The sequence below is a fragment of the Comamonas sp. FG99 genome (assembly GCF_057808605.1).
In genome coordinates this window covers 169,165-224,059 of record NZ_JBMDII010000002.1, presented here as the reverse complement: position 1 = coordinate 224,059, position 54,895 = coordinate 169,165, and the positions used below count along the sequence as shown (strand labels likewise).

Annotated in this window: 55 protein-coding genes, 1 tRNA gene and 1 other RNA gene (2 of these 57 running past the window's edge); 33 read left to right on the top strand and 24 right to left on the bottom strand. The window is 67.4% G+C overall.

Annotated elements, in window-relative coordinates; all coding sequences use genetic code 11:
• From ACODRX_RS02500 to ACODRX_RS02470, 7 genes are all read left to right on the top strand, one after another.
• Window positions 1–202 carry the end of a ferritin-like domain-containing protein gene (locus ACODRX_RS02500; protein ID WP_488869508.1) on the top strand. The gene continues 653 nt to the left of window position 1, outside the view, so the window shows 202 of its 855 coding nt (coding positions 654–855); its start codon lies beyond the left edge, outside the window; the stop codon is at window positions 200–202.
• Between the two features lie 98 nt (window positions 203–300).
• On the top strand, window positions 301–729 hold the full coding sequence (locus tag ACODRX_RS02495; protein ID WP_488869454.1) for a PaaI family thioesterase: 429 nt from the start codon (window positions 301–303) through the stop codon (window positions 727–729).
• A 25-nt stretch (window positions 730–754) separates the two neighbouring features.
• Entirely contained in the window at window positions 755–1,264 is a 510-nt protein-coding gene (locus ACODRX_RS02490) for a GNAT family N-acetyltransferase (protein WP_488869453.1), read from the top strand.
• Complete coding sequence (locus tag ACODRX_RS02485; protein ID WP_488869452.1) at window positions 1,252–2,685, top strand: MFS transporter; 1,434 nt, start codon at window positions 1,252–1,254, stop codon at window positions 2,683–2,685. The genes ACODRX_RS02490 and ACODRX_RS02485 overlap by 13 nt, the downstream gene beginning before the upstream one ends.
• A gap of 127 nt (window positions 2,686–2,812) precedes the next feature.
• Window positions 2,813–4,102 carry an efflux RND transporter periplasmic adaptor subunit gene (locus ACODRX_RS02480; protein WP_488869451.1) on the top strand — a complete coding sequence of 430 codons (1,290 nt, stop codon included), beginning with the start codon at window positions 2,813–2,815 and terminating at the stop codon, window positions 4,100–4,102.
• A 10-nt stretch (window positions 4,103–4,112) separates the two neighbouring features.
• On the top strand, window positions 4,113–7,277 hold the full coding sequence (locus ACODRX_RS02475; protein ID WP_488869450.1) for an efflux RND transporter permease subunit: 3,165 nt from the start codon (window positions 4,113–4,115) through the stop codon (window positions 7,275–7,277).
• Window positions 7,277–8,773 carry an efflux transporter outer membrane subunit gene (locus tag ACODRX_RS02470; protein ID WP_488869507.1) on the top strand — a complete coding sequence of 499 codons (1,497 nt, stop codon included), beginning with the start codon at window positions 7,277–7,279 and terminating at the stop codon, window positions 8,771–8,773. The genes ACODRX_RS02475 and ACODRX_RS02470 overlap by 1 nt, the downstream gene beginning before the upstream one ends.
• Window positions 8,774–8,779: 6 nt before the next feature.
• On the opposite strand, the gene ACODRX_RS02465 is transcribed toward ACODRX_RS02470, so the two are convergent.
• Together ACODRX_RS02465 and ACODRX_RS02460 are read right to left on the bottom strand one after the other, a co-directional pair.
• A complete protein-coding gene (locus ACODRX_RS02465; protein ID WP_488869449.1) occupies window positions 8,780–9,289 on the bottom strand; it encodes a PIN domain-containing protein in 510 nt (169 codons plus the stop codon).
• On the bottom strand, window positions 9,286–9,651 hold the full coding sequence (locus ACODRX_RS02460) for a hypothetical protein (protein ID WP_488869448.1): 366 nt from the start codon (window positions 9,649–9,651) through the stop codon (window positions 9,286–9,288). The genes ACODRX_RS02465 and ACODRX_RS02460 overlap by 4 nt, the downstream gene beginning before the upstream one ends.
• A gap of 170 nt (window positions 9,652–9,821) precedes the next feature.
• On the opposite strand from ACODRX_RS02460, the gene ACODRX_RS02455 reads away from it, so the two are divergent.
• The 5 genes from ACODRX_RS02455 to ACODRX_RS02435 all read left to right on the top strand — a co-directional run bounded on the left by ACODRX_RS02455 (window position 9,822) and on the right by ACODRX_RS02435 (window position 13,531).
• On the top strand, window positions 9,822–10,526 hold the full coding sequence (locus ACODRX_RS02455) for a YebC/PmpR family DNA-binding transcriptional regulator (protein ID WP_488869447.1): 705 nt from the start codon (window positions 9,822–9,824) through the stop codon (window positions 10,524–10,526).
• Window positions 10,527–10,598: 72 nt separating this feature from the next.
• Entirely contained in the window at window positions 10,599–11,735 is a 1,137-nt protein-coding gene (locus tag ACODRX_RS02450) for an NAD(P)/FAD-dependent oxidoreductase (protein ID WP_488869446.1), read from the top strand.
• 70 nt (window positions 11,736–11,805) lie between these two features.
• A complete protein-coding gene (locus ACODRX_RS02445) occupies window positions 11,806–12,198 on the top strand; it encodes a COG4315 family predicted lipoprotein (RefSeq protein ID WP_488869445.1) in 393 nt (130 codons plus the stop codon).
• A gap of 9 nt (window positions 12,199–12,207) precedes the next feature.
• Complete coding sequence (locus tag ACODRX_RS02440) at window positions 12,208–12,735, top strand: RNA polymerase sigma factor (protein WP_488869444.1); 528 nt, start codon at window positions 12,208–12,210, stop codon at window positions 12,733–12,735.
• A 13-nt stretch (window positions 12,736–12,748) separates the two neighbouring features.
• Window positions 12,749–13,531 (top strand): anti-sigma factor family protein, encoded by a 783-nt coding sequence (locus tag ACODRX_RS02435; RefSeq protein ID WP_488869443.1) that lies wholly within the window; start codon window positions 12,749–12,751, stop codon window positions 13,529–13,531.
• 60 nt (window positions 13,532–13,591) lie between these two features.
• On the opposite strand, the gene fdxA is transcribed toward ACODRX_RS02435, so the two are convergent.
• The 12 genes from fdxA to trxA form a co-directional block, all read right to left on the bottom strand.
• On the bottom strand, window positions 13,592–13,921 hold the full coding sequence (fdxA, locus tag ACODRX_RS02430; protein WP_488869442.1) for a ferredoxin FdxA: 330 nt from the start codon (window positions 13,919–13,921) through the stop codon (window positions 13,592–13,594).
• A gap of 103 nt (window positions 13,922–14,024) precedes the next feature.
• Window positions 14,025–15,389 (bottom strand): sulfate adenylyltransferase subunit 1, encoded by a 1,365-nt coding sequence (locus ACODRX_RS02425; protein ID WP_488869441.1) that lies wholly within the window; start codon window positions 15,387–15,389, stop codon window positions 14,025–14,027.
• Window positions 15,389–16,321, bottom strand: a complete 933-nt coding sequence (gene cysD, locus ACODRX_RS02420) for a sulfate adenylyltransferase subunit CysD (RefSeq protein ID WP_488869440.1) — start codon at window positions 16,319–16,321, stop codon at window positions 15,389–15,391. The genes ACODRX_RS02425 and cysD overlap by 1 nt, the downstream gene beginning before the upstream one ends.
• A 65-nt stretch (window positions 16,322–16,386) precedes the next feature.
• On the bottom strand, window positions 16,387–17,010 hold the full coding sequence (locus ACODRX_RS02415; RefSeq protein ID WP_488869439.1) for a phosphoadenosine phosphosulfate reductase domain-containing protein: 624 nt from the start codon (window positions 17,008–17,010) through the stop codon (window positions 16,387–16,389).
• Complete coding sequence (locus ACODRX_RS02410) at window positions 17,007–17,432, bottom strand: DUF934 domain-containing protein (protein WP_488869438.1); 426 nt, start codon at window positions 17,430–17,432, stop codon at window positions 17,007–17,009. Before ACODRX_RS02410 ends, ACODRX_RS02415 begins: the two co-directional genes overlap by 4 nt.
• A 26-nt stretch (window positions 17,433–17,458) precedes the next feature.
• A complete protein-coding gene (locus ACODRX_RS02405; protein ID WP_488869437.1) occupies window positions 17,459–19,249 on the bottom strand; it encodes a nitrite/sulfite reductase in 1,791 nt (596 codons plus the stop codon).
• A gap of 168 nt (window positions 19,250–19,417) precedes the next feature.
• The gene (gene mnmC, locus ACODRX_RS02400) at window positions 19,418–21,319 is read right to left on the bottom strand and encodes a bifunctional tRNA (5-methylaminomethyl-2-thiouridine)(34)-methyltransferase MnmC2/FAD-dependent 5-carboxymethylaminomethyl-2-thiouridine(34) oxidoreductase MnmC1 (RefSeq protein ID WP_488869436.1); all 1,902 of its coding nucleotides are present in this window, start codon (window positions 21,317–21,319) and stop codon (window positions 19,418–19,420) included.
• Window positions 21,312–22,682, bottom strand: coding sequence for an MATE family efflux transporter (locus ACODRX_RS02395; protein WP_488869435.1), 1,371 nt, complete (start codon window positions 22,680–22,682; stop codon window positions 21,312–21,314). Before ACODRX_RS02395 ends, mnmC begins: the two co-directional genes overlap by 8 nt.
• On the bottom strand, window positions 22,683–24,392 hold the full coding sequence (locus tag ACODRX_RS02390) for a hypothetical protein (RefSeq protein ID WP_488869434.1): 1,710 nt from the start codon (window positions 24,390–24,392) through the stop codon (window positions 22,683–22,685).
• Between the two features lie 135 nt (window positions 24,393–24,527).
• Window positions 24,528–24,773 (bottom strand): type B 50S ribosomal protein L31, encoded by a 246-nt coding sequence (locus tag ACODRX_RS02385; RefSeq protein ID WP_488869433.1) that lies wholly within the window; start codon window positions 24,771–24,773, stop codon window positions 24,528–24,530.
• 139 nt (window positions 24,774–24,912) lie between these two features.
• Entirely contained in the window at window positions 24,913–26,178 is a 1,266-nt protein-coding gene (rho, locus tag ACODRX_RS02380) for a transcription termination factor Rho (RefSeq protein ID WP_488869432.1), read from the bottom strand.
• A gap of 246 nt (window positions 26,179–26,424) precedes the next feature.
• Window positions 26,425–26,757, bottom strand: a complete 333-nt coding sequence (gene trxA / locus ACODRX_RS02375) for a thioredoxin TrxA (RefSeq protein ID WP_488869431.1) — start codon at window positions 26,755–26,757, stop codon at window positions 26,425–26,427.
• Window positions 26,758–26,920: 163 nt separating this feature from the next.
• Between trxA and ACODRX_RS02370 the strand changes: the two genes are divergently transcribed.
• A complete protein-coding gene (locus ACODRX_RS02370) occupies window positions 26,921–28,192 on the top strand; it encodes a TIGR03862 family flavoprotein (RefSeq protein WP_488869430.1) in 1,272 nt (423 codons plus the stop codon).
• Window positions 28,193–28,204: 12 nt separating this feature from the next.
• Here ACODRX_RS02370 and ACODRX_RS02365 read toward each other — a convergent pair whose 3' ends face one another.
• The gene (locus tag ACODRX_RS02365; protein ID WP_488869429.1) at window positions 28,205–28,651 is read right to left on the bottom strand and encodes a hypothetical protein; all 447 of its coding nucleotides are present in this window, start codon (window positions 28,649–28,651) and stop codon (window positions 28,205–28,207) included.
• Between the two features lie 90 nt (window positions 28,652–28,741).
• On the opposite strand from ACODRX_RS02365, the gene ACODRX_RS02360 reads away from it, so the two are divergent.
• Entirely contained in the window at window positions 28,742–29,416 is a 675-nt protein-coding gene (locus ACODRX_RS02360) for a TetR/AcrR family transcriptional regulator (protein ID WP_488869428.1), read from the top strand.
• Between the two features lie 300 nt (window positions 29,417–29,716).
• The gene (locus tag ACODRX_RS02355) at window positions 29,717–30,439 is read left to right on the top strand and encodes a hypothetical protein (protein WP_488869427.1); all 723 of its coding nucleotides are present in this window, start codon (window positions 29,717–29,719) and stop codon (window positions 30,437–30,439) included.
• Window positions 30,440–30,750: 311 nt separating this feature from the next.
• Here ACODRX_RS02355 and ffs read toward each other — a convergent pair.
• An RNA gene (ffs, locus tag ACODRX_RS02350) (signal recognition particle sRNA small type) lies at window positions 30,751–30,847 on the bottom strand.
• Between the two features lie 88 nt (window positions 30,848–30,935).
• Between ffs and dnaX the strand changes: the two genes are divergently transcribed.
• The 3 genes from dnaX to recR are packed head-to-tail and all read left to right on the top strand — an operon-like array spanning window position 30,936 to window position 34,079.
• Window positions 30,936–33,086, top strand: coding sequence for a DNA polymerase III subunit gamma/tau (gene dnaX / locus ACODRX_RS02345; RefSeq protein ID WP_488869426.1), 2,151 nt, complete (start codon window positions 30,936–30,938; stop codon window positions 33,084–33,086).
• A 40-nt stretch (window positions 33,087–33,126) separates the two neighbouring features.
• The gene (locus tag ACODRX_RS02340) at window positions 33,127–33,459 is read left to right on the top strand and encodes a YbaB/EbfC family nucleoid-associated protein (protein ID WP_488869425.1); all 333 of its coding nucleotides are present in this window, start codon (window positions 33,127–33,129) and stop codon (window positions 33,457–33,459) included.
• A gap of 29 nt (window positions 33,460–33,488) precedes the next feature.
• Entirely contained in the window at window positions 33,489–34,079 is a 591-nt protein-coding gene (gene recR, locus ACODRX_RS02335; RefSeq protein WP_488869424.1) for a recombination mediator RecR, read from the top strand.
• Window positions 34,080–34,155: 76 nt separating this feature from the next.
• Here the strand turns inward: recR and ACODRX_RS02330 are convergent, their stop codons facing one another.
• On the bottom strand, window positions 34,156–35,808 hold the full coding sequence (locus tag ACODRX_RS02330) for a transglycosylase SLT domain-containing protein (protein WP_488869423.1): 1,653 nt from the start codon (window positions 35,806–35,808) through the stop codon (window positions 34,156–34,158).
• Window positions 35,808–36,581, bottom strand: a complete 774-nt coding sequence (gene gloB, locus ACODRX_RS02325; RefSeq protein ID WP_488869422.1) for a hydroxyacylglutathione hydrolase — start codon at window positions 36,579–36,581, stop codon at window positions 35,808–35,810. Before gloB ends, ACODRX_RS02330 begins: the two co-directional genes overlap by 1 nt.
• On the opposite strand from gloB, the gene ACODRX_RS02320 reads away from it, so the two are divergent.
• Window positions 36,580–37,431: a class I SAM-dependent methyltransferase gene (locus tag ACODRX_RS02320; RefSeq protein ID WP_488869421.1), complete on the top strand. Its 852-nt coding sequence runs from the start codon at window positions 36,580–36,582 to the stop codon at window positions 37,429–37,431. The genes gloB and ACODRX_RS02320 overlap by 2 nt on opposite strands.
• 55 nt (window positions 37,432–37,486) lie before the next feature.
• Window positions 37,487–37,939, top strand: coding sequence for a ribonuclease HI (gene rnhA, locus ACODRX_RS02315; protein ID WP_488869420.1), 453 nt, complete (start codon window positions 37,487–37,489; stop codon window positions 37,937–37,939).
• A 91-nt stretch (window positions 37,940–38,030) separates the two neighbouring features.
• Here the strand turns inward: rnhA and ACODRX_RS02310 are convergent, their stop codons facing one another.
• Together ACODRX_RS02310 and ACODRX_RS02305 are read right to left on the bottom strand one after the other, a co-directional pair.
• Complete coding sequence (locus ACODRX_RS02310) at window positions 38,031–38,747, bottom strand: Crp/Fnr family transcriptional regulator (RefSeq protein WP_488869419.1); 717 nt, start codon at window positions 38,745–38,747, stop codon at window positions 38,031–38,033.
• A gap of 370 nt (window positions 38,748–39,117) precedes the next feature.
• Window positions 39,118–39,762, bottom strand: coding sequence for an FMN-dependent NADH-azoreductase (locus tag ACODRX_RS02305; protein WP_488869418.1), 645 nt, complete (start codon window positions 39,760–39,762; stop codon window positions 39,118–39,120).
• 149 nt (window positions 39,763–39,911) lie between these two features.
• On the opposite strand from ACODRX_RS02305, the gene ACODRX_RS02300 reads away from it, so the two are divergent.
• The 10 genes from ACODRX_RS02300 (at window position 39,912) to ACODRX_RS02255 (ending at window position 49,276) form a co-directional block, all read left to right on the top strand.
• Window positions 39,912–40,835, top strand: a complete 924-nt coding sequence (locus tag ACODRX_RS02300) for a LysR substrate-binding domain-containing protein (RefSeq protein ID WP_488869417.1) — start codon at window positions 39,912–39,914, stop codon at window positions 40,833–40,835.
• Window positions 40,828–41,466 carry a trimeric intracellular cation channel family protein gene (locus ACODRX_RS02295; RefSeq protein ID WP_488869416.1) on the top strand — a complete coding sequence of 213 codons (639 nt, stop codon included), beginning with the start codon at window positions 40,828–40,830 and terminating at the stop codon, window positions 41,464–41,466. The genes ACODRX_RS02300 and ACODRX_RS02295 overlap by 8 nt, the downstream gene beginning before the upstream one ends.
• A 114-nt stretch (window positions 41,467–41,580) precedes the next feature.
• Window positions 41,581–42,576, top strand: coding sequence for a DUF2157 domain-containing protein (locus ACODRX_RS02290; protein ID WP_488869415.1), 996 nt, complete (start codon window positions 41,581–41,583; stop codon window positions 42,574–42,576).
• A complete protein-coding gene (locus ACODRX_RS02285) occupies window positions 42,573–44,339 on the top strand; it encodes a GDYXXLXY domain-containing protein (protein ID WP_488869414.1) in 1,767 nt (588 codons plus the stop codon). Before ACODRX_RS02290 ends, ACODRX_RS02285 begins: the two co-directional genes overlap by 4 nt.
• 109 nt (window positions 44,340–44,448) lie before the next feature.
• Window positions 44,449–45,453 (top strand): sulfate ABC transporter substrate-binding protein, encoded by a 1,005-nt coding sequence (locus tag ACODRX_RS02280; protein ID WP_488869413.1) that lies wholly within the window; start codon window positions 44,449–44,451, stop codon window positions 45,451–45,453.
• Window positions 45,454–45,570: 117 nt separating this feature from the next.
• The gene (cysT, locus tag ACODRX_RS02275; RefSeq protein ID WP_488869412.1) at window positions 45,571–46,446 is read left to right on the top strand and encodes a sulfate ABC transporter permease subunit CysT; all 876 of its coding nucleotides are present in this window, start codon (window positions 45,571–45,573) and stop codon (window positions 46,444–46,446) included.
• 2 nt (window positions 46,447–46,448) lie between these two features.
• Window positions 46,449–47,339 carry a sulfate ABC transporter permease subunit CysW gene (gene cysW, locus ACODRX_RS02270; RefSeq protein ID WP_488869411.1) on the top strand — a complete coding sequence of 297 codons (891 nt, stop codon included), beginning with the start codon at window positions 46,449–46,451 and terminating at the stop codon, window positions 47,337–47,339.
• 124 nt (window positions 47,340–47,463) lie between these two features.
• The gene (locus ACODRX_RS02265) at window positions 47,464–48,588 is read left to right on the top strand and encodes a sulfate/molybdate ABC transporter ATP-binding protein (protein ID WP_488869410.1); all 1,125 of its coding nucleotides are present in this window, start codon (window positions 47,464–47,466) and stop codon (window positions 48,586–48,588) included.
• Window positions 48,589–48,642: 54 nt separating this feature from the next.
• Entirely contained in the window at window positions 48,643–49,143 is a 501-nt protein-coding gene (locus ACODRX_RS02260; protein ID WP_488869409.1) for a disulfide bond formation protein B, read from the top strand.
• 56 nt (window positions 49,144–49,199) lie between these two features.
• Window positions 49,200–49,276 (top strand) — tRNA-Pro (locus tag ACODRX_RS02255).
• A gap of 71 nt (window positions 49,277–49,347) precedes the next feature.
• Here ACODRX_RS02255 and ACODRX_RS02250 read toward each other — a convergent pair.
• Window positions 49,348–49,602 carry a site-specific integrase gene (locus ACODRX_RS02250; protein ID WP_488869408.1) on the bottom strand — a complete coding sequence of 85 codons (255 nt, stop codon included), beginning with the start codon at window positions 49,600–49,602 and terminating at the stop codon, window positions 49,348–49,350.
• A 207-nt stretch (window positions 49,603–49,809) separates the two neighbouring features.
• On the opposite strand from ACODRX_RS02250, the gene ACODRX_RS02245 reads away from it, so the two are divergent.
• A complete protein-coding gene (locus tag ACODRX_RS02245; RefSeq protein ID WP_488869506.1) occupies window positions 49,810–50,967 on the top strand; it encodes an FAD-dependent oxidoreductase in 1,158 nt (385 codons plus the stop codon).
• Window positions 50,968–51,035: 68 nt separating this feature from the next.
• On the opposite strand, the gene ACODRX_RS02240 is transcribed toward ACODRX_RS02245, so the two are convergent.
• Window positions 51,036–51,938, bottom strand: a complete 903-nt coding sequence (locus ACODRX_RS02240; RefSeq protein WP_488869407.1) for a LysR family transcriptional regulator — start codon at window positions 51,936–51,938, stop codon at window positions 51,036–51,038.
• On the opposite strand from ACODRX_RS02240, the gene ACODRX_RS02235 reads away from it, so the two are divergent.
• Window positions 51,928–52,830 (top strand): NAD(P)H-dependent oxidoreductase, encoded by a 903-nt coding sequence (locus ACODRX_RS02235; protein ID WP_488869406.1) that lies wholly within the window; start codon window positions 51,928–51,930, stop codon window positions 52,828–52,830. The genes ACODRX_RS02240 and ACODRX_RS02235 overlap by 11 nt on opposite strands.
• Before the next feature lie 47 nt (window positions 52,831–52,877).
• On the opposite strand, the gene ACODRX_RS02230 is transcribed toward ACODRX_RS02235, so the two are convergent.
• Complete coding sequence (locus ACODRX_RS02230; RefSeq protein ID WP_488869405.1) at window positions 52,878–53,243, bottom strand: hypothetical protein; 366 nt, start codon at window positions 53,241–53,243, stop codon at window positions 52,878–52,880.
• A gap of 53 nt (window positions 53,244–53,296) precedes the next feature.
• Entirely contained in the window at window positions 53,297–54,088 is a 792-nt protein-coding gene (locus ACODRX_RS02225; protein WP_488869404.1) for an AraC family transcriptional regulator, read from the bottom strand.
• A 176-nt stretch (window positions 54,089–54,264) separates the two neighbouring features.
• Between ACODRX_RS02225 and ACODRX_RS02220 the strand changes: the two genes are divergently transcribed.
• On the top strand, window positions 54,265–54,895 hold the 5' portion of the coding sequence (locus ACODRX_RS02220) for a porin (RefSeq protein ID WP_488869403.1). Its footprint extends 380 nt past the window's final position; only the first 631 of its 1,011 coding nucleotides appear in the window; its start codon is at window positions 54,265–54,267; its stop codon lies beyond the right edge, outside the window.

The following is a 54,895-nucleotide window of genomic DNA, read 5'->3' as shown; positions in this document are numbered from 1 at the left end:
GGCGCACCGGGGCAGCCTGTTCGCGCAGGGCCCGGGCAGTTTTGCCGCGGTGGCCGAGCGGGTGTACCGGCTGGTCAGCACCCGGCTGCCGGCCGACCAGTCGATCCGCATGCTGCTCAAGCCGCTGGAGCTGCCGCCGCGCATGGAGCGCATGGTGCAGCTGCCGCTGGCGCGGCTCGCCTGCCGGGTGATGGCGCCATAAACCACGGGCTCCGCTGGGCCGGGAGCGGGCGAGACAGCGGGCCAAGCGCATTCCCTTTATGCTCGGCGGTCTGGTTTTGGCTCCTGGAAAGATTGTCTGTGCTGCCTTTAGAAGTAGAGATTCCCTTTGTCTCGCACCTGGGATTCAGCTTGCACCGCTGGGAAAACGGCGAAGCCGAAATGCATTACAGCGCCCGTCCCGAGCACCTCAATTCGTTCGATGTCACCCATGGCGGCGCCTCGATGACGCTGCTGGACGTGACCATGGCGCATGCGGCGCGCAGCGCGATTGCCGGCAGCGGCGCGGTCACCATCGAGATGAAGACCAGCTTCATGGCCGCCGCCAAGGGGCCGCTGGTGGCCAAGGGCCGCCTGCTGCACCGCACCAAGAGCATGGCCTTCACCGAAGGCCATCTTTTTGACGGCGACGGCAAGCTGTGCTGCCATGCCACCGCCACCTTCAAGTACGTGATGCCGGACACCGTGCGGGCACTGCAGGCGGCCAAGCGTGCCTTGCCCACCGACTGACGAACGACTCCCAGCTTCCCCTCCCATGTGCCGCCCCTGCGATGCTCCCGACCGGTTGAACTGGTCGTTCCACCACTTCGATGCGCTCAGCCTGCACGACCTGTACGATGCGCTGGCCTTGCGCTGCCAGGCCTTCATCGTCGAGCAGGTGGCCTTCCAGGACCCCGACGGTCATGACCAGGCCGCATGGCACCTGCTGGGCCGCGACGCGGCCGGCCGGCTGCAGGCCTATTGCCGGGTGCTGCCGCCGGGCCTGCACTGCGACGAGCCGTCGATCGGCCGGGTGGTGGTGGCGCGCACCGCGCGCGGCACCGGCGCCGGCTGGGAGCTGATGCGCCATGGCATCGCCGGGCTGCAGCGCCTGTGGCCCGGCGCGGCGATACGCATAGGCGCGCAGGCGCACCTGCGCGCCTTCTACGAGGGCTGCGGCTTCGCGGTGGTGTCCGAGCCTTATCTGGAGGACGGCATACCGCACCTGAAGATGCTGCGTGGCGGGCAAGCTGGCAGCGTGGAGGGCGCGGCATGCGGGCGGTGATGGCGGCGGCCGAGGCCCCGGCGCAGGGCGGCCTGCCCCAGGACGGGCTGCCCCAGCCCGCGCGCATGTACGCGATGCTGGTGATCGTGCTCGGGCTGATGGTCGCGGTGCTCGACGGCAGCATCGTCAACCTGGCCTTGCCCAGCATCGCCAAGGAGCTGCAGGTGCAGCCCTCCGAATCGATCTGGGTGGTCAATGCCTACCAGCTCGGCACGCTGGGCCTGCTGCTGCCGCTGGCGGCGCTGGGCGAGCGCATAGGCTACCGGCGCGTCTACCTGCTGGGGCTGGTGTGCTTTACGCTGGCATCGGCGCTGGCCATGGCCGCGCAGTCGCTGTGGCTGCTGGTGGCGGCGCGCGGGCTGCAGGGCATGGGCGCCGCCGGGGTGATGGCGGTGAATGCGGCACTGGTGCGCCTGATCTATCCCCGCGCCCAGCTGGGCCGGGGCATGGCGCTCAATTCGATGGTGGTGGCGGTGTCGTCGGTGGCCGGGCCGGGCGTGGCGGCGCTGATCCTGTCGGTGGCCAGCTGGCAGTGGCTGTTCGTGATCAACCTGCCGCTGGGCGCGCTGACCGTGTGGCTCGGGCGCAAGGCGCTGCCGGCCAACCCGCTTCAGGCGCGCGGCGGCGAGCAGGAGCGGATCCATCCGCTCGACCTGTGCCTGAATTTCGCGATGTTCGCGCTGGTGCTGCTGGGCACCGAGCGCCTGGGCGTGCAGGGCGGGGCGAGCCGCGCCGACGGCTGGGCCATGCTGGCGGCGGGCCTGGCCGTGGGGCTGTGGTATGTGCTGCGCCAGCGCCGGCTGGCCGTGCCGCTGCTGCCGCTGGATTTGCTGCGCATTCCCATCTTCGCGCTGTCCATGGGGGCTTCGATCTGCGCTTTCTCGGCGCAGATGGTGTCGTTCGTGGCGCTGCCCTTCATTCTGCTCGACGCGCTGGGCCGCAGCCACCTCGAGGCGGGCTTGCTGATGACGCTGTGGTCGGTGGCGATCGTGCTGATCGCGCCGCTGGCGGGGCGGCTGGTGGGGCGCTTCCAGGGCGGGCTGCTCGGCGGCATAGGCATGGCCATGCTGGCCTGCGGGCTGGCGGCGCTGGCACTGCTGCCGGCCCAGCCCAGCGATGCCGACATAGGCTGGCGCATGCTGCTGGCGGGGCTGGGCTTTGGCCTGTTCCAGACGCCGAACAACCATACCATCGTCACCTCGGCGCCGCTGGCGCGTTCGGGCGCCGCCAGCGGCATGCTGGGCACCGCGCGCCTGACTGGGCAGTCGCTGGGCGCGGTGCTGGTGGCCATCATCTTCTCGCTCTGGCCCTTGCAGCAGGGCAGCGGCGCGCATATAGCGATGGCGGTGGCCGCGGTCTTTGCGCTGGCATCCGGCGTGTTCAGCGTGCTGCGCGTGCGGCACCCGGTGCGCCCGGCCTGATTGTGAACAGCAGCCAACCGGGGCGCCCGTCAGGGAACTTTTACCTCGGATCGCGTCAGATTTTAAAGTTTTCCCGGCAGAATAGCCCCTTTGCCTGCAACCTGAAACCTCCTGGATCCTTGCCACGATGGATGTCTTTGCCACCACCCGCGCCACCTTGTCTTCGGCCGCCAGCCCCATACCCGGGGTGAAGCCGGCAACCACCGCAAGGCGGCGGGCCTGGCAGTCGAGGGCGGCGGCAGGAGCAATAGTGGCAGCGGCGCTGATCTTGCCCGGCTGCGGCGACAAGCAGGCGGCCAAGCCGCAGGCCGCCGCCAAGGCGGTGGAGGTGGGCGTGGTGACGATGCAGCCCACGCGCCAGGCGCTGAACTCGGTGCTGCCGGGCCGCACCGCCGCGTTCCTGAGCGCGGAGATCCGCCCCCAGGCCAATGGCATCGTGCAGCAGCGCTTGTTCAACGAGGGTGCGCAGGTCAAGGCAGGCCAGGCCCTGTACCAGCTGGACCCCCGGCCGGCGCAGGCGGCGCTGAACAGCGCGCAGGCGGCATTGAACCGCGCCAAGACCGTGGCCCAGGCCGCGCGCAGCACGGCGGCGCGCAATGCCGAGCTGCTGAAGATCGACGCGGTCAGCCGCCAGGTGCATGACGACAGCCAGGCGGTCGCGGCCCAGGCCGCGGCCGATGTGCAGGTGGCCGAGGCCGCGCTGCAAAACGCCCGCATCAACCTCGACTACACGCGCATCGCCGCGCCGATCGCCGGGCGGGTGAGCCTGTCCGCAGTGACGCCGGGCGCGCTGGTGACGGCCAACCAGGCCACGCCGCTGACCACCGTGGTGCAGCTCGATCCGATGTATGTGGACTTCACCCAGTCAAGCACCGAGGTGCTGCAGCTGCAGCGCGACCTGCAGGACGGGCGCTTCCAGAAGGTGGACGGCAACCAGATCCCGGTGCGCATCCGGCTGGATGACGGCACCGAGTACCCGCATGCCGGCAGGCTGCAGTTCTCGGGCGTGATCGTCAATGCCACCACCGGCACCGTCACCCTGCGCGCCAAGGTGCCCAACCCCGACGGCGTGCTGATGCCCAATATGTACGTGCAGGCGCTGCTGCCCACGGCGGTGGCTCCCGACGCACTGCTGCTGCCGCAGCAGTCGGTGGTCCGCGACCTGACCGGCCGCCCCAGTGTGCTGGTGGTCGATGCCAACGACGTGGTGCAAAAGCGCCCGGTGGAGCTGGACCGCGCGGTGGGCAGCCAGTGGCTGGTGGACAGCGGGCTCAAAGAGGGCGAGCGCGTGGTGGCCGAGGGCTTCCAGCGCGTCAAGGAAGGCGACAAGGTACAGCCCCACCCGGTGGACCTGCAGGCCAAGGCCGACAAGCCGCGCACCCCCGGCAAGCCGCCCGCGGCGACTGCCGCCGAGTAACGGGGGCGGCATGGCACAGTTTTTCATTCAGCGCCCGATCTTCGCGTGGGTGATCGCGATCGTCATCATGCTGGGCGGCGCCCTGTCGATCTTCAAGCTGCCGCTGGAGCAGTACCCCGATATCGCGCCGCCGCGGGTGACGATCGGCTCGCAGTACACCGGCGCCTCGGCCGAGACGGTGGAGAACTCGGTCACGCAGATCATCGAGCAGCAGATCAAGGGCATCGACAACATGCTCTACATGAGCTCGACCAGCAATGCCTCGGGCCAATCGCGCATCACGCTCACCTTCGCGCCGGGCACCAGCGTCGACGTGGCCCAGGTGCAGGTGCAAAACAAGATCCAGGGCGCGCTCAACCGCCTGCCCGACGCAGTCAAGAGCCGGGGCGTGTTCATCAACAAGGGCGGCCAGGACTTCCTGGTCACCTACAGCTTCTATTCCAAGGACCCCTCCATCACCGAGGTGGACATCGGCGACTACATCAACAGCAACCTGGTCGACGTGATCGGCCGCATCGAGGGCGTGGGCGACATCAACGTGTTCGGCACCTTCTATGCGATGCGCATCTGGATGGACCCGGCCAAGATGGAGAAATACGGGCTGATGCCGTCGGACATCGCGAACGCGCTGAACGCGCAGAACGCCCAGGTCTCGGCCGGGCAGCTCGGGGCGCTGCCGGCGGTCAAGGGCCAGCAGCTCAACGCCACGATCACCGCCCGCACCAAGCTCAAGACGGTGCCCGAGTTCGAGGACATCGTGCTCAAGGCGGCGCAGGACGGCTCGGTGGTCACCATCAAGGATGTGGCCCGGGTGGAGCTGGGCGCCGAGAACCAGTCGATCCAGGCCAAGCTCAACGGCATGCGCGGCGCCGGCATGGGCATCATCTTGGCCGACGGCGCGAACGCGATGGCGGTGTCCGACGCGGTGGCCGCCAAGCTGGCCGAGATGAAGCCGTTCTTTCCCAACGGCATCGAATACTTCGTCAGCTCGGATTCCACGCCCTTCGTGCGCGCCTCGATCCACGAGGTGGCCACCGCGCTGGGCGAGGCCATGCTGCTGGTGGTGGTGGTGATGTTCGTCTTCCTGCAGAACCTGCGCGCCACGCTGATTCCGGCCATCGCGGTGCCGGTGGTGCTGCTGGGCACCTTCGGCGTGCTGTCGGCGGCCGGCTACTCGATCAATACGCTGACCATGTTCGCCATGGTGCTGGCCATCGGCCTGCTGGTGGACGACGCCATCGTGGTGGTGGAGAACGTCGAGCGGGTGATGCATGAAAGCGGCAAGTCGGCCAAGGAGGCCACCAAGGAGTCGATGCGCGAGATCACGCCGGCGCTGGTGGGCATCGGCGTGACCCTGTCCGCGGTGTTCGTGCCGATGGCCTTCTTTGGCGGCTCCACCGGCGTGATCTACCGCCAGTTCTCCATCACCATCGTCGCGGCGATGGCGCTGTCGGTGTTCGTGGCGCTCACGCTCACGCCCGCGCTGTGCGCCACCATCCTCAAGGCGCCCAAGGAAGACGCCCACCACGAACGCGCCATTCGCCCGGGGCTGCCGGGTCTGAGCGACCGATTCTTCCGCTGGTTCAACCGCAGTTTCGACGCCACCGCCGCGCGCTACCAGGGCACGGTGGCCTACAGCCTGCGCCGCGCCAAGCGCATGATGCTGATCTTCCTGGCGGTGCTCGCCGGCATCTGGATCGTGATGCACCGCCTGCCGACCTCCTTCCTGCCCGACGAGGACCAGGGCTTTCTCTACGTGAACGTGAACCTGCCCGCCGGCGCCGCCGACGTGCGCCTGCAGGACGTGCTTGACGAAGTGCGCGAATACCTGCTGGCGCAGCCCGACGTGATCAGCTTCAACCAGGTCTCGGGCCTCAACGGCGACCAAAGCTCGGCGCGCGGCTTTATCCGCCTCAAGCCCTGGAGCGAGCGGCCGCTGGCCGCGCAGTCGGCCGCGTCCATCGCGTTCAAGGCCAACAAGGAGCTGGCGCGCATCCGCGACGCGCGCGTCATCATCATCATGCCGCCGGCGGTGCGCGGCCTAGGTTCGAGCTCGGGCTTCAACTTCATGATCAAGGACATGACCGGCCTGGGCCACTCGGCCCTGCTGGCCGCGACCAACCGGGTGCTGGATGCCATGCGCGCCAATCCCCAGCTCACCGCGGTGCGCACCACCAACCTCGACGATGCCGCCGAGATGCACCTCGACGTGGACGACCGCAAGGCGGCGGCGCTCGGCCTGTCGTATGCCGACATCAACAGCGTGCTCTCCAGTGCCATGGGCGGTACCTATGTGAACGACTTCCTCAACAGCGGCCGCGTCAAGCGCGTCTACATCCAGGGCGACGCGCCCCACCGCATGCTGCCGCAGGACATCGCCAAATGGACGGTGCGCAACAACAAGGGCGAGATGGTGCCCTTCGGCGCCTTCGCGACCAGCCACTGGGCCTATGGCTCGCCGCAGCTGCTGCGCTACAACAGCAATCCCGCCTACGAAATCGAAGGCCGCGCCGCGCCCGGCGTCAGCTCGGGCACGGCCATGCAGATCGTCGAGGGCATCCTCAGCGAGCTGCCGCCCGGCATCGGCTACGAATGGACCGGCGCCTCGCTGCAGGAGCGCCAGTCCGGCGCCCAGGCGCCGCTGCTGTACGCCATCTCGATCCTGTTCGTCTTCCTGTGCCTGGCCGCGCTGTACGAGAGCTGGACCGTGCCGCTGTCGGTCATGCTGGCCGTGCCGCTGGGCGTGATCGGCGCGCTGCTGGCTACCTACACCCGCGGCCTGACCAACGACGTGTACTTCCAGGTCGGCCTGCTGACCACCGTCGGCCTGGCGGCCAAGAACGCCATCCTGATCGTGGAATTCGCGGTGCAGCTGCAAGAGCGCGGCCAGAGCCTGTTCGACGCCACCGTCGCGGCCGTGCGCCTGCGCCTGCGGCCCATCCTGATGACCTCGCTGGCCTTCGGCTTCGGCGTGATTCCACTGGCCATCGGCACCGGTGCCGGCGCGGCCGGGCGCAACGCCATCGGCACCGCGGTGCTGGGCGGCATGGCGGCCTCCACCGTGCTCGGCATCTTCCTGGTGCCGGTGTTCTTCCTGCTGGTGCGCAGCTGGTTCCGTTCGCGCAGCCGCCACGAGGATGGCGCCGCCGCGCTGCCCGCGGGGGAGGGCGCATGATGAAGATCCAAACCGCATGCGCCGCCCTGCTGGCCGTCGGGCTGCTGGCTGGCTGCAACTTCGCGCCGCGCTACCAAAGGCCCGAGGCGCCGACTCCCGCCGCGCTCACCGATCCGGCCGATGCGCAGCCTGGCGCTGTGGCCGTCCAGGACTGGCAGCCGCTGCCCTGGCGGCAATGGGTACAGAGCGAACCGCTGCGCCAGCTGGTCGCGCTGGCGCTGCAGGGCAACCGCGACCTGCGCGTGGCCGTCGCCAACATCGAGCGCGCGCGGGCGCAGTACGGCGTGCAGCGGGCCGACCTGCTGCCCACGCTGGCGGCCAGCGCGCAGGCCAACCGCAGCCGCACCGCCGACGACCTGACCACCGCCGGGCGCGCCAACACCACCAGCCAGTACAGCGTGCAGCTGGGCCTGGCCAGCTACGAGCTCGACCTGTGGGGCCGGGTGCGCAACCTCAGCGAAGCCGCCTTGCAGCAATACCTGCAGACCGAGGAAAGCCGCCGCGTGGTGCAGCTCGGCCTGGTCACCGACGTGGCCAATGCCTGGCTGGCGCTGGCCGCCGACCAGCAGCGCCTGCAGCTGGCCCGCGACACCCTGGCCGCGCGCGAGCACAGCTACCAGCTGGCTGAACGCATGCATGCGCTGGGCGCCGCCAACGGCCTGGTGCTGGCGCAGAACCAGACCACGCTGGAGACCGCGCGCGGCGACGTCGCCAACTATGAAACCCAGGTGGCGCGCGACCGCAACGCGCTGCAGCTGCTGCTGGGCGCGCCGGTGCCGGGGCAATACCTGCCGGCCGCACCCCAGCCGGCCTTCTCGGTGCAGGCGCTGCAAGGCGGCGCGGTGCCCGGCATGCAGCCCGCGGCCGCGCTCACCGGCGCAACCGCGCTCACGCCCGTGCCCGGTGGCCTGCCATCCAGCGTGCTGCTGCAGCGGCCCGATGTGGCGGCGGCCGAGCGCGGCCTGCAGGCCAGCTATGCCAACATCGGCGCCGCGCGGGCCGCGTTCTTCCCCACCATCAGCCTCACCGCCAACCTGGGCACGGCCAGCAACCAGCTCGATGGCCTGTTCGGCAGCGGCAACGGCACCTGGAGCTTCCTGCCGCAGCTGCGCCTGCCGATCTTCGATGCGGGCCGCAACCAGGCCAGCCTGGGCGTGGCCCAGGCCAGCCGCGACGCGGCGCTGGCCCAGTACGAAAAAGCCGTCCAGACCGCCTTCCGCGAGGTCAGCGACGCACTGGCCGACCGCGCCACGCTGCAGCGCCGGCTACAGGCCCAGGCCGGCCAGGTCGAAGCCGCGGGCAAGGTGCTGGCGCTGTCGCAGGCACGCTACCGGGCCGGTGCGGATGACTTCCTCGCGGTGCTCGACGCCCAGCGCAGCCTGTACAGCGCGCAGCAGACGCAGATCACGCTGCTGCAGACGGAGCAGGTCAACCGCATCGCGCTGTACAAGGCGCTGGGTGGCGGCTGGGGCGCGGAAGGAATGCAAAAAGAATAGCCGCTGTCATTCGCCCGTAGCGGCCAACACGGCGTCGATGACCGGCTGGCCGAGGTAGTAGCCTGATTGCGCCAACCGCTCCAGCAAGGGGCGGGCTGCTGCGATCAGCCCCTCGGCCCGGGCCAGCCCGATCACGGCCGCCGTGCCGATCAACGGGATGCCATGGGCCTTGGCTTCCATCCGCCCGGCGCGGTCATCCATCACCAGCAGCACCGAGTCTCCCGCGTCGCGCCAGACGCAAGCAGTGTGGATGGCGCTGGCCTCGCCGGGATCGATGCCGGGGTTCAGCGGCTTCCAATGGCCTTGCGGCTGCTCCACCACTTCGATCCAGCCCTCTTGCAGGGTACGCGCCAGCAGGTCAGTGTCGGGAAAGGCGGCGGTAGTGGGCAGGATCTCGTCGCGCACGGTGGTTGTGATGCATACATGGCCGAACAACCCAGGCAGCAGGCCCAGCGCATCGATGCGCGCCAGCGCGATCAGCGGCCCGGCATCGGCGATGACGACGCGGCGGCTCACTCCCTGCGCCCGCTTGCCAGCCAGTCGCGCCCGCGATGCATGTCGGCGCGGGCTTCATCGGCGTTGGCCTGGCTTTCGCCCGTGAGCGCCAATCCCTGGCTGGCCAGCAGCGTCAGCATTTCCGCCAGCGGCTTGCCCGCCACCCGCGCGGCGAAGCCCGCCGACACCGCACCGCCGCGGAACAGGGCCAGCGCCAGCGCTACCCGCACCGCGGGCAGGTCGGGAACGCCCAATCGCTCCAGATCGATCAGCAATGCCTGTGGATGATCTCGGTTCATCACCACTACCATGTCGTCTGCCCGCGCGGCAGCCAGTGCCGTGCTGGGGTTGGTCTTGAGTTGGCGGATGTTGACGGCTCGCATGTTGTTCTCCCTCAAGGAAGTACAAGGTGTAGGAACATTGACAGTCTAGCGTGTTTCCGAACTCGTGTTCGGTGTGTGGGGTGCCACAGCCCGCCGCGCCATAATGCATGCCTGCGGCGGGCCGTTGTGGCCGCGCCGCGCCAACTGATCTCAGAAAGCGGAAATCCACCATGGGTGCGCAATGGAAAGCAAAGGGCAAGGCGCAGGTCGCCGATGCCAAGGGCAAGCTGTTCGGCAAGCTGGTCAAGGAAATCATCGTGGCCGCGCGCGGCGGCCCCGACCCGGCCGGCAACTCGCGCCTGCGCCTGGCGGTGGAGCAGGCGCGCAAGGCCTCGATGCCCAAGGACACGCTGGAGCGCGCCATCAAGAAAGGCGCGGGCCTGACCGGCGAGCCCGTCAACTACGACGTGGCGATCTACGAAGGCTATGCACCCCACCGCGTGCCGGTGATGGTGGAATGCCTGACCGACAACCTGAACCGCACCGCGCCCGAGATGCGGGTGCTGTTCCGCAAGGGCCAGATGAGCGCGGTGGCCTGGGACTTCGACCATGTCGGCATGATCGAGGGCGAAGCCGCCAGCGCCGATGCCGACATGGAGCTGGCCGCGATCGAAGCCGGCGCGCAAGACTTCGAGCCCGGCGACGAAGACGGCGTGACCCTGTTCATCACCGACCCGGCCGACCTGGACATGGTCGGCAAGGCGCTGCCGGCGCAGGGCGTCACGGTGCTGTCCGCCAAGCTCGGCTACAAGGCCAAGAACCCGGTCAGCGCCGCCAGCCTGGGTGCCGAGGCCCTGGAGGAAGTGCAGAACTTCCTGGCCGCGATCGATGCCAACGACGATGTGCAGCATGTGTATGTGGGGCTGGTGGACTGACATCCGGCGCCTCGGCAAGGCCGCGATCACGCAACGGTTTTGGGGCGATGGCGGCTGCACTACCATCGGGCCATGACCTCCAGCACAGACAAGCCCGCAAGCCCTAATTCCGACACCGGCACCGACATCGACACCGGTATTGACGCCCTGGTCATCGGCGCCGGGCCGGTGGGGCTGTTTCAGGTGTTCCAGCTCGGTCTGCAGGGCCTGCGGGCGCATCTGGTGGACGCCTTGCCGGTGCTGGGCGGGCAGTGCGCCGAGCTGTATCCGCACAAGCCCATCTACGACATTCCCGGCATACCGGTCTGCACCGGGCAGGAGTTGGTGCAGCGCCTGCAGACGCAGATCGCGCCATTCGCGCCGCTGTTCCATGGCGGCATGCAGGTGGCCGAGCTCGCGGCCGAGGCGCACGGCCGCTGGCGCGTGCAGCTGCGCCCGGTACAAGGCGATGGGGCTGGAGTGGAGCTGGTGGTGCGCGCCGTCTTCATCACCGCCGGCGTGGGCGCCTTCGTGCCCAAGCTGTTGCGCGCGGATGGGCTGGAGCGCCTGCAGGGCAGCCAGGTGCACTACCACCCGGCGCTGCGCGATGGCTGGCTGCAGGAGCTGCTGGAGCAGGGCCTGCGGCACATCGCCATCCACGGCGGCGACGAGCCCGCGGTGCAGGCGGCGGTGGCCGCGGCGCGGCATCCGCTGCTGGCCGGCTGCCGCATTGCGCTGCTGTACCGGCGCGACCAGTTCAATGCGCCCGAACCGCTGCTGGCCGAGCTGGCGGCGCTGCGCGAACAGGGCCGGGTGCAAGTGGTGGTGGGCATGCCCCAGGGCGTGGAAACCGATGGGCGCATGCAGGCGATCCGCTACCTGGACCCGGAGGGCGAGGTCCGCAGCCTGCCGGCCGAGCAGCTGTGGGTGTACCTGGGCCTGTCGCCCAAGCTTGGCCCGCTGGCCGACTGGGGGCTGCAGCTGGACCGAAAGCAGCTGCTCGTGGCCACCGATACCTTCCAGACCAGCGCCGCGGGCATCTACGCGGCGGGCGACATCACCAGCTACCCGGGCAAGCGCCGCCTCATACTTACCGGCTTCTACGAGGCCACGATGGCGGCCATGGCGGCGGTGGAATACCTCAGCGGCGCGCCGCTGCTGCTGGAATACACCACCACCAGCAAGCGGCTGCAGCAGCGGCTGGGCGTGCTGGCCCCTGAAGCGAAATAAATACCAGCCGCGATGGAATAAACCGCCGCGCCGGGCTGTTTACCGCAGGTCAACCCCAAGGAGAACTTCCATGACCCGCCTCGCTTGCTTTTCTCTCGTCGGCTCGGTGCTGCTGGCCGCCTGCACCATGGCGCCGCAAACCCAGGTGGCGCCGGCTCCGGCCAGCGCCCTGAACGGCGTGCTGGTCGGCCCCGGCCAGATGACGCTCTATGTCTTCGACAAGGATGCCGCAGGCTCGGGCAAGAGCATGTGCAACGGCGGCTGCGCCGCCAACTGGCCGCCGCTGATGGCATCGGCCGGTGCGGCCGCCAGCGGCGACTGGAGCGTGGTGACCCGGGACGACGGCGCCAAGCAGTGGGCCTACCAGGGCCGCCCGCTGTACTACTGGGCCAAGGATGCCAAGCCCGGCGACAAGACGGGCGACGGCTTGCTCAACAATGCCTGGCACGCGGCCAAGCCCTGACCGCTGCGCGTGGACATCGACGCCGCCATCGCGCATATCCCGCGCCTGCGCCGCTATGCGCGGGCGCTGGTGGGCGATGCCGCCCGCGCGGACGACCTGGTACAGGACACGCTGGAGCGGGCCTGCGCAAAATGGGCGCTGTGGCGGCCGCCCGCCGCCGCGCCGCCAGAGCAGGTCCAGGCGGCGCTGCGCAGCTGGCTGCTCACGCTGATGCACAACCTGTTTGCCAACCAGTGGCAGCTGGCCGCGCGCCAGCGCACGGCCCATTGGGACGAAGCGCCGGAGCCGGGGCACGACCCTAGCGCGCAGCTCGGGCTGCGCCTCGATCTGGAGCGTGCGCTTGCGCTGCTGGCGCCGCAGGCGCGCGAGGTGCTGCTGCTGGTGGCGATGGAGCAGTGCAGCTATGCCGAGACGGCGCAGATGCTCGGCATTCCGGTGGGCACGGTGATGTCGCGCCTGGCGCGGGCACGCGAGCAGCTGCGCCGCCTGATGGAGGGCGAGGCGCCTTCCCGGGTGCTGCTCAAGGCTGTCAAATGAAGGGATGCGAACCATGTCCATGAAGCGCCCGGACGAAACCATGCTCCATGCCTGGGTGGATGGCGAGCTTGCGCCCGAGAGCGCCGCCGCGGTGGCGCAGTGGCTGGCGCAGCATCCTGGCGAGGCGGCCCGCATGGCCGCCATCCAGGCGCAGCGCGCCAGCCTGCAGGCCCTGCATGCGCAGGTGTTGGGCGAGCCGGTGCCGCCGCGGCTGCACCGCGCACTGCGCCGCCAGCCGCTGCAATGGCGCTGGCCGCATGCGCTGGCGGCCGGGGTGATGCTCTGCCTGGGGCTGGGCCTGGGCTATGGCTTGGCTACCAATAGGCCAGGGGCGCCGGCAGGCGCCGTGGCGCAGCTGCCGGCCTTTGTGCGCGAGGCGGCCGCGGCCCATGCGGTCTATGTGCCCGAGCAGCGCCATCCGGTGGAGGTGGCGGCGCAGCAGCAGGGGCACCTGGTGCAATGGCTGTCCAAGCGGTTGGGGGTGCAGCTCAAGGTACCGGTGCTCGATGCCCAGGGCTTTCACCTGGTGGGCGGCCGCCTGCTGCCAGGCGAGGCCGGGCAGTCGCGCGCGCAGTTCATGTACGAGGATGCGGCCGGCGAGCGGGTGACGCTGTATGTCTCGGTGCTGGCGCAGGCCGGGCAGGCCGAGGCGCCGGTGGCCTTTCAGTGGGCCAGCGATGGCGCTACCCAGGGCTTTTACTGGATCGAGGGGCGCCAGGGCTATGCGCTCAGCGCGGCGCTGCCGCGCGAGCGGCTGCATGTATTGGCCGAGGTTGTTTATCAGCAACTGGATTGAGGGCGGCCCAGCAAAAAGGCCAGTGCATGCACTGGCCTTTTTCCGTGGCGGGGCAGAGTGTCAGCGGATCAGGTCATTGATCTTGCCGGGCACGCCGTTGAGCTCGTCGGCGCCATCCATCGCTGCCTTGCGCTTGGTGATGCTCTTCCAGCCATCGGCAAAGGCCAGCTCGGCATTGATCTTGATGAAGGCCACCTGGTCAGCCGGCGTGTCTTCTTCGGCAAAGATGGCATTGGCCGGGCACTCGGGAATGCAGACCGCGCAGTCGATGCACTCGTCGGGATCGATGACCAGCATGTTCGGGCCTTCGCGGAAGCAGTCCACGGGGCAAACGTCCACGCAATCGGTGTATTTGCACTTGATGCAGTTTTCGGTGACGACGTGAGTCATGAATTCTTCTTTGCCATTAGAGGTCGGGGGGACAACCGGCAATTCTAAGGTTTTTACAAAAGCATAGCAGGCGGGCCGGCCTTAACAGCGGGCCCGCCAGGCCTTACTCCACCAGCACCGCGCCCGCGGTCGTGCGGTTGGCGGTGTCCACCAGGATCATCGCGCCAAGCTGGCGCGCCTGCTGGAACGGCGCTGCGGGAATAGCCTCCTGCAGCACCAGCTCCACGCGGCCGATGGCGTTGGGCTCGAGCTGCTCGGCGGCTTCGCGCTCCAAGGTCTGGATGGCCAGGCGGTGCAGCACGCGGCGCACCTTGGCCTTGACCCAGCGGTGGCCGTGCAGTGCCCAGTACACGCGGCCGGGCACCAGCGGCTCGTCGTCCATCCAGGCCACGGTGGCGGTGATCTCGCGGCTGGCGTTCCAGGCGGGCTGGACGGCGGGCGTGTCGAAATCGTCGTCGGCGCTGGCCTGCGCCGTGGGGGCGGCGATGATCCAGTCGCCGCGCGAGACGTCGACCTCGCGGTCCAGCGTGATGCCGGCCGACAGGTTGGCAGCCACATTACCCGGCACGCGCGCATGGTTGATGACCTGGGCGATCACCGCCTGCTGGCCGCTGGGCAGGATCTGCACCGCATCGCCCACGCGGGCGCCGCCGGCGGCCACGCGGCCCCAGAACACGCGGCGGCCCTGGCTGGTGTCGGCCGACGCTGAGAACTTCTCGACCCACTGCACCGGAAAGGCCAGTGGCAGGCCGGTGTCGGCCGGGGTGTTGGGCAGCTTCTCCAGCAGCTCCAGCAGGCTGGGGCCGGTGTAGCCGGCCCAGCCGCTGTGCTGGCTGACCACGTTCCAGCCCTTGAGCGCGGAGACGGGGATGGTCGCCTGCACCGTGATGCCCGCGGCCTGCGCGAATGCGGCCAGCGCATTGCGGATGTGGGCGAAGGCGAGGGCAGGGTCTTGCACCGCGTCGAGCTTGTTCACCGCGAACACCAGCGAGTGCACGCGCAGCAGGTGCACCAGCAGGCTGTGGCGGCGGGTCTGGGCCAGCAGTTCGAGTTGCGGGTTCTTCCAGTCGAGCTTGGTGGCATCGACCAGCACCACGGCGGCGTCGGCTTGCGAGGCGGCGGTGACCATGTTGCGGGTGTACTGCTCGTGGCCGGGCGCATCGCCGATGATGAACTTGCGCGCCTCGCTCGCGAAGTAGCGGTAGGCCACGTCGATGGTGATGCCTTGCTCGCGCTCGGCGCTGAGGCCGTCGGTCAGCAGCGCCAGGTCGGTCTCGCCCGATTTGGTGACGCCGGCGAGATGGTCCTGCAGCACCGCCTTGCTGTCGACCAGCAGGCGGCCGATCAGCGTGCTCTTGCCGTCGTCCACCGAGCCGCAGGTGATGAAGCGCAGCGCGGCATCGTGGTCGGAATGGGGCTTGGCGCCTGCCTGCTGTACGTCAGCGGCTGCGAAATGGGTGGTGGTCATCAGAAATATCCGTCCTTCTTGCGCTTTTCCATCGAGGCGTCGCTGGTCTTGTCGTCCATGCGGGTGGCGCCGCGCTCGCTCACTTCGGCGGCCAGGGTTTCGAGCACGATGTCGGCGGCCGTGGCGGCATCGCTTTCCACCGGGCAGGTGCAGGTGATGTCGCCCACGGTGCGAAAGCGCACGTCGCGCACCTCGATCTGCTCGCCGTCCCGCGGCGGCGTGAGTTCGGTGACCGGCACCAGCAGGCCGCGGCGCTCGACCACGTTGCGCTTGTGGGTGTAGTACAGCGCGGGCAGCTCGATCTGCTCGCGGTCGATGTACTGCCACACGTCCAGCTCGGTCCAGTTGCTGATCGGGAACACGCGGAAGTGCTCGCCGGGCGCGATGCGGGTGTTGAACAGCGTCCACAGCTCGGGGCGCTGGGCCTTGGGCTGCCATTGGCCGAAGCTGTCGCGGTGCGAGAAGATGCGCTCCTTGGCGCGGGCCTTTTCCTCGTCGCGGCGGGCGCCGCCGATCAGCGCGTCGAAGCGCAATTCCTCGATCGCCTCCAGCAGCGTGACCGACTGGTGCGCATTGCGCGATTCGCCCGGGTGCGACAGGCGCACCGTGCCGCGCGCCATGCTGTCTTCCACGCTGCGCACGATGAGCTCGGCGCCCAGCTGCTGGGCGCGGAAGTCGCGGAAATCGGTGACCTCGGGGAAGTTGTGGCCGGTGTCGATCATCAACAGCGGAAAGGGCAGGCGGCCGGCGCCGAATGCCTTCTCGGCGCACTTGAGCATGACCAGCGAGTCCTTGCCGCCGGAAAACAGCAGCGCCGGGCGCTCGAAGGCGGCCGCCACCTCGCGCAGGATGAAGATGGTTTCTTCTTCGAGCGCGTCCAGATGCTGGTTGCTGAGCTGGCTCAGTACGGAAGTGTCAACACGGGCGTTCATTTGGGATTTTCCAATCAAATCGGGCTCTGTGGCTTGTATATCAAGCGCTGGTAGCTATTGTTTTTTTAGTGGGCCAGGTGCAGTCCGCATTCGCGTTGCTCTTCGCCCTTGGTCGGGTCGACATAGTCGAAGTTGTTGGGCAGGCCGTGCTTTTCACAGTATTCGTACAAGTCCTTGGACGACCAGTGCAGCAGCGGCGCCACCTTGATGAGCCCGTCGGGGTTGATGCTCACCGGCTCCATCTGGGCGCGCACCGCGCTGTCGGTGGCGCGCAGCGCGGTGAACCAGACCTGCGGCGCGGTCTCGCGCAGTGCGCGGGCAAAGGGTTCGAGCTTCACTTCCTCGGTGAAGGCCGCATGGAGCGGGTCGTCCAGCGCGGGCGTGGGGCCTTCGACGGCTTCGCGGTGCGCACGGGTGCGCAGCGGCAGGTAGGTGCGCAGCTTGAGCTTGAGCTGGCGGGTCACCGCGTCGGCGAATTGGTAGGTGGCCTCGGTGTTGTAGCCGTTGTCCATCCAGATCACCGGCACATCGGGCTGCACGCGCGTGACCAGGTGCAGGATCACCGACTCGAACGGGCGGAAGTTGGTGGTGACGATGGCGCGCTTGCCCAGTCCCAGGGCCCATTTCACCAGGGCGGGCGCATCCCGGCCCAGCTCGGCGTTGATGCGGGCAAGGTCCAGGCTGCTCATGCGGCCTCCCTTGCGGTATCGCGGGCAGCATCACGGGCGAAGTGCGGGCGTGGCTGCAGCGCATCGCCCTGGTAGAAGCCGTGGTAGCGGGCGAATTGGCGCTCGGCCGCATCGGCGCTCACGCCTTCGGCGAGCACCGCGCTGGTGAAGCCGCTGCGGGCCATCTGCACCAGCTGGTCGATCAGCACGTCGCCGGTGGCGCGGATGTCGCCGGCGAACTTGTAGCGGCGGCGCAGCAGCACGGCCTGGCTGAAGGCACGGCCATCGGTGAACTTGGGAAAGCTGAGCTCGATGCGCTCCACGCCCTGCAGCGCACCGCTGGCGGCGAGTTCGGCGAGTTCGGCGAGTTCGGCGTCGTTGGCGATCTGCAGCGTCTTGGTTTGATCGTCAACGGGCGTGGCGTTGGCAGCAATGATTTTCATGGCGTCTGTGTCGTGGAAGGCTGCGTTCATTCGGCGATGGCGGCTTCGGCCTGCTTGGGGTGGCGGGCGGCGTTGGCGGCGGCCTTGAACGGGTCGTGGCCGATGCGGCGCAGCGCGTCGATGAAGAACTCGCCGGGCTTGCGCAGCTCGCGGTAGGTGCTCAGCACCGCCTCGATCACATCGGGCACTTCGGCGGCCGAGAACGAGGGGCCGACCACCTTGCCGGCGATCGCCGGGCCCGAGAGGCTGGAGCCATCGGCGCCGCCCAGCGTGATCTGGTACCACTCCTTACCGTCCTTGTCGACGCCCAGGATGCCGATATGGCCGCTGTGATGGTGGCCGCAGCTGTTGATGCAGCCGCTCATGTGCAGGTCGATGGGGCCGAGGTCGAGCACTTCGTCCAGGTCCTGGTAGCGCTCGGTAAGCGCGGCCGCAATCGGCAGCGAGCGGGCGTTGGCCAGCGCGCAGAAGTCGCCGCCGGGGCAGGCGATCATGTCGGTCAGCAAGCCGATATTGGGCTGGGCCAGGCCCAGCTTGCGGGCGGCATCGTACAGCGCGGGCAGGTCGGAGGCGAACACCCAGGGCAGCATCAGGTTCTGGTCGTGGGTCAGGCGCGCCTCGCCGGCCGAGAACTGCTCGGCCAGCTGGGCCAGCGCATCGATGGTGTCGGCATCGGCGTCACCGGGCGCGAAGCCCACGCGCTTGAACGACAGCGTAACCGCGCGCATGCCCGTCAGGCGGTGGCCGCGCACGTTCTGCTTGAGCCAGCGCTGGTAGAGCTGGCCATCCGTGTTGACGCTGGACGGCAGGTTGGCGGCTTTCAGCTCGGGCACCACGAAGTTGGCGGTTACGCGGTCCAGCTCGGCCTGGGTGATGGTGTGGGGGGCGCCGTCTTGCTCCACGATGGCCTGGTACTCGGCTTCCACCGCATCGATGAACTTCTGGCCTTCGGACTTGACGAGGATCTTGATGCGGGCCTTCCACTTGTTGTCGCGGCGGCCATAGCCGTTGTAGACGCGCACCACCGCCTCGATGTAGTTGAGCAGCTGGTCCCAGGGCAGGAACTCGCGCACCACCGCGCCGACGATGGGCGTGCGGCCCATGCCGCCGCCGACCTTGACGGTGAAGCCGATGTCGCCGGCCGCGTTCTTCTGCGCCTGCACGCCGATGTCGTACCAGCCGGTGGCGGCGCGGTCTTCCGCCGAGCCGTTGAAGGCGATCTTGAACTTGCGCGGCAGGAAGGCGAACTCGGGGTGCAGCGTGCTCCACTGGCGCAGGATCTCGGCGAAGGGGCGGGTGTCGACGATGCCGTCCTCGGCGATGCCTTCGTAGGCTTCGCTGGTGATGTTGCGGATGGTGTTGCCGCTGGTCTGGATACCGTGCATGTGCACGCTGGCCAGCAGGTCCATCACGTCGGCGGCCTTGGTGATCGGAATCCAGTTGAACTGCACGTTGGTGCGGGTGGTGAAGTGGCCGTAGCCGTATTTGAGCGGCGCGGCGGCCAGCGTCAGGCCGGGCTGGGCGGCCTGCAGCTCGTCCTGCGTGGCCTGGGCATGGGCCAGCAGCTCGGGTTCGGGCTTGTCGTAGTCGCGGGCAATGCGCGCCAGCATGCGCAGCTGCGTGCTGCTGATCTCGCCATAGGGTACCGCGATGCGGGCCATGGGGGCGTAGCGCTGGATGTACCAGCCGTTTTGCAGGCGCAGCGGCAGCAGTTGTTCGTCGCTCAGCTCGCCGCGCTGCCAGCGCTCGAGCTGGTCGCGGAATTGCTGGGCGCGGAGTTTGACGAATTCGCGGTCGAAGTCGGTGTATTGGTACATCGCAGGTCGGAGTTCTCGGTGGATGCGACGTACTGTAGAGAAGCTTTATATAAACTCAAACGAATTTTTTCGCTTGCATATATGCAATTTGGTTATTTGAAAATCGCATATGCATGGACGCCATTCGCATGAGGGCTGGCATGCGTGCCGATCCGTGCGGATCGGGCGCTAGGCGTGGGCCGGTAAAAAGCGATCGCTGGACATGGCCAGCGCCAGGTCATTCGGCAGCGGCAGCGGTTCGCCGTGCAGGCGTGCAGCCAGCAGCTCGGCGCACAGCAGCGCCCAGGTAAGGCCGCGCGAGCCCAGCGCGGTGTTGACCCAGAAGTGGGGCCCGGCGGCCGGCACCGGACCGACCACCGGGCGCCGGTCGTTCGAGGCGCAGCGCAGCTGTGCCCAGATGGAGGCTTGTGCCAGCTCGGCCCTGTGGTGCTGCGAGGCCGTGGGCAGCAGGGTCTGCAGCTTGTGCCAGTTCTCGGCGCGGGCGGCCTGCATATCGGCCTCGGAAGGCGGCAGTACATCACAGCCGCGCTCGAAGGTCGATCCCATGATCCAGGCCTGTGTGCCGTCGTTACGGGCAAAGCGCGGTATCCAACTGCCGTGGCCGTTCACCGCAAAGGAGGCTTCGCCCGCGGCGGTATCGACGCCCGCCGGCACATCTCCCGTGAGAACCTGGCCGCGCACCGGGCGCAGGCCAAGGTATTGCGGCAGCCAGGAGCGCGAATGCGGGCCGGCGCACACCACGACCAGGTCGGCATGCGCCAGCTGCCGGCCATCGGCCGAGGCAAGCGTCCATACCTGCCGCCCTGGCAGGTATTCGATGGCCGCAACCTTGCTGTCGCCCTGGAAGCGGATGTGTTCGTGGGCCAGCAGCGCCTGCACCAGCCGGGCCGGGCGCAGCCAGCCGCCTTGCGGATGCCACAGTGCAGGATCGTCGGCCGGCAGCCCGGCCTGCGCCAGCAGCGCGGCATCGGCCTGGCGGCTCCAGTCGCGCAGCGCTGCATGCTCCTGCCAGGCCTGCGGCAGCGCATGCGCGTTCTTGTCCAGCCGCCGCTCCAGCACGCCGCTCGCCTGCCAGTCGCCGCCGGGCTGCAGCAGCTGCTGCGCCCAATACAAGGTGCAGCGCAGGCCGCTGCGGGTGAGGCGCGAGAGCAGGCTGTCGTCGCGGCTGGTGTGCGGCGCGAAAATCCCGGCCGGCAGGCCCGATGCGCCCTGGGCGGGGCTGGCGGCGGCGTCCAGCACCGTCACCTGCCAGCCGCGCAGCGCCAGCTGCCGCGCCGTGGCCGCGCCGGCCAGGCCGGCGCCGACGATGGCGCAGCGCCGCCCGGCGGGAGCGGGCGGGGTGTTCAGCTTCCACAGCGGCTTGCGGCGCGGCTGCCAGGCTGGCGCGAACACTGCGTGCAGGTTGTGGCGCTTGGGCGGAATGCCCGCTACCTTGCTGACGGCAAAGCCGCATTGCTCCAGGCTCCGGCGCACATCGCCGGCCGCGCTCCAGGTCGCAAGCCGGGCGCCCGGGCGGCAGCAGCGCGCCACCGCCTTCAGGGTGTGCAGGCTCCACAGCTCGGGGTTGCTGGCGGGGCTGAAGCCGTCGAGATAGACCGCATCCGCCGCCAGCTCCTGCTGGCGCAGGCTGCGCTGTGCGTCGCCCACCAGCAGCGTCAGCAGCACGCGGCCGCCGTCAAAGCGCAGCCGGTGCACGCCGGGCAGCAGGCCCCAGCATTGCTCGGCCAGCAGCTCGCCCAGCGGCTGCAGATGCGGGTACTGCGCGCTGTGGCGGCGCAGGTCGGCCGCGCCCACGGGCCAGGCCTCGGTGGAGACGAAGTGCAGCAGCGCGGGCCGCTGCCCGTCCTGCCGCCAGGCATGCCAGGTGACGAGAAAGTTCAGGCCAAAGCCGAAGCCGGTTTCGAGCACGCTCCACTGCGGCTGGCCGGCCCAGGCCGCGGGCAGGCCGCAGCCGCCCAGGAAGACCTGTTCCGCCTGCGCCAGGCTATGCCCGGCCTCGCTGTGGTAGCGGTCGCCAAAGCGCGGGCTGTAGGGCGTGCCGTCGGGCAGCCATTCGATGGTCTCAGCCATGGGCGGGCTCCGGCGCTGGCAAGGGCCGGGCGCGGGCGGTGACATGGCGCAGCATGCCGGCGAAGGCCAGCGCGGCGCAGACCAGCGCCACGGCGGCGCCGGCCCAGAATGCGGCCGGCGAGCCGTGCAGCGGATTGGGATGGCTGCCGTAGGCGGCAACAAAGCCGCCCAGCAGCCCCAGGCCCCACAGCAGCACGCAGTACACCGCCAGCGGCGCGAGCGTGATGCGGTAGCAGCGCAGCACGAAGATACACACGGTCTGCACCCCATCGGCCAGGTGGTATAACGCCACCCAGGCCAGCAGGCCGGTGGCCAGCGCGACCACGGCGGGGGTTTCGGAATAGATGCCGGCCACCCAGGGGCGGGCCGCGAACAGCAGGCCCGCCAGCGCCAGCGCCATCGAGGCGGCGGCGCGCACGCCGCTCCAGGCGGTGGCGCGGGCCCGCGCCTCGTTGCCGGCGCCGCGCCAGTAGCTCACGCGCGCGCTCGCCGCGATGCCCAGCGACAGCGGCACCATGTAGAGCAGGGCCGCCACATTGGCCGCGATCTGGTGCGCGCCCGAGGCCGAGGTGCCGATGCGCGCGATGAACAGCGCCATCAGCGTGAACGAGGTCACCTCGACCAGCACCGACAGCGCCGTGGGCACGCCCAGGCGCAGGAATTCGCGCAGCGTGGGCCAGTGCGGCGCCTCGGGCCGGCGCCAGAGCATTAGCGGCGCATACAGCGGCTGCGTACGCAACAGCCAGGCGCCCACGGTGAACAGGAAAGCGGTGACCGCGAGCGTGGCCCAGGCGCAGCCAGCTACGCCCAGCGCCGGCAGGCCCAGACCGCCAAAGGTGAACCAGATGGACAGCGGCAGCTTGACCAGCAGCGAGCACAGCTGCAGCCAGGTGACCAGCTGGGGCCGGCCCAGCGCCTGGTTGAGCGTGCTGAATACCCGGAACAGCAGCGCCGCCGGCAGGCTGAAGCCGACGATGGCCAGGTACTCGGCCACCAGCGGGCGCAGTGCCGCCGGGATCTCGGTGCGCCGCAGTATGGGATCGGGCCAGAACAGCACCGCCATGCCGAGCACCGTGGCCGCCAGGCACAGGTACAGCGCCTGGCGCAGCGATGGGCCCAGATCGGCCAGCTGGCGCGCGCCGTGCATCTCGGACCAGACCGGCAGCAGCGCCTGCAGCAGCCCCATCAGCGAGACATAGACGCTGACATAGATGGCCGAGCCCACCGACAGCGCCGCCAGCGCCAGCTCCGAATGGCGGCCGGCGACGATGGTGTCGACCACGCCGAAACCCATCACCGCAATCTGGCCGACGAATACCGTGCCCGCATGCCGGGCCATGGTGGAGAGATCGCTGTCCGCCATCTAGGGATGCTGGCGCCGGTACAGCACGATGGCCGCGTCGCGGTCGGTGGGACGGCGCACCGCGGTGACTTCGCGCCAGCGCTCGTCGTCGGGGCGCAGGAAGGCGTGGCCGTCCACCGAGATGGCCAGCCAGCGGCATTCGGCCGCGCCCGGGTCTTCTGCACGCACCAGCTGCCAGGGCTGCTCGCCGCGGTGGGTCTGCATGGCGACGAGCTGGGCGCGGCTCAGGTCTTGGAACGCGATGCAGGGGCTGGCTGGGCCGATGACCTTTTCCATCGCGGCCATCTGCGCGGTGTAGCTGCGCGCATAGTCCAGCATGGGCAGCCACAGGGTCATCATCAGGATCCAGCTCAGCACGGTGCCGCCGGCGGGCAGCACCAGGCTGCGCCAGATCTCCGGGCGGTTGCGCTTGGCGCGCCAGTACACCAGCAGGCACCAGGCCACGCTGGCGGCCAGCGCAAAGATCAGCGGCAGCATGGAGAACTCGGCGGCAAAGCCCGGCGCCAGCCGTGCCACGTTGGCGGCGGGCTTGGGCGGCACGCCGGTCTGCACCGAGATCCAGATCACCCAGATGGTGAGCGCCGCGACGCTGAAGAACAGCAGCGTGAACCAGTCGATCAGCGCCGCCATCGCACGGCGGAAGGTCGGCAATGCAAAGGCGGCGAGCGCGGCGAAGGCCGGCAGGCCGAGCAGCAGCGCGCGGTCGGCCGGCACGGTGACGATGGTGTTGACGGTGGCCAGCAGGCCCAGCCAGATCGGCAGCCACAGGTGGCGGTGCAAAAAGCGTCGGTTGGCGATCTGGCGGCGCCAGATCCACAGCGACCACAGCGCCAGCGGCCAGGCTGGCCAGGCGAACCAGACCAGCAGCTCGATGAAGTCGTGTGGCTTGCGGAACTCGGATACCGGCAGCAGCCGCCATTCCCACTGCTGCAGATAGGCCGCCAAAGCGCAGGCGGCAATCGCCAGCACTGCAAAGGCGATGGCCGCGATGCGGGTGCCTTGGCGCCGCTGCTCGTCCACCGGCGCCAAGGCCAGCAGCGCCCCGGCTCCCAGGCCGTACAGCAGCGCGAACGTGGGCGCGCCGCTGAGCGCCAGCATGAACAGGCCCAGGGCCGCCACCGCCAGCGCGCCGCCCATGCGCCGTGGAATCGCCGCCGCCGCGAAGAAGATGAAGGCCACCGCGGCCAGCTGCACCACGTAGCTGCTGCTTTCGTGCGATGGCTGGGCCAGGCCCAGGCAGGCGATCAGGGCCAGCAGGCCGCCATCGGCCATGGCGCGGGCATAGTCCACCTCCGAGGCCTCGCCGCCGAAGGCAAAGGCCACCGGGCCCGCGCCGGGGCTGCGTGCCAGGTAGTAGACCGCGTACCAGGTCGCCATCAACGCCAGCCATAGCAGCGTGGCGAAGGGCAGGCGGCTGGCCAGCTCCGGCCCGGCGAAGCCGCCGAAGGCCTGGATGGACCAGGCGCTCAGCCAATAGGGCAGCAGGCCCTCGGTGTCGGGCGACATGCCGAACAGCATCGGCGTGAGCCACGAGGTCTCGCCGTGCTTGAGCGCAAGCGCGTAGCCGTAGGTGGTGATGTCCAGGCTCTTCCACGGCGCGCGCCCCACGAAACCGGGCACGACGTAGGCGAAGCACAGCAGCAGCAGCAGCAGCCGTGGCAGCGGCCGCACGGCGCTTTGCGGGACGATGGCGGGAGTGGGGTAGTTCACGCGGCTCAGGCGCTCAGGCAAATGAAATCGGGTTGCCGCAAGAAAAAAGGCAGCACGCTATGAACGAACTGCCTTTTCGAAGCTTGCAGCCTGCGGCACACCTGCTGGCAGGCATGCCCCAGGGCTTGCATCTCTTTACTTCTTGCCGAAGCGGTTGCGAAAGCGCTCCACGCGACCGCCCATGTTGTCCACGGACTTTTGCGTGCCGGTGTAGAAGGGGTGCGATTCGGACGAGGTGTCCAGCTTGAACAGCGGGTATTCCTTGCCTTCGAAGGTTTCGTTTTCCTTGGTGTTCACGCACGAACGGGTCACGAACTTGAAACCGTTGGACAGGTCCACGAAGAGAACTTCGCGGTAGTTGGGGTGGATGCCTTCTTTCATGATCTTCCTTGTCAAGTGCGGTAGCCGTGCAGAACCCGGCGCAACCTTTGCGCCGCATGAAAGTTCCGCATACTTGCCGCAGAAAAAGCCCTCTATTATTGCATATTCGGCCCGGGTGCCCAAGCCTTGGCGCGGCAGCTCAGCCGCCGCGGCGCATCATGTCGAAGAATTCGCTGTTGTTCTTGGTGGCCTTCATGCTCTTGATGACCATTTCCATGGACTCGATCTCGTCCATGTTGTACATGAACTGGCGCAGGATGCGGGTCTTTTGCAGGATCTCGGGCGACAGCAGCAGCTCTTCGCGGCGCGTGCCGCTCTTGTTGAGCTCGATCGCCGGGAACACCCGCTTTTCATAGAGGCGGCGGTTCAGGTGCAGTTCGCTGTTGCCGGTGCCCTTGAACTCTTCGAAGATCACCTCGTCCATGCGGCTGCCGGTGTCGACCAGCGCGGTGGCGATGATGGTCAGCGAGCCGCCTTCCTCGACCTTGCGCGCCGCGCCGAAGAAGCGCTTGGGGCGCTGCAGCGCGTTGGAGTCGACGCCGCCCGACAGCACCTTGCCCGACGACGGCACGACGTTGTTGTAGGCGCGGGCCAGGCGGGTGATGGAGTCCAGCAGGATGACCACGTCCTTGCCCAGCTCGACCAGGCGCTTGGCGCGCTCGATCACCATCTCGGCCACGTGCACATGGCGCGCGGCGGGTTCGTCGAAGGTCGAGGCGATGATCTCGCCCTTGACCGAGCGCTGCATCTCGGTCACTTCCTCGGGGCGCTCGTCCACCAGCAGCACCATCATGTGCACGTCGGGGTGGTTGGCGGTGATGGCGTGGGCGATGCTCTGCATCATCATGGTCTTGCCGCTCTTGGGCGGTGCGACGATCAGCGCGCGCTGGCCGCGGCCGATGGGGGCGATGATGTCGATGATGCGGCTGGTGATGTTCTCTTCACCCTTGAAGTTCTCGCGCTCCAGGCGCATCTGCTCCTTGGGGAACAGCGGCGTCAGGTTCTCGAACATCATCTTGTGCTTGTTCTGCTCGGGCGGCAGGCCATTGACCTTGTCGAGCTTGGTCAGCGCGAAATAGCGCTCGCCGTCCTTGGGCGTGCGCACCTCGCCTTCGATCATGTCGCCGGTGTGCAGGTTGAAGCGGCGCACCTGGCTGGGCGAGATGTAGATGTCGTCGGTGCTGGCGGTGAAGCTGGTGTCCAGGCTGCGCAGAAAGCCGAAGCCGTCGGGCAGGATTTCCAGCACGCCGTCGGCAAACACCTGCTCTCCGGCCTTGGCGCGCTTCTTGATGATGGCAAACATCAATTCCTGTTTGCGCATGCGGCCGACGTTGTCGATCTCAAGCTCTTCGGCTTGCTTGAGGACTTCAGACACGTGCAGTGCCTTGAGTTCGTTTAAGTGCATCAATAGACTCCTGCCAGGAGTGACGACAGAAATAGGAAGGATTGGAGATGGGTGGGCAACTGGTTGCGAGAATCGCAAGGCCCTGGCGATCAGCGCTGATCTTGGGATAGGCAGATCAAGGATCTAGCCGCGTATTATAAATGCGAAATCGATGCGCGTAGCAATGTTATTGAGGCGAATTTTGCCCGCGCAGAAGAAAAAAATGAAGCCGCCCCAAAGCGGGCGGCTCTTGGCGCGTGGCAGCTGTCAGGCGAGTTGCTCGTCCAGGAAGGCGGTCAGCTGCGACTTGTTGAGCGCGCCGACCTTGGTGGCGGCCAGTTGGCCGTTCTTGAACAGCATCAGCGTGGGAATGCCGCGGATGCCGAACTTCGCCGAGATCGCGCGGTTCTCATCGACGTTGACCTTGGCGATCTTCAGGCGGCCCTGGTAGGTGGAGGCGGCTTCTTCCAGCACGGGGGCGATCATCTTGCAAGGGCCGCACCACTCGGCCCAGAAATCCACGAGCACGTTGGAGTTGGGTTGCAGCACATCGGCTTCGAAAGTCGCTTCGCTGGTGTGCTTGATCAGAGAGTCCGTCATGGAAGATTCCTTTTCTCAAATGGCAATGGCTAGCATTTGCGGCCATTGTGACAGAAACCAAGGCTCCGCTCTTCGAACATTGCTATGGCTGCGATAGCTTTGCGCTGCCCGAAAGCGCGGACAATATCGCCCCCGTGACACCATCAGCACTATCGGTTCGACCATGCACACAGCTTTTGCCCCCTTGCCGCCGCAGGCGCCATGCCGCATCGCCATCGTGGGCGCCGGGCCCGCAGGCCTGATGGCGGCCGACGAGTTGGCGCGGCGCGGCCTGGCCTGCGATGTCTTCGACGCCATGCCGTCCGCGGGCCGGAAATTCCTGCTCGCGGGCATAGGCGGCCTGAACCTGACGCATTCGGAAGACATGGCGGCATTCGTGCAGCGTTTCGGCGAGCGCGCCCAGCCCGTGGCCGGCTGGCTCAAGGATTTCGGCCCGCAGCAGCTGCGCGACTGGTGCGCCGGGCTGGGGATCGAAACCTTTGTCGGCACCTCGGGCCGGGTTTTCCCGAGGGAAATGAAGGCGGCGCCCTTGCTGCGCGCCTGGCTGTCGCGGCTGCGTGGCGCCGGCGTGCGGCTGCACATGCGCCACCGCTGGACGGGCTGGGACGGGCAGGGCGCGCTGCAGTTCGACACGCCCGAGGGCCCGCTGCGCCTGCAGCCCCAAGCCACGCTGCTGGCGCTGGGGGGCGCGAGCTGGCCCAAGCTCGGCTCGGACGGCCGCTGGGCGCCCTGGCTGGAGCAGCGCGGCCTGGCCGTGGCTGCGCTTGCGCCGGCCAATTGCGGTTTCGATGTGGGCTGGTCGCCGTACTTTGCCGACAAGTTTGCCGGCCAGCCGCTCAAGTCGGTGGCGATTGCCTTCGTGGATGCGCGCGGCCGGGCATGGCAGCGCAAGGGCGAATTCGTCGCCACCGCCACTGGCGTGGAGGGCAGCCTGATCTATGCGCTGTCGGCCGCGCTGCGCGACACGATCACGGCGCAGGGGCGGGCCCAGTTTTTCCTCGATCTGCTGCCCGGCTTGCCGGCCGAGCGCGTGGCCGCCGAGGTGGCGCACCCGCGCGGCTCGCGCAGCCTCAGCAGCCATCTCAAGAGCCGGCTGAAGCTCGATGGCGTCAAGGCCGCGCTGCTGTTCGAGGTGCTGGGCAAGGACGGCATGCAGGACGCGGCGCTGCTCGCGCGCGCCATCAAGGCCCTGCCGCTCGCGGCGCTGGCGCCGCGCCCGGTGCAAGAAGCCATCAGCACCGCCGGCGGCGTGGCATTCGAGGCGCTGGACGCCGGGCTCATGAGCCGCGCGGTACCGGGGCTGTTTTGCGCCGGCGAAATGCTGGATTGGGAGGCGCCCACCGGCGGCTACCTGCTCACGGCGAGCATGGCCAGCGGGGTGCGCGCGGCGCGGGGGGTGGCGAACTGGCTGGAGCAGGAAAAGCATGCCAGCTAGTGTGGTGATGATTCAGTGCGTAGTCACCTTGACCAGCGCAGTGACCGGCTTGCCGTCTAGCAGCACGGGCTTGTGCTGATCGTCGGCCAGCAGCACGCCGATGACATGCTCGCCGGTAGGCGAGGCGCAGGCGCCAAAGTTGGCTTTGATCAAGGGGCCGCCGAAGTCGCTGTTCATGCTGTTGTAGGGCTTGCCCGGCAAGTTGCAGGCATCGCCTTGCGGGTCGATCTTCAGGTGCACATGCCCGCATCGAGGATTGGCCCCGCACTGGCCCGCCGGCATCAACTTGAAATTGCTTTGCACCACCACGCCAATGGCGCGCGTGGCGTCATCGCCAAGCGGTATGCGGCCGCCTTCGGGAGGCCATGCGATTCGCAGCGAGGGCGGGTCTTGGGCAAGGGCCGAAGCACAGGCCAATGAGGCCAGCACGATGGCGACAGACGAAATGACTTGGTGCATGGGCTACTCCTGAGTTGGATGGAGGGAACTTAATGTAATCAGTGAATACATTAAGGCTTGCACTGTAGCATGAAATAATCGCCGATTACATTGCGGCCCACTGCTTTCACCATGACTGGCAACCATCGCTCCGACGCGCCTGTGCGCACTGCATACCACCATGGCAATCTGCGCGAGGCATTGATCGCGGCGGCTGTGCAGATCATTGCAGAGCAAGGTGTGGAGAAGTTGAGCGTGCGCGAAGCGGCGAAGCGTGCGGGTGTGTCGCCGGGCGCTCCTTTCAGGCATTTTTCTTCCCGCACCGCCTTGCTGACGGCGGTGGCCGAGCAAGCCACCCAATGGCTGCACGCCAAGGTGGCTGAAGCATTGGCGCGGTCTGCCGATCGCCCGGCCTTGGTGCGGATGGCGGCCATCGGGCATGCCTACCTGGAATGGGCGGCAGCGCATCCGACCCACTTCAAGGTGATCAGTGACCGGTCGCTGATCGACTACGGCAGCTCAGCCAGCCTGCAGCAGGCCAACCAGTCCATCCGCGATGAGATGCAGGCCCTGCTGTCCGAGGCCTTGGGGGGCGATGCCGGCGATGGGAGGGCGGCGCATGCGCAGATTGCCGCCAGGGCGCTGGTGTATGGCCTGGCCCGCATGGTGGTGGACGGCCACTTCCCCGAGTGGAGCGCGCACGAACAAGCTGCGGCCAATGTGACGGGCGATACCTTGGATTTCTTCATTGCCCTGCTGGGCAATGCGCGTGATGAGGCAGAGTAGTTGCCGGTGGGAGGGGCATCATTTTTCCCCCAGTGGGTGCTAGCCCGCCACAGGGAAACACCCCTCAGAAAAACCAAGGTGCCCGGAAGGTGGCGCGGAGGAAACTTCGATCCCGCTTTTCATCGAGTCACCTGTCAGATTTCTATTTCTAGCCGAGAACATTTCACCGCCACCCCCAGATCGGGAAATACCCGGGTGAATCGGGGCTCCATGCGGGCTGCAACGATTTGTTAACATTGTCGCAAAGAAAGGCAATTTAGCATCACGCCATGCAACCGCAGTAATGGAGGTGACAGGGTGTTGAAGTTCCGTTTATCAAAATGCGTTATTTTGGCAGGCCTCTCGCTGCCCATGGCGCAGGTGGCTTTTGCCGCCAGCCAGTGCCTCGCATCTCCGGGTACTTACGGGGCGGTCACTGTGTCCGGCTGTGACAATGATCCAGGCAATGGCATTACCAACCCGATGAGTTCGGTGCTTCCTCCCGGCTTCTACCCGGATGGCTTTGACGGTGTTGGCCTTGGAGACATGCCCGACATCTCGATGACTTCCTGCACCTACACCTTCAACCATCCGGTTCTTGCGAGTTCAATCACGGTGGACTTGACTTCGATGGAGCCAGCGTGGGGCTATCCTGTTCGTGATGCCTTCTCGGTGGCGTTAGACGGCAACGCATATGCATTCACAAATGCCGATATCGTGCAAACGCCGCTGCTGCCGACGAGTACTGCATTTGGTCCAGGCCAGCTGGATCAGCAAGGCGGTGCGATCATCTCCGCGCCGGACCTTAGCAGCTCTGGCAAAGTGAAAGTATCGGCAAGCCAGTGGATCAGCTCGCTGAAGCTGACCATGCAGGGAAGCGGAGTCGCCAGGGTTTGCCTTGATGACGCAGCCCCGCCATCGTCACCGTCTGCCGTGGCTGCACCGGTGCCGGTGGGGCTGGGGGCTGCTGGTGCTGCCTCTGCGGGCATTCTGGGCTTCGCGGCCTTTCTGACACGCCGGCGCAAGGGTGCCAAGCAGTCTTGATGCGCGGGGCCTTGGCCGGTGCCCGGGGCGGGCTAAGGCCCATTGGCTGGGAGCTCTACTGTCCTCCTGGGGTGGTGCTACTGCCCCACGGCGGGCCACGTCAGGCGCACCATGGGCTTCCTCTGGCGGCAAAAAGCCGCCTGCACCTCTCGCACCACCAAGGACCAGATTCACCCGTGCCTTGCCGTTATGGGTGGGCTGTAGCGGAGGCGCTTCCTTGGTGGAAGTGACACCGCTCAGTGATACAGAGGGGGCGCGTAAGTCCTTGCTAGGACTTAAGTTCTTGATCTGGAAGAACTATTGGGAATGAGGGTGACGAGCCTTACCCTCGGCACTGGATTCACAGTTAGGGCTGCTTGGTTCCCCACCTGACCCGGTTGGCCGCTTCACCATGCGAGGAGGCCCGTCGGGTTGGGATTCTACCCAAAGAAACATGACCGCCCGGCCAGCATCACCTTAATTTCTATATTGCGGCAAGGCCGTAGAATGCCCGGCTATGTCTTATCTCGTACTCGCGCGCAAGTACCGGCCCCGCAATTTTTCCGAAATGGTGGGGCAGGAGCATGTGGTGCAGGCGCTCACCAATGCGCTGACCCAGCAGCGCCTGCACCATGCCTACCTGTTCACCGGCACGCGCGGTGTGGGCAAGACCACGGTATCGCGCATCCTGGCGAAGTCGCTCAATTGCACCGGGCCGCACGGGCAGGGCTCGATCACCGCCAGCCCCTGCGGCGTGTGCGCCGCCTGCACCGAAATCGACAGTGGCCGCTTTCCCGACTACACCGAGCTGGATGCCGCCTCGAACCGCGGCGTGGACGAGGTGCAGGGCCTGCTGGAGCAGGCGGTGTACAAGCCGGTGCAGGGGCGCTTCAAGGTCTTCATGATCGACGAAGTGCACATGCTGACCAATACCGCCTTCAACGCCATGCTCAAGACGCTGGAGGAGCCGCCCGAGTACCTGAAGTTCGTGCTGGCCACGACCGATCCGCAGAAGGTGCCGGTGACGGTGCTGTCGCGCTGCCTGCAGTTCAACCTGCGCCCGATGGCGCCCGAGACGGTGCTGCAGCATCTGGCGGCGGTGCTGGACAAGGAGTCGATTGCCGCCGAGCCGCAGGCACTGCGCCTGCTGGCCCGCGCCGCGCGCGGCTCGATGCGCGATGCGCTGTCGCTCACCGACCAGGCGATCGCCTTTGGCGCCGGCCAGCTGCAGGAGGCCGGTGTGCGCCAGATGCTGGGCAGCGTGGACAGCAGCTATGTCTACCGCATGATCGAGGCGCTGGCGCAGGGCAACGGCGCCGCGCTGGTGGAGATTGTCGACACGCTGCGGCTGCAGGGGCTGTCGGCCGCAGCTACGCTGGAGGACATGGCCACCAGCCTGCAGCGCATGGCGGTGCTGCAGGCCGTGTCCGAGCGCGCGCGTGCGGCGGTGGATTCCAGCGACCCCGACGAGGCCGAGCTGCTGCGCCTGTCGCAGGCGCTGGCGCCGGACGAGACGCAGCTGCTCTACAGCATCTGCCTGCATGGGCGCGGCGAGCTGGGGCTGGCGCCCGACGAGTACGCCGCGCTGACCATGACGCTGCTGCGCCTGCTGGCCTTCAAGCCCGCGGACGCACTGGCTGAAAAAAAAACGCCGCCTGATGGCCTAGCCGCGCGTGCAGCGCCCGCTGGCGCCAGTCTGGAGGTGCAGCAAAAAGCGCCTGTAGCCCAGGAGCCAGCTGCATCGGCAGCTTCGGTTGCTGTAGCAAAACCGCCCGAACAGCCCCCCGTGCAGTCGCCGGCTGCCGAGGCCTCGGCGCCACCGGCCACTGCCCCCGTGGCGGAGGCCGCGGCGCCGCTGAAGCTGCCGGTGCGCACGCCCGAGGATCTGATTCCGCAGCGCGCTGCGGCTGCGCTCCCGGCCGTGCCGGCTGCAAGTGCTGCTCCTGCGCCGCAAGTGCCGCAAGTGGTCGAGGAGAGCACGTACCAGGCGCCAGATGAGGCGGATGATGAGGCAGACGAGGGCGGGGACGAGAACGGCCCCGATGCCGCGCCGCCCGACGATGCCTATTGGGAAGGCGCCTACGCAGACGAGGCTTCGGCCCAGGATGCATCGATGCCGCCGCAGGATGACTTTGCCGATGCCGCGTTGCTGGCGCTGCCGGTGCAGGAGCCGGAGATCTCGCCCTACGACCGGCCCGCCAATAGTGCGGGGGAAGGTGCGGGGGAAGGTGTGGGTCAAGCCGCTGGCGGCGCCATGGTGCGCGTGCCGGCCGAGTTCACACCCTCGCCCGAAGGAGACTTCTGGTACGCGACGGTGCAAAAGCTGGTGCAGGAAGAGGCCATCACCGCGGTCACCCGCCAGTTGGCGCTGCGTGCGCAGCTCATGGCGCGCGAGGGCGATTGCTGGCGCCTGCAGGTCGATCTCGAATCGCTGGCCCAGCCGGCCACGGTGGAGCGCCTGCGCACCGCGCTGGTGGCGGCCGGCCTGGCTGGCCGCATCGAGGTGAGCCGCGGGCCGGTTGACGACTGCCCCGCGCGGCGCAACGCCCATGCCGCCCAGATGCGCCAGCGTGCGGCCGAGGCGCTGGTGCAAAGCGACCCCTATGTTCGGTCGCTGGTCGAACAATTTGGGGCGAAAATAGTGCCCGGTAGCATCCAGCCCATGTGATGCAGCTATAGATTTTTATCCATCTTTCAAGGATCTCTCCATGTTCAACAAAGGACAACTCGCCGGTTTGATGAAGCAGGCCCAGGCCATGCAGGACAACCTCAAGAAAGCGCAGGACGAGCTGGGCAACATCGAGGTCGAAGGCGAATCCGGTGCGGGCCTGGTCAAGGTGACCATGACCTGCAAGCACGATGTCAAGCGCGTCACCATCGACCCCAGCCTGCTGGCCGAGGACAAGGACATGCTTGAAGACCTGGTAGCCGCGGCCTTCAATGCCGCGGTGCGCAAGGCCGAGGAGACCTCGCAGGAGAAGATGGGCAAGATCACCGCCGGCATGCCAGGCCTGCCCGGCGGCATGAAGTTCCCGTTCTGAGGGCTGCCAGCCACGGGTTTGCGGGCGCCATGTCTGACAGCAATGCCATGGATGCGCTGGTGCAGGCGCTGCGGCGCCTGCCGGGGGTGGGCGTAAAGTCCGCCTCGCGCATGGCTTTCCATCTGCTGCAAAGCGACCGCGAAGGCGCCGAGCTGCTTTCGCGGGCGCTGCACGAGGCCGCGGCGCGCGTGCGCCACTGCGAGCGCTGCCATACCTTTACCGAACATCCGGTCTGCGACACCTGCCTTGATGCCGGCCGCGATGCCGCGCGCCTGTGCGTGGTGGAGACGCCGGCCGACCAGGCGGCGCTGGAGCGCACCGGCGCCTACAAGGGCCTGTACTACGTGCTGATGGGGCGGCTGTCGCCGCTTGACGGCGTGGGGCCGCGCGACATCGGTGTCGAGCAATTGCTCGCGCGCGCCAGCGACGGCGTGGTGCGCGAGGTGATCCTGGCCACGAATTTCACCGCCGAGGGCGAGGCTACCGCCCACGTCATCGGCGAGGCGCTGACGCGCCGCGGGCTGCAGGTCACGCGCCTGGCGCGTGGCGTGCCCATCGGCAGCGAGCTCGAATATGTCGATCTGGGTACTATCGCGCATGCGCTTGCCGATCGGCGCTGAGCGCGCCGTTTCCGTTATCGTCCACCGGCGCGGCCACCGCGTGCGCGTGGCCGCCCGATAGCCGCGACAAGGCAGCTCAGCGCTTCGCGGTTTTCTGCGCGGGCCGGGATTTGGCCGCGGCGGTCTTGCTGGCTGCCGCGGGCTTGGGGCTGGCCTTGGCCGTGGCCTTTGCCTTGGCGTTGCCGCGGGCCGGAGCCTTGGCGCTGGCGCGCGGCGCAGCATGCTGCTTGCCTTTGGCCGTGCGGCGCGCGGTGCTCGCACGCTGCGCCGGCTCGGGGGCATCTTCCTGGGCGACGAGCCGGGGCGCGGGGGCGCCGAGCTTGACCGGCACGTACAGCACCACCTGGTGGCCGGGCCTGAAGCTGGCCTTGGTGCCCACATCGTTCCAGTCGGCCACCTGGGCCGCGCTCATGCGGTAGCGGTGCGCGATCTTGGCGACCGTGTCGTGCTTGCGCGCGCGCACCGTGATGCGGCGGTTCACGATTTCGGGCGTCAGCGCAATGCGGGCATTGTCTGCCACATGGCTGGAGACGTCCTGCTGCGTCGCGGCCGAGCGTGGCACCATCAGCGCCGAGCCGGCCTTGATGGCCATCCGTGGGGGAATGTTGTTGACGCTGCGCAGGTCGTTCTCGGTCATGCCGATCATGCCGGCGGCGGCGGCCACCGTCATGGTGCTGGGCGCGGTCCAGACCGTCCAGCTGGCGTACTGGCCTTTTTCATGCGCCTGCAGGTTGCGCTTGAAGACGTTGGCGTTGTCCCAGGGCAGCAGCACCTGGGGCGTGCCCGAGGCCAGGATCACCGGCTTGTTGAACGAGGGGTTGAGCGACTTGAGCTCGTCCAGGCTGATGCCGGCCAGCTGGGCGACCAGGGCCACATCGATGTCGCGGTCGATGGGCACCGCCTGGAAGTAGGGGTGGTTCTCGATGGTCGGCAGCTCGGCCTGGAAGCGCTCGGGGTGGGCGATGATGTTCTTGACCGCCTGCAGCTTGGGCACGTAGTTGCGGGTCTCGTCGGGCATCTGCAGCTCGGGGTAGGTCAGCCCGAGGCCGGCGCGGCGGTTCTTCTCCAGCGCCCGGCCCACGCTGCCTTCGCCCCAGTTGTAGGCGGCCAGCGCGAGCTGCCAGTCGCCGAACAGGTTGTAGAGCTTTTGCAGGTAGTCGAGCGCGGCGCGGGTCGAGGCGAGCACGTCGCGGCGGTCGTCGCGAAACATGTTCTGCTTCAGGTCGAAATAGGTGCCGGTGGCCGGCATGAACTGCCACATGCCCGCGGCCTTGGCGCTGGAGACCGCCTGCGGGTTGTAGGCGCTCTCGATGAAGGGCAGCAGCGCCAGCTCGGTGGGCATGTTGCGCCGCTCCAGTTCCTCGACGATGTGGAACATGTATTTGCGCGAGCGCTCGGTCATGCGCAGGATGTAGTCCGGCCGGCTGCTGTACCACTGCTCCTGGCTGGAGACCAGGCTGGAGTCCAGGTCGGGTATCGCGAAGCCGCGGCGGATGCGGTCCCAGATGTCTTCGGGCACGGCCAGGTTGGCGACGCCGGGCTGCTGGATGCGGGTGGGGTCGATCGGGCGCAGCGGGCCCACCGGGTAGCTGGGCGTATGGCCGGAGGCGGTGGTGCTGTCGGACGATGCGGCGGCGCTCTTGTCGGCCTGGTCGCCGGTGGTGGCGCAGCCGGTCAGCAGCAAGAGGGCGGAGAGGGCCGACAGGCCCCAGTGGTGCATGAATTTCATCAGAACTCGTTTTTCCAGCGGCGCAGCGCGGCCAGCACGGACACGGGGTCCTCGGCCTGGGTCTGCGGGTCGTAGTGGCTGGCGGCCTGTGCCACGGCGGGCACGGCACAGCGCAGGAAGGGGTTGATCGCGTGCTCCTGCGCGATGGAGGACGGCAGCGTGGGCTGGCCCTGCTCGCGCAGTTGCCGGCAATGCGCGGCATAGTCGGCGATGTCGCGGTTGCCAGGCTCCACCGCCCGGGCGAATGCCAGGTTGGAGAGCGTGTACTCATGGGCTGCGCACACCCGGGTGGCCGCAGGCAGCGCCGCCAGCGCGGCGAGCGAGGCGTGCATCTGCGCCGGCGTGCCTTCGAACAGCCGGCCGCAGCCGGCGGAGAACAAGGTGTCGCCGCAAAACAGCAGGGGCTGGCCCTCAACGTCGGGGCAGAAGTAGGCGATATGGCCCGCCGTGTGGCCGGGCACGTCCATGACCCGCCAGCCCAGCCCCAGCGCCTGCACCACCTCGCCGCCTTGCAGCGGCTGGTAGGGCCCGGGGATGGCCTCGCGGGCCGGGCCCCAGACCGGCGCGCCGGTGGCCGCATGCAGCCGGGCCACGCCGCCGACATGATCGCCATGGTGGTGGGTTACTACAATGCGGCTCAGGGTCAACCCTTGCGCAGCCAGAGCGTCCAGCACCGGCTGCGCATCGCCCGGGTCGACCACCAATGCCTGTCTGCCGTCGTGCAGCAGCCAGATGTAGTTGTCGGAAAACGCAGGCAGGGGTAGCAGTTTCATGAGCGAGCAAATTATAGGCATTGACCATTGGTGGAATCAGCCCCTGGGCCGCTACCTGCTGGCCTGGGAGCAGACCTGCTACGACGATGCGGTGGCCGATGTCTTCGGTTTCCACAGCCTGCAGCTGGGCTGTTTCCCTCTGCAGGGCCTGCGCTGCAACCGTATGCCGCAGCGCTGGCTGGCGCTGCACAAGCAGGAGCAGGGCCTGCTGGAGCAGCTTCGCGATGACGTCAGCTTGCAAACTTTTGCAAAGGGTTTACCGATGGCCGAGGGCCTGCACGAGACCCATCCGCTGCCGCTGCAGGCGGCGCTGCTGTGCTGCCCCCAGGCGCTGCCCTTCGCCGAGAACAGCCTCGACCTGGTGCTGCTGCCGCACAGCCTGGAGTGGAGCGACGACCCCCATGCGGTGCTGCGCGAGGTGGCGCGCGTGCTGGTGCCGCAGGGCCGGGTGCTGATCAGCGGCATCAATCCCGCGAGCCTGTGGGGGCTGCGCAGCTGGGCCGGCGGGCGGCGCTGGGCGCGGCCGGTGGCGGGGCTGCCGCCGGATGGGCAGCTGATTGGCTACGGCCGGCTGCGCGACTGGCTCAAGCTGCTGGATCTGGAGCTGGAGGCGGCCAGCTTCGGCTGCTACCGCCCCGCGCTGCAGTCGCAGCCCTGGCTGGAGCGCTGCGGCTGGCTCGACCGTATCGGCGCTGGCGGCTGGCCGATGCTGGGCGGTGCCTATTTCGTCGAGGCGGTGAAGCGGGTGGCCGGGGCGCACCGGCTCACCGTGTCCTGGCAGGGCCGCAAGGCGGCCGCGGTCACCCGGCCGGCGCCGGCGACCCGCGCGCCTTCGCCCGGGCATGCCTAGGCATATATAGTTACGCCCCTGGGAGCGCGGATGCGTTCCGACGAGGAGCTGATTTTTGAACCAAGTAGTGATCTACACCGATGGCGCCTGCAAGGGCAATCCTGGCCCGGGTGGCTGGGGAGCCTTGCTCGCGGCCGGCAATGTGGAAAAGGAATTGTTCGGCGGCGAGCTGAACACCACCAACAACCGCATGGAGCTGCTGGCCGTGATCGAGGCGCTGGCCGCCCTGAAGCGCCCCTGCGACGTGACGCTGTACCTCGACAGCCAGTATGTGCGCAAGGGCATCACCGAGTGGATCCACGGCTGGAAGGCCAAGGGCTGGAAGACCGCCTCGAAGGAGCCGGTCAAGAACGTCGAGCTGTGGCAGCGGCTCGACGAGCTGGTGCACCGCGGCGGCCACCGCATTGCCTGGCATTGGGTCAAGGGGCATGCCGGCAACGCCGGCAATGAGCGTGCCGATGCGCTGGCGAACCAGGGCGTGAGGCTGGCGCTGGAAAACAGGTTGTAAAAAACAATAGCTGCTGCCGCTTGCAGCACGGGGGATTGCAATGCCTTTTGCCTTTAATCCCTTGTGTATAAGGCGCTAGCTGCTATGCTTTTCAGCACTCGGCGCTGGCCATGCGCTTGAGCGCGTCGGGGTTGCGCACCACCAGCCCGGCGGGCTCGATGCGGATCGACGACTCGCGCTCCATCGATTTGAGCTCCTGGTTGACCCGCTGGCGCGACGCGCCCAGCAGCTGGGCCAGCTCTTCCTGCGCCAGCTGCAGGCCGATGCGGGTTTCGCCGCCTTCCAGCGCCGGCAGGCCGTAGCTGCGCGCCAGGTGCAGCAGCTGCTTGGCCAGGCGCGCGCGCAGCGGCAGCGTGTTCAGGTCTTCCACCATGCCGTAGAGGTTGCGGATGCGCCGGGCATGCAGGCGCGACATGGCCTGGTAGAACTCCACATGCGTGTTCAGGATGCGCTCGAAATCCGCCTTGGCCACGCACACCAGCGTGGTTTCGCCGTGGGCATAGACATCGTGGGTGCGCGGGTCACCGTCGAACAGGCCGACATCGCCGAACCACACGCCGGGCTCCACATAGGCCAGCGTGATCTGCTTGCCGGTCAGCGATGCGGAGCTGACGCGGGCCGAGCCCCTGGCCACCGCCAGCCATTCCTCAGGGGCATCGCCGCGGGTGAACATCTGCGCGCCGTCGCGGTAGCGCTTGACATAGGCGCAGCGCAGGATGTCGTGGCGCAGCGTGGGCGACAAGGTGCTGAACCAGATGCCGCTGTTGATCGCCTCGCGCTCTTCGGGGGTGAGAATGGGGTCGTCCATGGGTGTCGTCTCGGTGACTTTTTTGGGCTTGCTTGTCGCTTTTGCGACGCGTTGGGCCCGAATTTAATGCATTTGCAAACAACGTGCTCGGTTGCATGAAGTCCGCGGCGCTGGCGGGCCCTGCCTGGCGCGGCTGGCAGGCCTGCAATGTTTGGCAAGGCTGCCGCTGGCGGCAATTGAATGGCTTGCTATGTTTTTTGAGGCAACGTGGCAGCCCGATTGCAGGTTTTGCGAAGGCCGGCTTATGCAATTGCAAAGGCGGTGTTGGTCTGCCGCCATAGGCCCCGCAGCGCGAAGGAATGGATCATGCACATGCAAAAAAGCCGGCTCCAGGGAGCCGGCTTGGTGCGTGAGGCGAAGGGGCGATGAATCAGGCGGTGGCCTTTTGCGCGGCGGCTTTCGGCGCTGCCGCCACGATGCGGGCGATGTCCTGCTGAGCCTGGGCGATGCCGGCCGCGCGCGGCTCTTCGCCCATGGCCAGGCCCTCGGCGCGCACGAACTGCACGTCGGTCACGCCGGCAAAGCCGAGCGCGGTCTTCAGGTAGCCTTCCTGGTGCTCCATGGAGCGGCCGGCTTCCGAGGTGGAGTACACGCCGCCGCGGGTGGCCACCACGATCACCTTCTTGCCGCCGGCCAGGCCTTCGGGGCCGTTGGCGGTGTAGCGGAAGGTGCGGCCGGGCTGCAGAATGCGGTCGATCCAGGCGCGCAGCTGGGTGTTGATGCCGAAGTTGTAGAAGGGCGAGCCGACGACAATCACGTCTGCGGCCAGGAACTGGCTCACCAGGCGCTCGGAGATGGCGTTCTGGCGGCGCTCCTCTTCGGTGGCGGCCTCCTGCCCGGTGCGAAAGCCCAGGGCCTGGGCCGACAGGTGCGGCGGGGTATCGGCGGCCAGGTCCAGGTAATCCACCTGCGTATTGGGGTGGACTGCCGTCCAGGCCTGCACGGCCTGGGCGGTGAGCTGGCGGGATGCGGAGTTGCCGCCGAGAATGGAGGAGTCGATGTGCAGCAGTTTCATGGCTAGGTTTTCCTATCGGTAGATGTAAAGCCATCGTCGATGGCATGGGTCAAATTGTGCGGCTGCAACGATAGGCTGGGTAGCCAGCAATAGTGCAATACATTGTTCAAAAGATAGAACGATAAAAGGCAAGGTATGGACGGAACGGTATGTACACGCAGGATCTGAACGACATGGTGTTCTTCGCCGAGGTGGTGGAGCGCGGCGGTTTTGCCGCCGCCGGGCGGGCGCTGGGCATTCCCAAGTCGCGCCTGTCGCGGCGCATCTCCGAGCTGGAGGCCCGGCTGGGCGTGCGCCTGCTGCAGCGCACCACGCGCCGCCTGTCGCTGACCGACGCGGGCGAGACCTATTTGCGCTACTGCCAGTCGGTGCGCGAATCGGCGCAGTCGGCGCAGGCCGCCATCGAGCAGACGCAGCGCGAGCCCGCCGGCACGCTGAAGGTGTCGTGCTCGGTATCGGTGGCGCAGGGGCTGGTGGGCAAGCTCATGCCGGGGTTTCTGAGCCGCTATCCCAAGGTGCGCATCGAGCTGCTGGTGAGCAACCGCCTGGTAAATGTGGTGGAGGAGGGCATTGACGTGGCCCTGCGCGCGCGGGTGTCGATGGATGACAGCGGCAGCCTGGTGATCAAGCGTTTCGGCGTGACGCGGCTGCTGCTCGTGGCCAGCCCCGACTTGCTGGCCGTGCATGGCACGCCCCGCGTGCCCAAGGATCTGGAGGCCATGCCGTCGGCATCGCTGTTCAGCGCGGACGGGCGCAGCGTGCTGCACCTGTACGGGCCGGGCGGCGAGGACGAGTCGGTCTCGCTGCAGCCGCGCTACGTGGCCGACGACCTGACCGCGCTCAAGTACGCCGCGCTCGGCGGCATCGGCACCTGCTGGCTGCCCGACTTCATGGTGCGCGAGGAGCTGCAGGACGGCCGCCTCATGCATGTGCTCAAGGACTGGGGTCTGCCGCGCGCCATATTCCATGCGGCCTTTGCCTCGCGGCGCAACATGTCGCCGGCGCTGCGGGCCTTCCTGGACTACCTGGGCGAGACCATACCCGACCAATGGCCGGTGCCCGGCGATGACTAGCGCCTCCGTGCTCGACACCGCGCGCCAGCTGCTCGAAGTGGCGGCCACGCTGGCCTTCGCGCTGTCGGGCATCATCAAGGCGGCGAACAAGCGGCTGGACGTGGTGGGCGTGTGCGTGGTGGCCTTCCTGGCGGCGTTTGGCGGCGGCACGCTGCGCGACCTGCTGCTGGACCAGCGCCCATTCTTCTGGGTGCGGCATGTGGAGTTCGTCTGGGGCATCATGGGCCTGTCGGTGCTGGCGGTGCTGTTCATGCGCCAGCGCCATTTCCGGCCCACCGAGCGCGCCATGCTCTGGCCCGACATGCTGGGCCTGGGCCTGTTCGCCGCGGTGGGGGTCGACATCGCGGCCGATGCGGCCATGCCGGCGCTGATCTGCGTGATGATGGGGGTGATCACCGGCGTGTTCGGCGGCGTGCTGCGCGACCTGGTGTGCGGCGAGATCCCCCAGGCGTTCCGCGATCACCAGCCCTATGCGGTCTGCGCCTTCATCGGCGGCTGGATGGACGTGGGCCTGCGCCAGTGGGTGCTGCCCGAGACGGTGCCGCTGCTGGCCTGCGTGCTGGTGACCGCGGGGCTGCGCTCGCTGGCGCTGTGGCGCGGCTGGCAGATTCCGCACTGGCGCGTGGATTGAATGGAACAGCTCACCCGACTGGGCTCGGTCGGCAGGTGATATGAAAATAATAGCTGGTAGCGCTTTGCTATCAAGAGCTAACATCGGATTTAATTCAAACGGAGGGCAGCAAGCATGAATACCCAGCTCTACCAGGCGGCGCAGCGGATCGCGGCAGACGCGGCCCCGTCATGGCGCGCGCAGCTGTACGCCTGGGCCACCGAACCGCCAACGGGCGAGCGGCTGGCGCTGCTGCTGCGGCGCGGCCTGCTGCTGGTGGCGGCGCTGCTGCTGGGCGCGGGCCTGATCTTCTGGATCGCGGCCAACTGGCAGGAGCAGTCGCGCGGCTTCAAGCTCGGGCTGATCGAGGCGGCGCTGCTGGCCGCGCTGGCCGTGGCCTGTGTGCTGCCGCGTGCGCGCAGCGCGGCGCTGCTGTGCGCAACGCTGGTGCTGGGCGGGTTGCTGGCCTTCATCGGCCAGACCTACCAGACCGGCGCCGACGCCTGGCAGCTGTTCGCCGCCTGGGCGGCGCTGGCGCTGCTGTGGACCCTGGTGCAGCGCAGCGACCTGCTGTGGACGCTGTGGGTCGCGATCGCCGCGCTGGCGCTGCTGCTGTGGACCGGGCCCACCGGGCTGCTGCACTGGTTCATGGACGGCTCCAGGCAGCCGGGCGTGGTGGCGCTGACCATGCTGGCCTGGCTGGCGCTGGCGGCGGTGCCCAGCGCGGTGGCCAGCCTGCCGTGGCTGCGACTGCACCTGAAAGAGACCGATGGATGGCCGCTGGGCCGCTGGTCGCACCGGCTGGCGGTGGCCGTGGCGCTGGCCGCCTGGTCGGGGCTGGCGGTTGCGGAAATACTCAACGACCAAGGCTTTGCGTGGAGCTGGCCGATGGCCGCGGCGCTGGTGGCCGGCGTGCTGTGGCTGAGCCTGCATGGCCGCTGGCGCGACCTGCCCACCCTGGCCTTGGCGCTGCTGGCGGCCAATGTGCTGGTGCTGGCATGGGCGGCGCGCATGCTGTTCGGCAGGCATTTCGAGATGGGCTCGTTCCTGCTGCTGGGCTTGCTGGGGCTGGCCTGCCTGGGCGGCAGCGCGAGCTGGCTGCTGCGGCAGCAGCGCAAAGGGTTGGCATGAGGGAGCCGAGCACACAGGCTGCGGCGCCATGGCTGGCGCGGGCGCAGGAGCGGGGCTGGCTGCCGGCTGGCGGGCAGCGGGTGAGCCTCGACGAACCATCGCCGCTGCTGGCGGTGCTGGTACTGGTGGGGGTGCTGTTTTGCAGCCTGCCGCTGCTGGCCTTTATTGTCCTGGGGCCTGGCAGGGCGCTGGTGGAGTCGGCCGCGGGCTATGTCGCCGGGGGCCTGGCCATGGCGGCGGCGCTGTGGTGGCTGCGCAGCACGCGCCATATCTTCGCCACCTGCCTGGGGCTGGAGCTGTGGGGGCTGGGCCTGGCGCTGGTGATGTTTCGCTGGCTGGATGATGCCGATGGCTCCGCGGCCATGGTGGTGGCTGGCTACGGGTTCCTGAGTGCCGCCTTGCTGGGCGGCGCCTTGCTGATCCCGGCGCTATGGGTGTGCCGGCTCATGGGGCTGGCGCTGGCGCCGGCGTTGATTGCAGCGCTGGTGGAGGGCCTCAAGGCGGCCGGCCTGCCGGATGGAAGCCTGCCGACGGTATTGTTGCTGATGGCGCTGGCCGCGGCCTGGGCCTGGTGGTGCTGGCACGAGGCGCGCTGGCTGGGGCGGCCGCTGGCACCGCGCTGCGCGGCATTGGCCGATGGCTTGGCGGTGGGCCTGCTGGTGTTCGCCGCGTGGTTCGGCTCGTTTGCCGAGCTGTCGCTGCGCTGGATCGGGCAGGGCAGCAATCCGGGCATGCCCGCGGCCTGGCAGGTGCTGGCGCGCGGGCTGGGCGTGCCGCTGGTGCTGGCCGGCGGCTGGGCGCTGGCGCGGCGCTGGTCGGCGCAGCCGGTGGCGGCCGGGGCCGGCCACTGGCGGGGCCCGCTGGCACTGGTCTGCGCGGCGCTGGCGCTGGCGGCCTGGTTCAGCCCCGAGGTGGCGGCGGTGGCGCTGGTGGCGGCGCTGGCCGCGGCCACTGCGCGCTGGCGCTTGCTGGCGGCCTGTGGCCTGGCGGCCTTGTGGCTGTTGTCGAGCTTCTACTACAGCCTGGCCTGGCCGCTGGCCGCCAAGGGCCTGGGATTGGCACTGCTGGGCGCGGCGCTGGTGCTGGGCCTGCTGGTATTGCGCCGGCGCGGTGAGGGCGGGGTGGATGGAGCAAGTGGGGCAAGTCAGGCAATGGCGCCAGCCGCCGGCAATGGCCGCCACGGGGCTGCGTGGCTGGTGCTGGGCGGGGTGATCGCGCTGGCGCTGGCGAACGCCGACGTCTGGCGCAAGGAGACGGTGATCGCCCAGGGCCAGCGCATCCTGGTGCCGCTGGCGCCGCGCGACCCGCGTTCGCTGATGCAGGGCGACTACATGCAGCTGCGCTTCTCGATCCCGCAGCACATACGCCAGGCACTCGAAGACTCCAGCGCCTACCAGCTGGCCAAGCGTGCCACGGTGGTGGCGGGGCTGAACGAGCAGGGCGCGGCCGAGCTGCTGCGCCTGGCCCGGCCCGGCGAGGCGCTGGGCGAGCGCGAGATCCTGCTGCCGCTCAAGCAGCTCAAGGGCGACTGGGTGTTGGTGACCGATGCCTACTTCTTTGCCGAAGGGCAGGGGCGGCGCTTTGAGCTGGCCCGCTTTGGCGACTTCCGGGTGCTGCCAGACGGGCGCGCCTTGCTGGTGGGCCTGGCGGATGCCCAGGGCGAGGCGATTGCCGCGTATGCCAGGCCGCCGCTGGATGCGGGCGGCGAGGCCGCCTCGGCCCAGCCCGAGCCTGCAGCCGAGGCCGCTGTGCCAAGCCGCTGAGGATCGCCATATGGGAATATCGAATTAATAAAAAAGAATTTATTCTTATGAGTTTTATAGCCTAGGCGCCACAATGCCAGACATCTTAGTTTGAAGAGGTAACAAAACAATGAAGGCTTGGTCTCTCCGTTCGTTGGTGGTGGCGGCAGCCATGGTGGCAGGCGGTTCGGCCTGGGCGCAGAACCAGCTGCTCAATGTGTCGTACGACGTGGCGCGCGAGTTCTACAAGGACTACAACACCGCCTTCATCGACCACTACAAGAAGACTACCGGCAAGGACATCAAGGTCGACCAGTCGCATGGCGGCTCCAGCGCCCAGGCGCGCGCGGTGGCCGAGGGCCTGGCCGCCGATGTGGTTACCTTCAACACCACCACCGATGTGGAGTTTCTGGCGAACCAGGGCGTGGTGGCCAAGGACTGGGCCAAGAAATTCCCCAACGACGCCTCGCCCACCACCTCGACCATGCTGTTCCTGGTGCGCAACGGCAATCCCAAGGGCATCAAGGACTGGGACGACCTGACCAAGCCCGGCGTGCAGGTGATCGTGGTCAACCCCAAGCTCGGCGGCAACGGCCGCTACGCCTACCTGGCCGCCTGGGGCGCGGTGCGCGAGAAGGGCGGCTCCGACGCCGATGCCCAGGCCTACATCAGCAAGCTGTACAAGAACGTGCCGGTGCTGGCCAAGGGTGGCCGCGATGCCACCGCCACCTTCCTGCAGCGCAATATCGGCGATGTGCTGATCACCTTCGAGTCCGAGGTGGTGTCCATCGACCGTGAATTCGGCAAGGGCAAGGTGGATGCGGTCTACCCGTCGGTGAGCATCACCGCCGAGAACCCGGTGGCGGTGGTGGAGCGCACCGTGGCCAAGAAGGGCACGGCCGAGCTGGCCAAGGCCTATCTGGACTACCTGTATTCCGACGAGGGCCAGGAGATCGCCGCCAAGCACGCCATTCGCCCGCGCTCGGAAGCCGTGCTGAAAAAGCATGCCGATGTGTTCAAGCCGCTCAAGCAGTTCACCGTGGCCAAGTACTTCGGCTCGCTGAGCGAGGCGCAGAAGCTGCATTTCAACGACGGCGGCCAGTTCGACAAGCTCTACACCGAAGCCAAGAAATAATCTTGCGCTCTTTGCAACGTCGGGCGTTGAGCGTTTGGCGGCAAGCCGGCGGGCACTGCATGTGCCCCGGCTTGCGCGCCTAATGCACAGGGCTTGGCTTCCTTTCCGGATTTCTCCATGTCTGCTGCATCCCTTGCCGCGGCACCGGCGGGCGCCGCGCCCGCGCGCCGCGGCGGTGCCAAGCGCGTGCTGCCGGGCTTCGGCCTGACGCTGGGCTACACCATCTTCTATCTCAGCATCATCGTGCTGCTGCCGCTGGCCACGCTCATCTTCAAGTCGGCCACGCTGAGCTGGCCGCAATTCTGGGAAGCGATCTCGGCGCCGCGCGCGGTGGCGTCCTACCAGCTCACCTTCGGCGCCTCGTTCATCGCGGCGCTGGTCAACCTGGTGTTCGGCCTGCTGATCGCCTGGGTGCTGGTGCGCTACGAATTCTTCGGCAAGAAGATCGTGGACGCGCTGGTGGACCTGCCGTTCGCGCTGCCCACCGCGGTGGCCGGCATCTCGCTCACCGCCTTGCTGGCCGACAATGGCTGGATCGGCCAGCTGCTGGCGCCGCTGGGCATCTCGCTGGCCTTCAACCGCGCCGGCATCGTGATCGCGCTGATCTTCATCGGTCTGCCATTCGTGGTACGCACGGTGCAGCCGGTGCTGGAGGATTTCGAGAAAGAGCTGGAAGAGGCCGCAGGCAGCCTGGGCGCCACGCGCTGGCAGACCTTCAGCAGGGTGATCCTGCCGGCCATCATGCCGGCGCTGATGACCGGCTTTGCCATGGCCTTCGCCCGCGCCATCGGCGAGTACGGCTCGGTGATCTTCATCGCCGGCAACATCCCCATGGTGTCGGAGATCACGCCCTTCATCATCATGGGCAAGCTGGAGCTGCACGACTACGCCGGCGCCACCGCCGTGGCGCTGGTGATGCTGCTGATCTCGTTCGTGCTGCTGCTGGTGATTAACGGGCTGCAGAGCTGGCAGCGCAAGCGCGCAGGGGTTTGAGCATGTCTGCAAAACATCCCACCACCACCGAGCCGGGCTGGGTGCGCTGGCTGCTGATCGCGCTTGCGCTGGCCTTCATGGGGCTGTTTCTGGTGCTGCCGCTGGCGGCCGTCTTCACCGAGGCGCTGCGCAAGGGCTGGGGCGTGTTCGCCGCCGCGCTGGCCGAGCCCGACGCCTGGGCCGCGATCAAGCTCACGCTGCTTACCGCCGCCATCGCGGTGCCGCTGAACCTGGTGTTCGGCGTGGCCGCGGCCTGGGCCATCGCCAAGTTCGAGTTCCCGGGCAAGGCGTTTTTGACCACGCTGGTCGACCTGCCGTTCTCGGTGTCGCCGGTGGTCGCCGGCCTGACCTATGTGCTGCTGTTCGGCGCCAACGGCTGGCTCGGACCGTGGCTGGATGCGCACAACCTGAAGATCGTGTTCGCGGTGCCCGGCATCGTGCTGGCCACCGTGTTCGTGACCTTCCCCTTCATCGCCCGCGAGCTGATACCGCTGATGCAGGCGCAGGGCAGCGACGAAGAGCAGGCGGCCATCGTGCTGGGTGCCAGCGGCTGGCAGACCTTTTGCAAGGTGACGCTGCCCAATATCAAGTGGGGCCTGCTGTATGGCGTGATCCTGTGCAATGCGCGGGCCATGGGCGAGTTTGGCGCGGTATCGGTGGTCTCGGGCCACATCCGCGGCCAGACCAACACCATCCCGCTGCATGTGGAGATCCTCTACAACGACTACCAATCGTCGGCGGCCTTTGCCGTGGCCTCGCTGCTGGCCCTGCTGGCACTGGTCACCCTGGTGCTGAAATCGGTGGCCGAATGGCGCGTGGAGCGCGAACGCCAGGAAGCGGCCAGCCTGCCGCCCGAGCGCCCGCGCGACGACAGCGCGCCGCAGCCCGCATGAAAATAGGAGCTGCCAGCGCTTTTCTGCAAAGGTTTTCAGATACATTTGTATCTGAAAACATTGCCTATCAAGCGCTTGCAGCTATGGTTTTAGCGAATACCTCGCAGCAACGAAAGCTGGCTCCATGAGCATTGCCATCCAGAACATCACCAAGTCGTTTGGCTCCTTCAAGGCGTTGAACGACGTCAACCTCAACATCGAATCGGGCGAGCTGATCGCGCTGCTCGGCCCCTCGGGCTGCGGCAAGACCACGCTGCTGCGCATCATTGCCGGCCTGGAGACGCCCGACAGCGGCTCCATCCACTTCTCCGGTGAAGACACCACCGACGTGCATGTGCGCGAGCGCAACGTGGGCTTCGTCTTCCAGCACTATGCGCTGTTTCGCCACATGACGGTGTTCGAGAACGTGGCCTTCGGCCTGCGCGTCAAGCCGCGCAAGGAGCGCCCCAGCGAAGCGCAGATCAAGGAGAAGGTGATGAGCCTGCTCAAACTCGTGCAGCTCGACTGGATCGCCGACCGCTATCCCTCGCAGCTCTCGGGCGGCCAACGCCAGCGCATCGCGCTGGCCCGCGCGCTGGCGGTCGAGCCCAAGGTGCTGCTGCTGGACGAACCGTTTGGCGCGCTCGACGCCAAGGTGCGCAAGGAACTGCGCCGCTGGCTGCGCCGCTTGCACGACGAACTGCATGTGACCAGCATCTTCGTTACCCACGACCAGGAAGAGGCGCTGGAGGTGGCCGACCGCGTGGTCGTCATCAACAAGGGCCAGATCGAGCAAAGCGGCACGCCGCAAGAAGTCTGGGACCATCCGGCCAGTCCCTTCGTCTACGGCTTCCTGGGCGACGTCAACCTGTTCCACGGCCGCGCCAGCGACGGCCAGACCACGGTGGAGGGCGGGGCGCAGATCGACTCGCCCGAACTCGCGCATGCCGGCGAGGCCAATGCGCTGGCCTATGTGCGCCCGCACGAGCTGGATGTGGAGCGCTATGTGCCCGGCCAGGAAAAAGGCCCCGACGGCCGCCAGCGCGGCATCATCGCGCGGCTGGACCGGGCCATCGTCGTCGGCCCGATCGCGCGGCTGGAACTTATTGCCGGCGGCGGCAACCAAGCTAGCGGCACCGGCCAAGAAAAGCTGATCGAGGCGCAGATCCCCGCCCAGCAATTCAAGAGCATGGGGCTGTCGGAGGGCGAAACGCTGGTGGTCACGCCGCGCCAGGCCCGCGTGTTCTTGGACTACGCCGCCAACATTTAATATGCGCCCTGGGCCGCTGATGTTGCCGCGGCAAAGGATAGAGATTTGAACTGCTTGACCCATTGTTTGACCGCCGCGCCGCGCCGCACGCTGGCGCTGATCTTCGCGGCCTGCGCGGCCATGCTCGGCTTTGGCCTGTACCTGCAATACCACGTGGGGCTGGAGCCGTGCCCCATGTGCATCGTGCAGCGCTACGCGCTGATCGGCGTGGGCGTGCTGGCCCTGCTGGGCAGCCTGCGCGGCTCGGCCGGTTGGTGGAAGAGCTTTGGTTTGCTGGCCTTGCTGATGGCCGGCTTCGGCGCCTTCGTGGCCGCCCGCCAGAGCTGGCTGCAATGGTACCCGCCCGAGTTCGCCACCTGCGGCCGCGACTTCTACGGCATGATCGAATCCTACCCGCTCAGCCGCGCCGTGCCGATGATCTTCAAGGGCTCGGGCGACTGCGCGGCGGTGGACTGGACCTTCCTGGGCGGCTCCATCGCCAACTGGTCGTTCGTCTGCTTTGCGGGCTTCATCCTGGTACTGCTGCTGTTGCTCGCCAAGGGCCGCCGCGCATGAAGATGCGCGAGCTTGCCCGGAAAGCGCAAAAACTCAGGCTATAATTCTTAGCTTGTCGGAGCGTAGCGCAGCCTGGTAGCGCATCTGCTTTGGGAGCAGAGGGTCGCGAGTTCGAATCCCGCCGCTCCGACCATTAAAATCAAGGGCTTAGCATCGAAAGGTGCTAAGCCCTTTTTCTAACGGAAATCAGCTTTTCTAACGGCGCTATCGCGCCGCCCGTGCCTTGATGGCTTTTTTGTGGCGCACATAGTCCGCAGTTTGGGACTGCGTCGTGTGTCCACCGAGCCGTTGTGCTGCCTGAATTCCATGCGTTTCGTCCAGGTCCGTGAGCGCCTTGGCTCGCAATTCTCGAAATTGTGTGTCTTTCATGCCGGCCCGCTTCAAGCCGCGCTGCCACGCAGACTGTATGCCTGAGTAGCCCGGGTTGGCAGCCGCGCTGATGCGGTAGGTGGTGGTCAAGGGCCCTGGTTCAATAACCGAAACCCGTGCGATACTCGGATTCCGAAGACCGCGAAAAACGGTTGCCTGTGCCATCGGCACCAGACAGCCGAATACACGCCAACCCGCATCGCCAGCGGGGTCGGCCAGCGTTTCCCCGACATCTGTCGGCCTTTCTGCAAGCTTTTGCATATTCGCGCGAGTGCTTGCAGCCATTGGAACGCTGCCATGAATACATGCCTCGACTCCTCATTTGCTCGCGCACATCCCCGTATCGCCATCGTCGGCGCCGGGCTGGGCGGCCTGGCGCTTGCGCGTGTTCTTCACGTCAACGGCATGCCCGCGGCGATCTACGAAGCCGAAGCTTCACCCGATGCCCGCGCGCAGGGCGGCTTGCTGGACATCCACGAATACACCGGCCAGATCGGGCTGAAGGCCGCGCATCTGCATGACGAGTTTCTCGCCCTCTCGCTCCCGGGCGAGGACGCCAAGCGCGTGGTCGACCGGCATGGCAATATCCTGCTCGACAAGCCCGGCTCGGGCAGCATGGCCAGGCCGGAAGTAGACCGGGGCGCGCTGCGCCGGCTGCTGATAGACGCCTTGCCTGCCAATGCCATCCGGTGGGGCTGCAAGCTCGTACAAGCGAGCCGCCTTGCCAAGGGGCAGCTCCAACTGGTTTTCGCCGACGGCTCGACGATAGCCGCGGACCTGCTGGTCGGTGCAGATGGTGCCTGGTCGAGGATTCGTTCGCTGCTGTCGGCCGCGCAGCCGGCATATGCCGGGACGACCTTCATCGAATCCCATCTTTTGGATGGCGATACGCGGTACCCGGCCAGCGCCGAAATGATCGGCGGCGGCACGCTGATGGCCGTCGAGCCAGGCCAGGGCATCCTGGCCCACCGCCATGCGAACGGCGCGCTGCATACCTATGTCGCACTGAACAGGCCGCCAATGTGGATCGAGGCCATCGATTTCAGCCAGCCAGCGGCCGCATTGCGCCGCCTGGCCCGTGAATTCGAGGGTTGGGCCCCGCCGCTTCTGGCCCTGGTCACCGATAGCGACACGCCGCCCATCGTGCGGCCCATCCATGCCTTGCCGGCCGGCCACCGCTGGGACCGCGTTCCCGGCATCACCCTGGTGGGCGATGCGGCGCACCTGATGTCGCCATTTGCGGGCGAGGGCGCCAACCTCGCCATCCTGGATGGCGCCGAACTGGGTCTGGCGCTGCGCGACCATCCTGGCGACATCGAGGCGGCGCTTGCCGCGTATGAGCAGGCGCTCTTCCCGCGCAGCGCCGCCAGCGCCGGCCAGGCGGCGCAAAACCATCGGCTTTTCTTCGGCGGCGATGCGCCGCGCAGCGTGGTCGAACTGTTCTCCGCGCATTAGAAGCCTGTGCGCGCCAATCCGGCATGCAGTTTCCCTTTGGATTGCCAGGCTGCGCAGGCGCCTGCTGGCTACAGCCCGCGTGCCAGCTCCAGGACCAGCTCGCGCAACCAGTGCTGTCCACTGTGGCCATGGTTGCGCTCGTGCCACAGCATGCTGACGGCGAAGCCGGGCACAGGGAACGGACATTCGGCGATCTTGAGCGCCTGGCGGCCATTGCGCACCAGCCGTTCCGGAACGAGGGCGACAAAGTTCGAGCGCGCGACGATCTCGGGGACGACCAGAAACGAGGCCGCGGAAAGCGCCACGTTGCGGCGGCAGCCCAATGCCGCCAGGCCGTCGTCCACCGGGGTGGTGAAATCACCGCCGCGCAGCGAGACGACGACGTGGTCCAGCTGCGCGAACAGCTCCACGGTCAGCCCACGCCTCAGCCCGGGGTGCCGTTGCCTGCCGATCAGCACATAGCGCTCATCGAACAGATGCCGGCTGCGCAGGCTTGCCGGGCCATGCTCGGGCGTCATCAGCGCCAGATCCACTTCGCCGTTTGCCATTTGCGCCTCCAGCCGGGAAGGATCGAGATGGCGCAGGGCAAGCCGCACGCCGGGCGACCGTGTTCGCAGCGCCACGGCCAGCGGCTGAACCAGCGCCGCCTGCAGGTAGTCGGTGCAGGCGATGGCAACGCTGAGGCTGGCCTGTGCGGGGTCAAAGTGCCGGTGCTCGGCCAGCGTGGCGCGCACCTGGTCCAGCGCGAGGCGCAGCGGATCGAGCAGCTCCAGCGCCTTGGCCGTGGGCGCCATGCCGCGCTGCACCGGTATCAGCAAAGGGTCGTCGAAGAGTTCGCGCAGGCGGCTCAATTGCGTGCTGACCGCCGGCTGGCTCAGGTGCAGGCGCTCGGCCGCGCGTGTCACGTTCTGCTCCACCAAGAGGGTTTCCAGCGTGACGAGGAGATTGAGGTCCAGCTTCTTGCCATCCATTCAATGGATGGTAGAGGAAAAGAGATTCGATTTCACAAATGCCTTGAAGCTGTCCAGACTGCCAACCATCTCAATGCCGGTGTCCGGAGAAAGCCAAGCCATGCAATCAGCCAGCCCGAAGAAAGTACTTCTCGTTCACGCCCATCCCGAACGGACATCCGTGACATGCCAACTTGCCGAAGCCGCTTGCGGGCTGCTGCAAGCCCAGGGCCACGAGGTCATGCAGTCCGATCTGTACGGCATGGGATGGAAGGCGGTGTTCGATGATCAGGATTTCCCCTGCCGCTCCAATCGGCAGCGCCTGTCTTTCAGCGAGGAGTCGGGGCATGCCTTCACCCATGCTTGCCAGACGCCGGATGTCGAGCAGGAGCAGCGCAAGATCCTGGCTGCCGACGCCGTGATCCTGCTGTTCCCCCTATGGTGGTACAGCATGCCGGCCATCATGAAGGGCTGGGTGGATCGCGTATGGGCCTGCGGGCTTGCCTACGGCTACCAAGGGGCTGGCAACGCCTATCGCTACGGTGAAGGCGGCTTTGCCGGAAAGCGCGCCTTGCTGGCCGTCGCCGTTGGCGGCCCGGCGATCGACTATTCGCCGCGCGGCATCAATGGGCCGCTGGAGCAACTGCTTTTTCCCATCACGCACGGCACTTTGTTCTTTCCCGGCATGCAGGTGCTGCCCACCTTCGCGGTCTATGGCGCTACGTCCATTGATGCCCAACGAATGGCCGAGGCGGCCGCAGCGTGGCGGGCCCGGGTGGAGCGGTTGTTTGAAGATGAGCCCATCGCCTTTCGCACGCAAAACGGCGGGGACTATCCGGACCGCCATGTGCTGGCCGAGCATGTTGCGCCGGGCCGGACGGGGTTGACGGTGCACATTGCCGGGAGTTGCTGATCTCGCGCCGGGCCAAGCCACTCTTCGGCATCACAAGTTGAGAGTTCTCAGGATTTGCCCGGCTTCTTCTTGGCCTTTGCCGGGGCTGGTGCGGTGGCTTCGGATTGGACGGCGGGGGGCTCCTCTGTTTTGGCCGGTCGCCCGGTCTTGATCGAGGGTACGGCCTGTACCGCAGCCTGCAACTGCGCATCGTCAAGACCCGCCAGCAGCTTGAGCCCGGCTCGCAGCAGCTCGCTCTTCTTCACGATATGCCCTTGCTGAGCGGCGCGCAGCTTGAGTGTATCGATGGCGGCGTATTCTTCCTTGGGGCAGGTGAAGCTGTCGCGCACCAGCTTGGGCTTCTTGGGTTTGGCTTCCTTGGTTGGGGCGGGAGCGGTGGCTTGGGAAATTGCAGTCTTGCTGGATGCGGACATGGTGCTGAGGAGTTAAAACGGTATATACAGTTTATACTGTTTTAAATGGGGTATCACCGCGGCGATGCAGTGTTGACTGGCGCGGCCGCACGGCGCAGCATGCTGGGGGAATGGCCGAAGTACTTCTTGAAAGCTTGGGCGTAGGAGCCCTCGTTGGCGTAGCCCACCGCCAGGGCGATGTCCAACAGGCGCAAACCTTGTGCATGGAGCTCCAGTGCTCTGGCCATTCGTAGATGGATTCGCCAGGCCTGAAAGGACATGCCCGTTTCGGCGTTGAACAGGCGCTGCAATGTCTTCGCGCTTGCGCCAGCCTCATGAGCCCACTCTTCAAGCATTCTGTCGTTTGACGGATCTTCTTCGAGCGCCCTGCAGATGAGTGCAAGCCTGCGGTCTTGTGGAATGCGAATGCCACCCGGACGCAATGGCGCACGATTGATTTCGTCGATGATGACCCAGGTCCGTTGGCTTTTCTGCTCTCCGTTCAGTCCATGCCGGTCCCAGCAGGCGGCGTCCATGATCAGCTCCCTGAGCAGCGGTTGTACCTGGATGACTCTGACGTCCCTGATGGCAGACAGGCGTTCGTCGATGTACAGGCTGTGATAGCGGAAACGCTTGTCCATATAAACGGAATGTGGCGCTGCAGCGGGTATCCAGGCTGCCCGGTCCGATCCCAGCCGCACCAGGCCTTCAAGGGTTTCTAGTAGCGCGGCTCCTTGCTGCGGATAGATCAGTTGCGCACAGGTGTGGGTGTGTGGTGGCGTATTCGCCAGATGGCCCTCGCGCACGATCGATTTCAGGGGGAAGGAGTCCAGGGGGATGGAAAGCGGGAGGGCATTTCTGTGCATCGTGGATGTCCGCCAAGAATCGATTTCTGTCCTGTGGCCGATGGCGGGGCAGACCACTGCCGCCTAAAGTTCTCGAAGGCCGCCAAGGCGTCGATGAATTATGCCCTGCGCGGTGTGTGCCCACGCAGCGGGGATTCACCAGGCAGGCCTGTAGCCAGTATTACAAGGAGACTTTCATGAAGCGTTTCACCCCTTTTGCCCTCGGCGTTGCCGGCCTGGCTTGCATGCCGCCGGGCGCGCAAGCCCAGTCCTCCGTCACGCTCTTTGGCACGATCGATATGGGCGTCACCCGGGTTACGGGGGAGGGCTCATCGCGCACAGGCCTCTCCAATGGGGGCGCGAACATCAACCGTTTTGGCTTTCGCGGCCAGGAGGACTTGGGCGGTGGCCTGGTGGCCGGTTTCTGGCTGGAGGCCGGCTATGCCCCCGATGTGGGCACGGCCGTCGGTGGGTTCAACCGCCGCGCGACGGTCAGTCTTTCGGGGCGCTGGGGAGAGTTGCGGCTGGGCCGTGACGATTCGGCCTCGTTTCTCAATACCCTGGTCTTCGATCCCTTTTTGGCCAATGGCGTGGCCGGCAACAACGCGGTCATGATGAATGGTGCGCCCATCCAGATCAGCAACGCGATCAGCTATTTCACGCCGGCCGCGCTCGGCGGCTTTTATGCCCATGCGCAGCATGTGTTGAATGAGCGCCAGGCCTCGAATGCCACGGCGGGCCGCTATAGCGGGCTGCGCCTGGGCTGGCGCCAAGGCGGCACGCACCTGTCGGTGGCGGCCGGCGAGATCGACGGCGTGCCGCAGCAGC

What these genes read in the sequence shown, in the direction of transcription:
- ACODRX_RS02490 (WP_488869453.1), top strand. Translation starts at nt 755, where the DNA reads ATGTGCCGCCCCTGCGATGCTCCCGACCGGTTGAACTGGTCGTTCCAC.
- ACODRX_RS02485 (WP_488869452.1), top strand. Translation starts at nt 1,252, where the DNA reads ATGCGGGCGGTGATGGCGGCGGCCGAGGCCCCGGCGCAGGGCGGCCTG.
- ACODRX_RS02480 (WP_488869451.1), top strand. Translation starts at nt 2,813, where the DNA reads ATGGATGTCTTTGCCACCACCCGCGCCACCTTGTCTTCGGCCGCCAGC.
- ACODRX_RS02475 (WP_488869450.1), top strand. Translation starts at nt 4,113, where the DNA reads ATGGCACAGTTTTTCATTCAGCGCCCGATCTTCGCGTGGGTGATCGCG.
- ACODRX_RS02470 (WP_488869507.1), top strand. Translation starts at nt 7,277, where the DNA reads ATGAAGATCCAAACCGCATGCGCCGCCCTGCTGGCCGTCGGGCTGCTG.
- ACODRX_RS02460 (WP_488869448.1), bottom strand. Translation starts at nt 9,651, where the DNA reads ATGCGAGCCGTCAACATCCGCCAACTCAAGACCAACCCCAGCACGGCA.
- ACODRX_RS02455 (WP_488869447.1), top strand. Translation starts at nt 9,822, where the DNA reads ATGGGTGCGCAATGGAAAGCAAAGGGCAAGGCGCAGGTCGCCGATGCC.
- ACODRX_RS02450 (WP_488869446.1), top strand. Translation starts at nt 10,599, where the DNA reads ATGACCTCCAGCACAGACAAGCCCGCAAGCCCTAATTCCGACACCGGC.
- ACODRX_RS02445 (WP_488869445.1), top strand. Translation starts at nt 11,806, where the DNA reads ATGACCCGCCTCGCTTGCTTTTCTCTCGTCGGCTCGGTGCTGCTGGCC.
- ACODRX_RS02435 (WP_488869443.1), top strand. Translation starts at nt 12,749, where the DNA reads ATGTCCATGAAGCGCCCGGACGAAACCATGCTCCATGCCTGGGTGGAT.
- fdxA (WP_488869442.1), bottom strand. Translation starts at nt 13,921, where the DNA reads ATGACTCACGTCGTCACCGAAAACTGCATCAAGTGCAAATACACCGAT.
- ACODRX_RS02425 (WP_488869441.1), bottom strand. Translation starts at nt 15,389, where the DNA reads ATGACCACCACCCATTTCGCAGCCGCTGACGTACAGCAGGCAGGCGCC.
- cysD (WP_488869440.1), bottom strand. Translation starts at nt 16,321, where the DNA reads ATGAACGCCCGTGTTGACACTTCCGTACTGAGCCAGCTCAGCAACCAG.
- ACODRX_RS02415 (WP_488869439.1), bottom strand. Translation starts at nt 17,010, where the DNA reads ATGAGCAGCCTGGACCTTGCCCGCATCAACGCCGAGCTGGGCCGGGAT.
- ACODRX_RS02410 (WP_488869438.1), bottom strand. Translation starts at nt 17,432, where the DNA reads ATGAAAATCATTGCTGCCAACGCCACGCCCGTTGACGATCAAACCAAG.
- ACODRX_RS02405 (WP_488869437.1), bottom strand. Translation starts at nt 19,249, where the DNA reads ATGTACCAATACACCGACTTCGACCGCGAATTCGTCAAACTCCGCGCC.
- mnmC (WP_488869436.1), bottom strand. Translation starts at nt 21,319, where the DNA reads ATGGCTGAGACCATCGAATGGCTGCCCGACGGCACGCCCTACAGCCCG.
- ACODRX_RS02395 (WP_488869435.1), bottom strand. Translation starts at nt 22,682, where the DNA reads ATGGCGGACAGCGATCTCTCCACCATGGCCCGGCATGCGGGCACGGTA.
- ACODRX_RS02385 (WP_488869433.1), bottom strand. Translation starts at nt 24,773, where the DNA reads ATGAAAGAAGGCATCCACCCCAACTACCGCGAAGTTCTCTTCGTGGAC.
- rho (WP_488869432.1), bottom strand. Translation starts at nt 26,178, where the DNA reads ATGCACTTAAACGAACTCAAGGCACTGCACGTGTCTGAAGTCCTCAAG.
- trxA (WP_488869431.1), bottom strand. Translation starts at nt 26,757, where the DNA reads ATGACGGACTCTCTGATCAAGCACACCAGCGAAGCGACTTTCGAAGCC.
- ACODRX_RS02370 (WP_488869430.1), top strand. Translation starts at nt 26,921, where the DNA reads ATGCACACAGCTTTTGCCCCCTTGCCGCCGCAGGCGCCATGCCGCATC.
- ACODRX_RS02365 (WP_488869429.1), bottom strand. Translation starts at nt 28,651, where the DNA reads ATGCACCAAGTCATTTCGTCTGTCGCCATCGTGCTGGCCTCATTGGCC.
- dnaX (WP_488869426.1), top strand. Translation starts at nt 30,936, where the DNA reads ATGTCTTATCTCGTACTCGCGCGCAAGTACCGGCCCCGCAATTTTTCC.
- ACODRX_RS02340 (WP_488869425.1), top strand. Translation starts at nt 33,127, where the DNA reads ATGTTCAACAAAGGACAACTCGCCGGTTTGATGAAGCAGGCCCAGGCC.
- recR (WP_488869424.1), top strand. Translation starts at nt 33,489, where the DNA reads ATGTCTGACAGCAATGCCATGGATGCGCTGGTGCAGGCGCTGCGGCGC.
- ACODRX_RS02330 (WP_488869423.1), bottom strand. Translation starts at nt 35,808, where the DNA reads ATGAAATTCATGCACCACTGGGGCCTGTCGGCCCTCTCCGCCCTCTTG.
- ACODRX_RS02320 (WP_488869421.1), top strand. Translation starts at nt 36,580, where the DNA reads ATGAGCGAGCAAATTATAGGCATTGACCATTGGTGGAATCAGCCCCTG.
- gloB (WP_488869422.1), bottom strand. Translation starts at nt 36,581, where the DNA reads ATGAAACTGCTACCCCTGCCTGCGTTTTCCGACAACTACATCTGGCTG.
- ACODRX_RS02310 (WP_488869419.1), bottom strand. Translation starts at nt 38,747, where the DNA reads ATGGACGACCCCATTCTCACCCCCGAAGAGCGCGAGGCGATCAACAGC.
- ACODRX_RS02305 (WP_488869418.1), bottom strand. Translation starts at nt 39,762, where the DNA reads ATGAAACTGCTGCACATCGACTCCTCCATTCTCGGCGGCAACTCCGCA.
- ACODRX_RS02300 (WP_488869417.1), top strand. Translation starts at nt 39,912, where the DNA reads ATGTACACGCAGGATCTGAACGACATGGTGTTCTTCGCCGAGGTGGTG.
- ACODRX_RS02295 (WP_488869416.1), top strand. Translation starts at nt 40,828, where the DNA reads ATGACTAGCGCCTCCGTGCTCGACACCGCGCGCCAGCTGCTCGAAGTG.
- ACODRX_RS02290 (WP_488869415.1), top strand. Translation starts at nt 41,581, where the DNA reads ATGAATACCCAGCTCTACCAGGCGGCGCAGCGGATCGCGGCAGACGCG.
- ACODRX_RS02285 (WP_488869414.1), top strand. Translation starts at nt 42,573, where the DNA reads ATGAGGGAGCCGAGCACACAGGCTGCGGCGCCATGGCTGGCGCGGGCG.
- ACODRX_RS02280 (WP_488869413.1), top strand. Translation starts at nt 44,449, where the DNA reads ATGAAGGCTTGGTCTCTCCGTTCGTTGGTGGTGGCGGCAGCCATGGTG.
- cysT (WP_488869412.1), top strand. Translation starts at nt 45,571, where the DNA reads ATGTCTGCTGCATCCCTTGCCGCGGCACCGGCGGGCGCCGCGCCCGCG.
- cysW (WP_488869411.1), top strand. Translation starts at nt 46,449, where the DNA reads ATGTCTGCAAAACATCCCACCACCACCGAGCCGGGCTGGGTGCGCTGG.
- ACODRX_RS02265 (WP_488869410.1), top strand. Translation starts at nt 47,464, where the DNA reads ATGAGCATTGCCATCCAGAACATCACCAAGTCGTTTGGCTCCTTCAAG.
- ACODRX_RS02245 (WP_488869506.1), top strand. Translation starts at nt 49,810, where the DNA reads ATGAATACATGCCTCGACTCCTCATTTGCTCGCGCACATCCCCGTATC.
- ACODRX_RS02240 (WP_488869407.1), bottom strand. Translation starts at nt 51,938, where the DNA reads ATGGATGGCAAGAAGCTGGACCTCAATCTCCTCGTCACGCTGGAAACC.
- ACODRX_RS02230 (WP_488869405.1), bottom strand. Translation starts at nt 53,243, where the DNA reads ATGTCCGCATCCAGCAAGACTGCAATTTCCCAAGCCACCGCTCCCGCC.
- ACODRX_RS02225 (WP_488869404.1), bottom strand. Translation starts at nt 54,088, where the DNA reads ATGCACAGAAATGCCCTCCCGCTTTCCATCCCCCTGGACTCCTTCCCC.